This window comes from Pedobacter vanadiisoli, from assembly GCF_042684385.1.
Taxonomy (GTDB): Bacteria; Bacteroidota; Bacteroidia; order Sphingobacteriales; family Sphingobacteriaceae; genus Pedobacter; species Pedobacter vanadiisoli.
In genome coordinates this window covers 115344-173014 of sequence record NZ_JBHULL010000043.1, presented here as the reverse complement: position 1 = coordinate 173014, position 57671 = coordinate 115344, and the positions used below count along the sequence as shown (strand labels likewise).

The following is a 57671-nucleotide window of genomic DNA, read 5'->3' as shown; positions in this document are numbered from 1 at the left end:
AAGCGTAAAAATTGTATCTATTCTATATAACCGTACAATATGACCAGGTCAAAAGGTATGGCAGTAAGTTAGATGTGGGATTTCATTCTTTATGCAGGATTGGTCAGACACCTCATTAAGAACTAAAAATCCTCAATATTTTTTGATCGCATTGGTTTATTTGCAAAAAAAATAGCCTATTTGATAATTTTTGAATTTTATTCAGGCATTCATTGATTTTCTAATCTTATTTTAATGTAATTGTATTTTTTTTATTAATAAATATAGGGCAACGGGTCTTCTTTTTTGTTTGTTTGTTGCTTTCCTTGCATTGTAAAAGGTTTTTGTTGGAGTTTTGGTTAAATTATGTCGTATCTTATAGAAAATCATAGTTGGTTTTTTTATCTGTGGATTTGCATGAAGTTAATCTAAGTGCTATATTGTATTCGTTAACCGAAACTAGACTAACTTTTTATGAAAAAACTCTTACAGAGTTTGTTCGCATTGTTTGTTATCGCGACCGGAGCAGTAACTAAGATCGGACAACCAACACGATTAATGGCATGCAAAACGCCATGATACCCCAGGATTAAATATTTTTAACAAGGCTGCGGCTAAAAAGGACCACAATAGTTGCAGGCTAAAATTTAATCGGCTTAGGGGAACAAGTGTTTCTAATAATCAGTTATTTAGATCGATTTAAGTGAGGAGAAATAAAAAATAATTATTTTTTATTGTAAAATTTGTATTACAAAACACTAAATCCTATATTGTAAATTATTAACTAAACTAAACTATTTTTATGAAAAAACTTCTACAAAGTTTGTTCATATTGCTATTTATTGCCACCTCGGCAATAGCGCAAGATCGAACAATCACAGGAACAGTTACGGCCAGTGAAGATGGATTGCCACTTCCGGGTGTAAGTGTTAAAGTCAAAGGTGCAGCCGGGGGAACCACAACCGGGGTTGATGGTAAGTACTCTCTTAAAGTCGGTAACAAAGCAACCGCTTTGGAATTTTCCTATATTGGTTTCTTAAGCCAAACCAAAGCTATTGGTGGTAGTAGTGTGGTTAACATACAACTTAAAAGCGATTCTAAAACATTATCTGATGTGGTGGTAACAGGTTATACTACACAGTCCAAAAAGGATGTTACCGGATCAATAGCAAGTGTAAGCGGAGAAAAGCTTAAAAATGTACCTGTACAAAGTTTTGAGCAGGCACTTGCGGGTAAAGCGGCTGGTGTAAACATCATTCAGCCAAACGGGGTTTTAAATAACCCACCTGTTTTCAGGGTACGCGGTTTTAACTCCATCTCCTTGAGTTCATATCCACTTATTATTGTTGATGGTATTCCGGTATTTACAGGAGATCAATCTGCAAATAGTGCTGCGGGTAACGCATTAGGCGATATTAATCCATCTGACATCGAATCTATTGATATCTTGAAAGATGCGGCTTCTTCTGCCATTTATGGTTCTAGGGCGGCTAACGGCGTAGTGGTAATTACCACTAAAAAAGGTAAACAAGGGGTAACCAAAATCAATTATGAAGGTTGGGTAGGAACCACTAAAGCTCAAAACCTCACACCTCTACTAAATGCAGCGGAGTATGTTCAGATCAAAAATGAAGCTAGAACTAATATAGGTCAGGCACCAGCCTTCTTTTTGCAAACAAAATCAGATGGCTCGCAGGTAGAAACCAACTGGTATGATTATGCATATAGAACGGCTACTTCTCAAAACCATGCATTAAATTTCTCTGGTGCAAACGAAAAAACATCTTATTACGTATCAATAGGTTATAGTAATCAGGAAGGTTTTATTGTTGGAAACTCTTTTGAAAGAAAAAATGGACGTGTAAATATTGATCATAAATTATTTAAAAACGTAACCATTGGTACAAACTTTTCTTACAGTAATACCTTAAACCGTGCTCCAAATACAGGGTCTTTGCCGGGACAGGCTTTCTCTACTGTTGGCTTGGGTAGGTTGGCAATTGTATTGCCTCCCAACGTAGCGGCTTACAATGAAGATGGTTCATATAATATAAATGCTCCCGCAGGATCTGTTGGTTTAGGTGCCAATACCATTGCATCCAATTATCCCAATGCAGCTGTATTGGTAAATGAAGATAAAAATACATCAGAAAGTGATCGTATCATCGCAAATGCCTATGCCTCAATCCAGATTGTAAAAGGCTTGACATTCAAAACCACTTATGGTCTTGACAATCTTAAAATAGACAACAATTCATTTGTAAACCGCTTACAGGGTGATGGTTTTACTTATGGGGGTGGTGCTACAAGTAATTTCGTTAAAAATAGCAGATGGAACTGGTCCAATACACTAAGTTATAACGGCTTGTTTGGCGATCATACCTTAGGTGCACTTATCGGTGCCGAAGATCAATATACAAAATCTCTTGGCTATGGTGCTACCAGGCAGGGCGTAATTGATCCTTTTATCAAGGTTTTTCAAGGCGCATTTGGTGCCATTACTCCTGCGGGATTGATACAGGGAGATAATGCCTTCCGTTCTTATTTTGGTAGCATTAACTATGATTACAAAAAGAAATATTACTTAACAGGGTCATTCAGACGTGATGGCTATTCCGGATTATCAGCAAACAATAAGTATGGTAATTTCGGTGGTGCATCAGTTGGTTATGCAATCTCGGAAGAGAATTTTTATAAAAATTTGGGTATCAGTAAAGTGTTAACGCGTGTTAAATTGCACGGAAGTTATGGAGAGGTTGGAAACATTAACATTGGTAATTACCCTGCTTTGTTTTTATATAATCCTGGACTTTATGGTTTATCTCCTGCATTGTCATTTGCGCAAGCGGGTAATCCTAACCTAACTTGGGAAACCAGTAAAAAAGCGGATGTTGGTATTAATTTGGAGTTCTTAGGTGGACGCTTCTCTTTGGATGTAGACTATTATCATAACAATATTGATAATCTGGTTCAAAATGCTCCTCAGGCACCTTCTAAAGGGGTACCTGGAAATGCGATTACCACAAACGTAGGTAAAATGTACAATAAGGGATTTGAGTTTACCGTAAATTCGAGAAATATTGAACACGATGATTTTAGCTGGACAACCAGTTTAACCTTCAGTACCCTGAAAAACGAAGTTACGGCATTGGGTAATAATAATGCCGATCTTTTTGGGGCGACATCCTTAGAAACCGCAAATATTACACGCGTTGGTTACCCAATCGGATCAATTTATACTGTTCCAACAGCAGGTGTTGACCCAGCAACCGGTGAACGCATTTTCGTAAATAGATTTGGGCAAAAATTGAGATTCAGTTTTGCACGTGCTACTGCTGCACGCTATCAATATCTTGATGGACCGAACGCAGGACAGAATGCTCCTGCAATTGATGCTGCATTGGATGCCACAATAACAGGACAGTCAATACCGAAATGGTTTGGCGGATTGGATAATAATTTCCGCTACAAAGCTTTTGATTTAAGCTTAGGGCTAACATTCTCTGGTGGTAATAAAATTTATTATGGTTCATTGGCCGGGCTTCGTGATCAGCGTTTTTGGAATAACGAAAAAGATGTGCTGAACAGATGGACAACGCCGGGCCAGGTAACAGATATTCCGAGGCTGGTTTATGGCGATAACACCTCAAATGGATCTGCCTTTGCACAATCACAAAATGTTTTCAGCGGTAATTTCTTGAAAGTTAGAAACCTGGCTTTAGGTTATACCCTGCCTAAAACATTGTTTAGCAAATATGGTGTTTCGAATATCAGGGTTTATGCACAATCGAGTAACCTGTGGATTATATCTAATTATCCTGGTCCTGACCCTGAGGTTTCTGTAAATGGTAACTCTACAACAACAGGAAATAGCGGTAACCTTGCTCCGGGTGTAGATAGAAACTCTGTACCTTCTGGTAGAACATTTACTTTTGGTATCAATGTTGGATTTTAAAATTAGAGATCATGAAAATTAAAATAAACAATAGATTAAAATATCTTTTTATAGCCGCTCCTTTACTGTTTGCAACATCTTGTAAAAAGAACTTCTTAAATACGGCACCCGATACTTCCTTACCAATTGAAGATGCTTTTTCCAGTCCAGATAGGATCCTTTCACAGGTTAACGGGATATATGCCGGGGTAAAGACCGGTCAGTTTTACGGCGGTAGGTATTTAATTTACAATGATATCCGCGGAGAAGATTTTATAGTAAATAAGCCAAATGGGGTAACCGGTTTGGATACGTGGCGGTTCAACCTGGTTTCCAATACAAATGAGGTTGTAAATTTATGGGGAGCAATTTTCGCTGCTATTAACAGGGCTAACCTGGTTATTGAAGGCGTTAATGCCAATGCTAATTTACTTAGCCCGGCAACAGCAAAGCAATACATTGCGGAAGCCAAGTTTTTAAGGGCCCTATGTTATTATAGTGCATTACAATTATATGCAAAACCCTATATTACCGATAACGGCGCCAGCTTAGGAGTACCATTAAGGCTTAAGGGAGAGAAAGATTTAACCGGCAATGACTTAAAAAGAAGTACTGTAGCAGAAGTATATACACAGATTCTAAAAGATTTAAATGAAGCAGAACCAGACCTGGCATTGACCTTGCCTGCAACATCAATATCTATAAGGGCAACTAGAAATACGGCGATTGCTTTTAAAACCAGGGTATATCTGTCAATGGGAGATTTATCTTCAGTAGTTACCGAAGCCAATAAAATTGTTACTGCAACAGCGCCGTTTAAAGCAACAACAGGCACTCCCTTACAGTTAGAAGCTAATATTACTAATGTATTTAGTGGTGCTTATGTAGGTAATGCAACTGCTACTGAAGCGGTGTTATCTTTTCCAATGGCAGATTTAGATGCTCCTGGTACGCAGAATCAATTGGCTTATTATTATAATGTTTCGATAAATCAAGCGGGAGGTAATGAAGAGTATTTTTTAAATCCATCAGGAATTTTTGCAAACCCAGTTTTTGCTGCAGGTTCAACCGATGCCAGGAAAAGTCTAACAACAGTTTCAGGTGCCAATACCTATTTAACTAAATTTAAAAAACCATCACCATATACTGATTATATCCCTGTAATCAGATATGCTGAGGTTTTATTAAATCTGGCAGAGGCTACCGTAGTTTCCGATCCGGCACGATCTATAGCCTTGTTAACTGCGGTTAGACAAAGATCAAATCCGGGATATATTTTTCCGGCGACAGATTTACTGCCTGCTAACTTAAAAAATACCATCCTTACAGAAAGAAGGATTGAGTTACTTGGTGAAGGCTTCAGGTCTCCGGATGTAATGAGATTGGGTGCAGGTTTTGCTGCCAAAAGCGGCACTCAAGGCAGCGCTCCAGCCATTCCGTTTAATACAGCAGGCTATATCTGGCCTATTTCTGCAAACGAAGTACAAAATAACAAATTGATCGTTCAGAATTAATTTTTAATTTATAATGAAAGTCCCGGTGGAAATCGGGACTTTTTCATTGATTTTTTTCAGGGCGACTTCTTATCCGCGCCTATATTTCCCTGGGCTAATAAAAATTCAGTTCTAATATTGCTGCTAATTCGTGATCAATCCTATCGTAAGAAACAATTGCTCGCGAATAATAGGATTATATTTTTCCGGAATAAATGTTACCAGATGTTCCGATTTTAATTTCATTAAAGTGGAAAATGAAAAGTGTGTAAAATTTGCATTACAAAATACTAAATCTTATATTGCACTAACTATTAACTAAATTAAACTTTTTTATGAAAAACTTCTACAAAGTTTGTTCATATTGCTATTTATTGCCACCTCAGCAATAGCGCAAGATCGAACAATCACAGGAACAGTTACGGCTAGTGAAGATGGATTGCCACTTCCGGGTGTAAGTGTAAGAATTAAAGATGCATCAAATTCTGGTGTCTCTACAAACGCAGTAGGTAAATTTTCTATTAATGCAGGTGCAGGTGCAAAAGTGTTGGTTTTTTCTTCTGTTGGGTATTTAACACGGGAGATTACCATTAGGGGAAGCGTAATCAATGTTTCTATGGAAACTGATTCAAAGTCATTATCCGAAGTTGTGGTAACAGCTTTAGGTCAAAAAAGAGAAGCTAAATCTTTAGGTTATGCAGCGACGACCATTGATGCTTCAAAGCTAACGGCTGGCCGCTCAACCAACGTGGTAAATGCATTGGCAGGTAAAGTAGCGGGAGTGAAAATTCTGTCTACCGGTGGTGCAACAGGTGCTTCATCAAATATTAATATCAGGCAGGCCACAACCTTTACCGGATCGAACCAACCGCTATGGGTATTAGATGGTATTCCGATTGATAATACTGGCGGAGGGCAATCTGTAAATACAGGAAGTACAAATTCGAACAGGGGAATTGATTTAAACCAGGATGACATTGAGTCTGTAACGATTTTAAAGGGACCAGCTGCAGCTGTGCTTTATGGCTCAAGGGCTGTTGCCGGAGCTGTAATTGTAACCACTAAAAAGGGAAGCAAAGGGCAGGCCGGAAGAGTAGAATTAAGCAGCAACTACAATTATATAGAAGTTAACCGTTTACCGGATTATCAAAATGAATATTCTCAGGGTGCTAACGGATTATATGATTCTTATTCGCAAATGTCGTGGGGAACTAAAATAACAGGTCAAACGGTTACTAATTACCTTGGTAATCCGGAAACTCTTACTGCTTATCCGGATAATGTTAAGGATATATTTAAAGGGGGCTATAACCTGCAGAATAACGTTACTTTTACTGGCGGTACCGAAAAATCAGCTTACTACTTTAACTACGGAAATTTTAAAGAAAGTGGATATATCGATAACAATACTTTGGCTAAAAATAACTTTACAGTTAACGCAAGTACGCAATTGAGTAAAAACCTAACCATTAGTTCTTCCATTCAGTATATACATAATAACTCTGTAGGCACACCTACAGGTAATGCAAGGTCTAATCCGCTATTCGATGGAATGACATTGCCAAGAACCTATAACCTGGCAAATTATCCCTTCGAAACCCCTGCTGGCTTAAATAACATTCCTACAAGCCGTGTTAACAATGCAGGCTATACTTACTATAATATTTTAGGTACAGATAACCCATTATGGTCCATTAAATATGTTTTGTACAAACAAAAGATAGACCGGGCTATTGGTAACGTTGGGTTGGATTACAAAATAGCTGATTGGTTAAGTGCCAATTATAAAATCGGTATTGATCAATATACCAACGTATCTAAAACAATCAACGAAAAATCAGCAAACAACAACCAGTCTGCAAGCAGGGCCGGTTCTATTATCGATAATACGACAAACCGACGTGAGGTAAGTTCGTATTTCAATTTGGTGGCCAACAAAAGGTTCTGGAAAGATTTTGGTGCCAGACTTTTATTGGGTAACGAGATTAACTACAGAAGATTAGACCAGCTACAGGTTACCGGTAATGGTATACAGGCAGCCCATAATTATAATATATCGAATACCTTAACTTATATTCCGGTTCAAGCCATAACAGAACAAAGTTTGGTAGGGGTATATGCTGATATTAGCTTAGATTATAAATCTTTCGCATATCTGTCATTTACAGGCCGTAGAGATGTTTCGTCAACTTTTGCCCCTGATAAGAGAAGTTATTTTTACCCTAAAGTGGATGCCAGTTTTATTGCGACAGAAGCTTTCCCTGAGTTAAAACAAAATGATATCTTAACGTATTTGAAAATCAGGGCTAACTATGCGAAAGTAGGTAGGGAAGCACCGGTTTACAGCACCGGTACATATTTTGGCACTGCAGGCCCTTCTGATGGTTTCGGACCAAATCTGGTTTTTCCATTTAATGGGGTGAATGGGCAAACTTTTTCGAATGCAGCGGGTAACATTAATATCAAGCCCGAATTTACAGCATCAAGAGAAGTTGGTTTAGAGGCTAAGCTTTTAAAAGACAGGTTGAGTTTCGATATTGCATACTATAGCACCAAAAGCACCGACATTATATTTTCGGTACCTAGTGCACCTTCATCAGGATTTACCAGTACCCTGTTGAATGCGGGAACCCTAAAAGCTCACGGTATCGAACTATTGGTTAGTGGAACACCGATAAAATCGAGAGACTTTAACTGGGATTTATCTGTAAACTTTACTAAAGGAAGAAATGAAGTGGTAGAGCTTGCACCAGGCGTCCCTTTTATCGGTAATGGTGGTTTTACCAATCCACAGGGCCGTATTGTTACCGGATATCAGTACGGAACATTATTTGGCCAGGTATTTAAAAAACTTAACGGTAAGGATATTGTGGATGCAAATGGTAGGCTAAGTTCAGGGCAGATCAATACTGCAGAACTGCAGCCGATCGGTGATCCAAATCCAAAATGGACCGGTGGTGTAAATACAACATTCTCTTACAAAGGCCTGTCGTTAAGCCTGTTTGCTGACGTTCGGTATGGTGGTGATATTTATTCGAGAACAATTACTGATTTAAGACGATACGGTGTTGCTGCTGAAACAGGTAACAGGGATCGTTTGTATATGCACAATGCCGTATATGCAGATGGTACACCAAACAATACTTTAATTACGGCAGAACAATATTATAGTGATTTGTATTCTTCGGCAGCACAGCAATATGCGGTTTTTGATGGTTCTTGGATCAGGCTACGTGAAGCAACATTATCTTATCGTATACCGGGCAAACTATTAAACAAACTAAGCTTCATAAAGGGAATTAATGTTGGTTTAACGGGAAGAAACCTTTTGATGTATGCGCCTAATTTCCCTCACCTGGACCCGGAAAACAACCTTTTGGGTGTTAGTAATGGACAGGGCATTGAGTATAATGGCCAGCCTCAAACAAGAACCTATGGTGGATTTTTAAAATTATCATTTTAGTATTAGGAGAGTTTAAATATGAAAATTAATATAAAGAAAATAGTTTTTGGATTGGCATTAGCCATGACAGGACTGAGCTCGTGCAAGAAATTTGTAGACATTAATGATGATCCTACACGATTAAAAGATCCTGATGCTAGTTTAATCCTACCCGCAGCACAAGGTAACCTTGCTTTTACCATGGGCTCAGACATACACCGTTTTACTTCGTTATGGGTGCAGCAGTTTGCTGCGCAGGGTGGTGGCGCGGTTCAGCCAACGCAATATGATAAATATGCGGTAGGCGAAGGTGATATCAATAATACCTGGGCGGCAACCTTTGCAGGTACCTTAGCTGATTTACAGAAAGTGATCGAAAAAACCAAAGCAACAAGCCCAAAATATGCAGGTGTTGCAGAGCTCATAAAAGCTTATGTTTATCAAACCCATGTGGATGCGTATGGTGATCTGCCTTATACAGAAGCTATTGGTTACGAAGCGAATTTAAAACCTAAATTTGATGGATCTTCAGCCATATACGATAACCTGTTCGGTTTAATTGATGAAGGAGTTGCAGATATCAAAAAAGCATCTTTATTGGCTCCTACAACTGATGATCTATTTTATGGTGGTGATATGGATAAATGGGAACGTTTTGCAAATGCGTTAAAGTTGAGAATGTATATCCACTATTTTTCTACAAATGGAACAGCGGCAGACGCTACAAGAGCAAAAACAGGTATAACTGCAATTTTGGCCGCCAATAAATTATTGAGAGGAAATACCGATAATTTTCAGATGCGGTTTTTAACTTCAGCCAATCAAACCAATCCTATCCACCAATTTGAAGGATCAAGACCAAACCAGTTTTTTCCAAGTAAAACGTTGGTTGATATCATGAATGCCAAGAGTGATAGTAGAAGAAACTCATATTTTACCCTGCAATCAGGAACCTATATCGGTGCAACAAATGGAAATGGTGATGTTGTGGTAAGTACTGCCTTTTCGCGCATGAGCACTTATCTTAGAGGAAAGCTTTCAGCAGGTGCATACTCTGGTGAAGCGCCAATAAGGATGTTTACTTTTGCTGAGCAAAATCAGATTTTGGCAGAATATTTTGCGAGAACAAATGGCGGGAATGATTTACTAACTGCCGATACCTATTATAAAGCAGGGATAACCGCTTCGTTTGCAAATGCCGTTGAATTTTCAGATGCGACAGAAGCTTTGGCAGTAAGTTCGGGTTTAACGGCTTACCTGGCGTCAACAAATGGAACCTTAGTTACCGGAAATGCTCTTCAAAAAATTATTGAAGAAAAATTTGTGTCTAATTTTGGAGTAGCCATCGAGCCCTGGACGGACTGGAGGAGAACGGGATTTCCTGTGCTAACGCCGGTATCTCCTTCAACAGCAGTGCCGCGCATATTGCCGTATTCATTTAACGAGAGAAGCTACAATCCTAATACACCAGCCCGACCTTCAGTATTTGTAAAATCTGTATTTTGGGATAAATAATTATAACTATGAAAAGAATTTTAATCATATTATTTGCATCAATATTAGGCTTGGCCTCATGCAAAAAAGATCCAAAGCAACCTGAAACGCTCAATACAGACGTTACTATTATCTTTGATGGGAACATCAATACAGTATCAGGTACCTATTCAAGCTATGCGAGTGCTACTCCTACCACAAAAGGAACAGGAACTGTAAATATTGTAATTACTTATAGCGGAGATGTGAAAACACTTTCGTTTACCACACCAACAGGTACAGTTGTTAACAATCTTGGTACGGCTACTGTAAGTGGCGGTTCTTATACTTTTACCAAATTAGTAAAAGATTTACGTGGCTCGGCTGATGCTCCGCTCCCTACTTCGGGTTCAAGTGGCTCGGTTGTTTTAACGGTTACAGCAACCCTCGGTAATGGGCAGACCGTAAAACGCTTCTTCACCATTAACATAACCGGATAACCGGTAAAAAGAAAGGCCTGGAAATTTCCAGGCCTTTCTTTTTAAATCGAAGGAATGAGCTTATTTCTTATCTACACTATACTTCCCGGGTCCAATAAAGATCAATCCGAAAAATACAATGCCCAATTCAATTGCATGGCTGGCGCCTTGTAAGCCATCCCCTTTGCCAAAATGAACCAAAGCTGCTATAACCATTGTAAAAATCAATAAAATTAAGGCTGGTCTGAAAAATAAGCCAACAATTAAAAGAAAACCACCAAATGTTTCAGTAGCGGCGGCCATAAAGCCCCAAAATATCGGTAGAAAATCTATGCCGATTACTTTCATGCTTCCACCTAAATCAGTCCATCCGTTTGGTCCGCCTGCCAGTTTCGGGAAACCATGAATAATGAACATTACGCCTAAACCAATACGTAGCAGTAACAGGCCTGTATTGCGGTATTTTCCTAAATTGTCTAAAATTGCCATCTTATAAATATTTAAATTGAACGTTGTTTGTTTCTACTTTTAAGTTTACTTCAGCACCTAAAACCATATTGAGGTTATTGCTGATATGCCCTGTTGGAAAATTAAAGCAGACTGGAAAATCGTATTCTTTAACAATATCCCAGATCACCTCATCAGCCGTTTGTCCGAAAGAAATCTTTTCTTCAGCTATTTCATTAAACGCGCCTACAATGAATCCTCTTAAGTGTGCAAGTTTTCCTGCCCGTTTTAGCATCCTCAACATCCGGTCGATGCTATACTCGTGTTCACCAACATCTTCCAAAAAGAGAATTTTATCGGTAAAATCCATTTCCGAAACTGAGCCCTGTACCATGGCAAGCAAGGTTAAATTACCACCGATCAAAATCCCGGTTGCTTCTCCTGCCCTATTTTTAAAGCTACTTTGATAAGAATAGCTCTGTTTTTCGCCAAATAAAGCCTTCTTTAAAGAAATTAAAGCTTCTTCGGTGGATTCATCAAATGTATAGGGCATCTGTGCATGCATGCACTGGGTACTACATTGCGCAACCAGGTGCGAAAGCAGAACGGTGATGTCGCTAAAACCTACAAACCACTTAGGATTTTTTTTAAATTCTGTAAAGTCCAGGTGATCGATAATCCGGATGGTACCATAACCTCCACGACCCGAAATTATTGCTTTTATGGATGGGTCATCTAAAAAGCGCTGAATATCTTTAGTTCTTAGGGCGTCAGTTCCGGCAAATTGGTGATGACTGGCATTTACAGTATCACCTAAAATAACCTCTAAACCCCAGTCTTTCAATATTTCAATGGCATGGTCTATCGGTTTAGGTAATTTCTTTGCCGGACACACCAGGGCAATCTTATCTCCTTTTTTTAAATACGGGGGCTGCTTAATCATCTTTAAAACACTTATCTTTGCCAAATTAATAAAAATTGTTTTGGATAATAGTAAAATAAAAAGATATACCGTAACTGCAGCGCTACCCTATACAAATGGACCTGTTCATATTGGGCACCTGGCCGGTGTTTACATCCCTGCAGATATTTATGCCCGTTATTTAAGATCGAACAAACGTGATGTAAAATTCATCTGCGGATCTGATGAAAATGGCGTTCCGATTACTTTAAAGGCCAAAAAGGAAGGAATAACACCGCAGGAAGTAGTAGATAAGTACCATAAAATTATTGGCAATTCCTTTAAAGAGTTTGGTATATCTTTCGATATCTATCACCGTACCTCATCGCTTACCCATCACCAAACTGCTGCCGATTTCTTCGAAACACTTTATGAAAAAGGGGTTTTTACCGAAGAAATTACCGAGCAATATTATGATGCCACTGCGAAACAATTTTTGGCCGATCGTTACATCACAGGTACCTGTCCTAAATGTGGTAACGAAAATGCTTACGGCGATCAGTGCGAAAATTGCGGGTCTACGCTTAATGCAACCGATCTGATCAATCCAAAATCGACCTTATCAGGAGATAAACCAATTTTAAAGGAAACTAAAAACTGGTTTCTGCCACTCGATAAGTATGAAGATCGATTAAGAACTTATATCGAAAGCCATAAAGAGTGGCGCCCGAACGTTTACGGCCAATGCCAAAGCTGGTTAAATGCAGGCTTACAGCCAAGGGCAATGACCAGAGATTTAGATTGGGGAGTACGCGTTCCGCTTCGCGATGCCGAGGGCAAAGTACTTTATGTATGGTTCGATGCACCTATTGGATATATTTCTGCAACCAAAGAGCTGTGTAACTATGCGAAGCTTGATGTGTGGAATCCTAAAGCCGAAGAATATTACATTAATAGCAACGAAAGCGATAAATGTGGCTGGGAAGAATACTGGAAAAGCGACGAAACCAAGTTAGTTCACTTTATTGGCAAAGATAATATCGTTTTCCATTGCATTATTTTCCCGGCAATGCTAATGGCACATGGCGAGTATACCCTGGCTGATAATGTGCCTGCAAACGAATTCTTAAATCTGGAAGGCCAAAAAATATCGACTTCTAAAAACTGGGCAGTTTGGCTGAACGAATATTTAAGGGAGTTTGAAGGTAAACAGGATGTATTGCGTTATGTATTAACAGCGACGGCTCCTGAAACCAAGGACAACGATTTTACCTGGAAAGATTTTCAGGCGAGAAACAATAATGAGCTGGTTGCTATACTTGGCAATTTTGTAAACCGCGTAGTGGTACTTACGCATAAATATTTTGGTGGTTCAGTGCCTACCTGCATGGAAATTACCGATGTAGATCAAGCTGTTATTGATGAACTGGCTGGTTACCCTGCTAAAATTTCCGCATCAATAGAAAACTACCGTTTTAGAGAGGCTTTATCGGAAGTAATGAACGTTGCCCGTTTAGGAAATAAATACCTGGCCGAAACCGAGCCCTGGAAACTCATTAAAACCGACGAAGACCGCGTAAGAACAATCTTGCATATTGCGCTTCAAGTGGCGGCCAATATTCAGATCCTGATCGAACCTTTCTTGCCGTTTACTGCCGAAAAGTTAATGAAGATGCTCCAAAATGGAGGCCATGATTGGGCTGATGCTGGTACGGTTAGCCTGTTAAAACGTGGTCACGATATTGGAGAAGCTGTGCTCTTGTTTGATAAAATTGAAGATGAAGAGATCGACTTCCAGATCGGGAAACTGAATCAAAGCAAAGCCAGCAATGCTGCTAATAGTGCTGTTGCTATTCCGGCAAAAGAAAATATCCAGTTTGATGATTTCTCGGCAATAGACATCCGCGTTGCTACTATTGTAGCCGCAGAAAAGGTAGAGAAAACCAAAAAACTGTTAAAGTTAACAGTAAATACAGGCATTGATGAAAGAACAGTGGTTTCTGGTATTGCCGAATATTATAAACCTGAAGACATTGTTGGTAAACAGGTAAGTATGGTTGTTAACCTGGCGCCGAGGGAGATCAAAGGAATTTTATCTCAAGGCATGATTTTAATGGCCGAAAATGCAGAAGGCAAACTCACTTTTGTAGCACCAACGAGTAAGTTTGAAGATGGGAGTGTGGTGAGATAGGGCAGTTCAGTGTCACATTATTCTACATATTTTATTGGATCATGTCGCCAAGGGTGTTCTTATAAACATAAAATAAATCCGATAGGAGTCTGGGTATTTTCGTAAAAATCAGACTCCTATCAGCCTTACGTTTCTTTAAATTTTAATCCTGTCAAAACTGGCTCTTTCAATAAACTTATTGTTGTTTAAAACTTCAATCGCAGGTTCACCTCAAAATCGCCGTTGGTATAATTGGATAATGATGCGGTTTGCAAAGTATGCGAAAAACCAAGGAGATATTTTTGCTGATAATCCATTCCAATACCAAAACTTGCACTTCCACTAGTGTGGTAAAAGCCGTTTAATAATATCTGTTTCTTTGCAAAACTTAGTTGCGCACCCGTATCCCATATATGATCAAAACCTTTAATACCTCTAAAAACAATTTTTGGCTCTAATTCGGCCTCATTTACGGCAATTTTATAACTAAAAGCCGAATAAAAAATGGGTAAATCGGCCACCATACTATTATTATTCCAGAATAAGTTCTTTAGGTTGGGCAGTGATACTTCCAAGCTGATTTTACCAGTTGTTAAGGCCAATCCGAAATCACCATCGAAATAGTTTTGACGTTGGTTATAAAGGCTGACTAGATTATCATTCGGATTACCGTTAATTTCGTCGACAGCTAAACGTTGGTTTCTTATTCCTGCTGAAAGGCCAAAATGTAATGTGGATGCCTCGTTAATTTGCAGGTGATAAGCATAGCTGGCCAATACACGTACAAACCGTTGCAGACCAGCCTTATCTAATGTTACATTGAGGCCAATGCCAACCTTTTTGTAACCATATTCTGCCGTCAGGTTCTGTACTACTGGTGCACCAGGAATATCGCTGAACTGTGAACGATGAGATAGGCTTAATGCCCATCCTTTCTCAATCCCTGCCATGGCCGGGTTGCCTAAATAGCGGTTCGTATAATATTGTGCCTGCAAGGGGTTGAGCTGTGCCCTGAGTACCGTTGGAGCGCAACTAGCGATAGCAATAATAATGGAAAGCCTGATTTTCATATGAGTTAAATTAGAGGGAACTTGACCAAGTTTTACATGGTGTTATTGTTGCCTGATGATTGTAATGAAACCTTTTTGTTTTAATTTTTCAGGCCCAAAATCGATGATGTAATAATAAGTACCTTCTGCCAGCGCCTGTCCGTTTACTGTTCCGTCCCATGTATTGTTATACCCTTTTTGAGTGAATAAGATTCTTCCGGCGCGATCAAACACCTGTACCACATTATCTGGATACGCATCTATATTTGCCACAGTCCAAAAATCGTTCACGCCATCACTGTTAGGCGTAAGAATGTTATTGGCTTTTACAGCCAGGAAATCATCACGAACGTTTATGGTAATGCTACTGCTCTGGCTACATCCACTGGCATTTCTTGCTGTAACAATGTAGGTAGTGGTTTGGCTTGGCCTGATATTAAGCACAGCTGTATTTTGACCTGAAATAATTCCATTAGCATTGGCCCAACCATAGGTATGGCCTCCTGTTGCGGTTAAGCTTAACGTTTCGCCTTTACTTACACTATTTCCTTTACTGCTCAAAATCTCAACAGTGGGCAATGTATTGATGGTTAAGCTTCCATTTACATAGTTAAAGCTATAGTTACTGGCAGCTGCACCAGCTGGCGTTAATGTGTAGGCACCAGCCAAAGAATTACTATTGGCATTAGCAGTTACCGTGGGTTTGGTACTAAGGTTATTTTCATTGTCGCCATATTTAAAACCTGAATAACTTACATCAAGAGCCGGGAGGTTACTGCTTTGACACATCGCCTTATTATTGGCTGTTATGTTGAGCACAGCTTTGGAGATAGTTAGGTTGGCTGGATTATAAGTAATGGCATAATTTATACCAGCGTCCAAGTTTCCTTGTCTAATGCTATAACTACCTGTGTTTTCGCCAACTGTTCTTGCTAATGAGCCTGTAAGCGCATCAGCACCTAACAAACCACTGGCGGTATAGGTTAAAGCCGGATCAACGTCGCCATAAACCTTACTTTTTGCAGCCGCAGTAATGATTAATGTTTTTGCGGCAATTGATAAGTCGGCAGAAACATAGTTGATACTGTAATTGCTTCCCGCTGTTAAACTCCCTTGATTAATGACATAGTTACCAACATTCTCGCCAACTGTTCTTGCTAATGAGCCCGTAAGCACATCTGCTCCTACCAAACTAGTACTCGTATAAGTTAGTAGAGGATCAGTCTCGCCATATATTTTAGTTTTTGCCAGTACTGTTATCGTCAAGTTTTTTGATGTAATGGTAAAATTGGCAGGTGCATAAGCAATGCTGTAATTGGTACCCGCCGAAAGGCTTCCTTGGGTAATTGCATAAGTCCCTACACCCTCGCCAGTAGCCCTGGTTAAGGTACCTGTAAGTACATCCGTTCCTACCAAACCCGAACTGGTGTAGGTAAGCGAGGGATCGCCATCGCCATAAATCTTGCTTTTGGCTTGGGCGGTAATGGTTAGCGCTTTATTGGTAATCGTTAAGTTGGCTGGTATGTAAGTAATGTTGTAATTAGCTCCTGCGTCTAAAGTTCCTTGGGTGATTGTATACGTTCCCACATTTTCGCCAGTTGTCCTGGTTAAGGTACCCGTAACCACATCAGTACCGACCAAACCCGAGCTGGTGTAGGTAAGCGAGGGATCGCCATCGCCGTAAATTTTACTTTTAGCCTGCGCAGTAATGCCCAGTATTTTAGGTGTAATGGCAAATGTAGCTTGATTAAAAACAACGCTATAATTAGCTCCTGCGTCTAAAGTTCCTTGGGTGATTGCATACGCTCCCACATTTTCGCCCGTTGCCCTGGTTAAGGCACCCGTAAGTACATCAGTACCAACCAAACCCGAGCTGGTGTAGGTAAGCGAGGGATCGGCCTCACCGTAAATTTTACTTTTAGCCTGCGCAGTAATGCCCAGTATTTTAGGTGTAATGGCAAATGTAGCTTGATTAAAAACAACGCTATAATTAGCGCCTGCATCTAAAGTTCCTTGGGTGATTGCATACGTTCCCACATTTTCGCCAGTTGCCCTGGTTAAGGTACCCGTAACCACATCAGTACCAACCAAACCCGAGCTGGTGTAGGTGAGGGAAGGATCGCCACCACCATAAACCTTGCTTTTTGCCTCTGCCGTTATCATTAATCCTGCTTTGGTTATGGTTAAGCTTCCATTCTGATAAGTAATGGCATAGTTATTTGAGGTATAACCTGTTGGACTGATAAAATAACTTCCCACATCCTTGGCTCCAATTGCAGTGCCTGTATAGCTTAAGGTGCCTTGCAGAACTTGTTCATTTTCTCCATTAACAAATCCATTATAGCTTACTCCATTTCCTCCGGTGTAAGCTACTGCATTATAGGTTTTATTAAAATTATTGGCGGTAATAGTTAGTGTTTTTTGTTGCACATTGATATTGAAACTTACCGGAGTGGCCGCACTATGGTTCACATCTCCGGGCTGACTAGCCGTTATCGTCGCCGTTCCTGCAGCCAAAATATGCACCTGTCCGCTTGCATTAACCGAAGCCACCGCAGGATTGCTGCTGGCATAATTCACCGACAATCCTGATGATGCAATAGCCGAAGCATCAACAACAGTATTTCCGTATGTTAGCTGAAGTACAGCACCTGTTACCTGGTTATTAAAGGTAATTACGTTCGCCCCAGATGGCACAATGCTTAATGTTCCGTTTTTGTAGTCGAAATCGTAATTGGCAGAAAGCAATCCACTAGGCGCTATTACATAATTCCCTGTATTTACAGCACCTTGCGAGTTGCCTCCATATATTAATGTTCCATTTAATACAGCCTGGGTTTCGCCATTTACAAAGCCATTATAGCTTACACCATTTCCACCGGCATAGGCAAGTGCATCATAGGTTTTACTAAAGTCGGTTGCGGTAACGGTCAACATTTTCTTGGCAACCTGCAGTTGGAAACTTATCGGTGTAGCTGGCCCATAATTCGCATCGCCAGGCTGGCTTACCGTTATGGTGGTTGTACCTGTTCCCAACAAGCTTACCTGACCCGAAGTATTTATGGTAGCTACAGATAAATTGCTGCTTTGGTAAGCTGCCGTTAACCCCGAACTGGCATTGGCCGATGCATTGAGATCGGCATCACCATAGGTTTTGGTTAACAGGCTGCCGGCAGCTTGGGCATTAAAAGTTAAAGTATTTACATTATTAAGCGAAATAACCAATTGTCCGTTTATATAACTGATGGCATAATTAGTTGCACTCAATCCCTGAGGAACAATGGTATAATTGCCTGTATTTATTGCGCCCTGAGCGGTACCGCTAAAACTCAATGTTCCGGAAAGCACGCCCGGATCTTCGCCCAAGGCAAATGTGCCATAGGTTACCCCATTGCCGCCGCTATAACCCAAACCATTATATACCTTGTTAAAATTGTTTGCGGCAATGGTTAATGGCTTTGGTGTAATTGAAGCCGCAGCACTTGATAGATCGCTAATATTTGCTAATTTATAATTTCCAGCCTGTGTGCCCGTTAATAAAACATTGGCTAAAGGCAGGGTAATCGTCTTTCCGGTTCCTGCATCTTTCGTGTCGTACTGGGCAATAGCAGAATTTAAACTTAGCTGTATATCGTCATTATTAATGATATCGCCATTAGCTAAAACGAGATCTGTTACCTGAATGGTGCCGGCCGTACTGGCATCATAAACCTTGGTAAAAGTGGCATTTGGTTTTATGCTGGCCGTTACCGGTTTTTTATCGATGGTAAGGTTAAAAACAACATCATTTGCCGGAACATAACCCATACCTCCTGCCTGGCTGGCAGTAATGTTTACAGTCCCTGCCTTTTTGATCTTCAGTTTCCATTTGTTGGCATCTGCGGCATCCTGAAAGGCTTCGGCAATGCTGTTATCAGTAGAAACATAGGTAACCGTTAAGCCCGAACTTGCCGTTGCACCGGGTTCGAAAGCCAAATCGCCATAGGTTTTGCTTAAATTATGGGCAGTAATGGTTTGCGATTGCGCCAGCGCTTCGTAAGCACCCAAATCAATATTGGCACCTGTTAAACGTGGATTGCCATCAAGGTCTTTGGTGTTGGCTGTCAAATCCGAAAAGAGGCTTTGGTCGCCGGCATTTATAAGAGCACCTCCTGTTTTTGGCCTATAATCGCCAATAGTTGTTAAAGCTGGAGCAAGTGGCGACACAAATAAATCTGTTACCGTTCCATTAAAGGCGACTAATCCGGCACCACTTGCTCCCTGTACTAGACTATTTTTATAAACGGGCATATCTGTACCTGAACTGTTTATTATGCCTGTACTATTACCAAATACAATAGTGTTTTGCAGTTGTGGTGAAGCGTTATTGGTATTGAAGATTACGCCTCCTGTATTGGATAGGTTGCCAACAATAGTAGCATTAGTTAATACTGGTGATGAATTGTTATTATAAATGCCCGAGCCATTGTTGGCTGCATTGCCACTAATAAGCACGTTAGTAAGCTTTGGTGTTGCTCCAGAACTATTATAGATGGCTCCTCCATTAGCATCTGCACTGTTTCCGCTCAGCACAACATTAATTAGCTTAACGGCCCCCGTGCTAATATTAGCTATTCCACCACCTCCGCTACCGGTTCCGAGTGAAAAATTATTACTAATGGTTACATTGTTAAATTGAGCGGTTGATGCCATGTTAGCAATTGCTCCACCTAATCGGCCTCCTGTAATCAGGTTGCCAGTAAAACGACAATCGGAAATAACTGGCCCTGAACCAGTATTGTACATGGCCCCGCCACTTTCATCGCCCCAGCCCTGACCAGCAATATTGCTGCATTTATTGTTTACAAAACTACTTTTGGCAATCACTGGATTGGCAGCTGAACCATTAGGTGAAACACCTATAAAAATGGCTCCTCCCATGCCGGCTGAAACATTGTTGTTTTCAAAAATACAATTGGTAATTGTGGGGCTGGATGAAGTAATGTTCATTCCACCACCCTGGTTTTTAGATATGGCCAAACCGTTAACCGTGATATTGCTTCCACTTCCATTACCCCCTTTAATGGTGAAACCATCCAATTCGGCAAGGCCTACATCACCAGAAGAGATGAGTACATGGTAGGCATTTTCACCGTTATTGGCAAAATTGAGGGTGGCACCTACACCGCTTATAATATCGTCATTGTTAAAATCGCCACTGAGTGTACTTTTATTAACTGTTAATGTCAGATCTCGTTGGGCACGTGTTGTTTCAGTTCCGGCAAAACCTCCGTACAGCTTCACATCCTTAACCAGCAAAAAGGTATTATCCCGCCCTGCAGAAGTGCCAAAGTTATTATCGGCAGGACTGTACATCGGCTTATAAATTCCTCCTGCTACCCAGATTTCTTTTATCATTCCCGGAGTAGCCGTATTTAAGCTTTTGGTTATAAGCAATGCATCAGCCAATTCAGATAGTGCATTGGTCCAACTGCTGCCGTTACCTGTTCCGCCTTGCTTAACATACAGGATACCATCGGCGTTGGGAGCGTAAATAGAATTGACTACAACGGTTGCAGTTATAGGCGCAGCGACGCAATTATTGGTGTGAGATGTAATGGTGAAGGTTACTGTTTGTGGTACGGCTGTTATATTGATTAATGACCCACTGATATTGCCATTACCACTACTAGCCATGCCGGTAACAATTACCGAATTGTCTCTCGTCCAGCTATAAGTTATACCAGCTAAATTGCTGTTCAAGACAATAGGCACAATTGTCTGTCCGGAACTTACAGTTTGTGCATTTGGAGTAGCCGTTGTATTGGATATTGGATTGATTGTGTAGGTAAATGTTTTGGTGGCGGGACTGGCACAAGGCTGGTCGTAAGTAATAATTACCTCGCCTAACCCTTCTTGAAAACCTTGGGTATGCACTACCGATGTGGCTTGCGAAACCGTATAGCTACTTCCACCACCGCCACCACCATAAACTGCGCCACCGCCACCATAATAGCCGCCACCGCCACCACCAGCAGCCGTACCGTAAAAGGTACCTCCATTTCCGCCGAAACCCAATCTACCTGCGGTTGCTGGAACGCTGCTACTGTTTCCACTACCTGCAAGAGCAACTCCTGCTGCACCGCCTGCAGATTGGGTTCCTCCCTTCCCCGTATATGGGCTGGCCTGGTTACTACACTCATAACCATCATCACCGATCAAACCCCCTCCTGCACCACCAGATTCAGCAACATTTGAACAATTATTTCCACCGCCCCCTCCTCCGCCTGCAACAATAACTCTATTGTTTATTAATATTCCACCAATCCTGATATCTGAAGCATCGCCACCCTTTGGCTGCGCAATACTACCTCCACCATTTCCGCCGCCGTTAAAGCCGCTATTGCCTCCGACAACAATGTAAAGTGTCTGACCAGGAGTAACCGGGTATTCTGCAGTTACCCTTCCGCCTTTTCCTCCCACATCATCTGGTCTTACACCTGGCTGATTATAAATAGCACTACCTCCCTGCGCGCCCCGTACATCAACCCTAACACTGGTTACCCCTGCCGGAACCACAAATGTTTGCATAGTTCCTGTATAACTGAAAGTCTGGCTGATTTCAGTCCTTGGTGTAACTGATATTGTTGCCGTTGCAGGACTAGTCCCAGTATTTACCGCATTAAAGGCTGGGAGATTTCCCCTGCCGCTAGCAGCCAAACCAATAGCCGGATTAGAGTTTGTCCACGAGTAAACCACATTTGAAGTGCTGCTTGTAAAATTAACCGCAGCAATAGTAGCACCATTACAGGCTTGTTTATTCTGTGGCTGATCCATTGGCGGGCATTGTGCGTATAACCGGCCGGTTGTGGCAAGGAACAATAAAACCAAGAGCAAATTCTTCATGTTGAGCTATAAAATTTAAATCTAAATTTGTGCTAAACGGTAGGAAAAGTATAGCCAGATTAAAATCATCAGGCATATAGCTACTAAAATGATAATAACAGGCACAGTGAACTTCCCCCTGGGTTTAAGCATGTGCAAATGTTAGGATCAATAGCTAAATAACACCAATTTGGGCGCGGACAAAAAGCGGACAAATGGGAAAATAGATAAGGGGGTGGAGGGTAAAAGGCAGAAGATCAAAACTGCCAACTGAAAACTTAAGAACCTGGCAAATCATTAAGACCACAAATATAATCTTCCATGCTTTGCCCTTCGGGAATGGTAATGCGCTGTTTTAACCTGCGTTTGCTTCTGGCTACACTGGTTGCACTAATACCCAACATATTGGCAATTTGCTGGTTGTTCAAATCCAGGCATATTAAACTCGCCAAGCGTTCTTCTGCGGGATTTAAGTGAGTAACAATTTGTTTCAATCGGGGAAAAAACAAAGGATAAGCCTTGCTAAAAGCCTCTTTAAACCTGTGCCATTCCTCATCTGTTACGAGCACATAGTTGAGCAGGTTACTGCTGAGGTTGTCTGTTCCGTTTGCTTTGATTGTTCTTTCAAGGTTTCTGATCAGTTTTTCCTTTTCCCCAATGTTGAGCGCAAAGGAATTGATTCGCTCCCTGGCTTCTTTTATTTCGAGGTCTTTGGCCACCCGATCTCGATTTAAAATCTCGGTTTCGTGTTTAACTTTCAGTTTCTGCCTGTTGTAAAGCAAAAGGCTGATTACTGCTAAAAGGAAAATACCGCCTAAAATAAAATTCCTGATTATTTTTTCCTGGCGTAATTTGATGCTGATGTTTTCTAGATTAGTTTGTATATCATCAAACTCTATTTTGGTTTTAATGGCCGATAGTTGCTTAGCGCCAAGTTCTAAAAGTCGTTCGTTATTGAGTCTATTGTATAAATCGTCATATTTATAGGCACTATCAGGCACCTGCAGTTTCCGGTAACACATCACTATACCCTTTAATGAGAGTAGCTTTTGCTCTACTACATAATATTCGCTCTGTAAGGCCCAATGGTAAGCCTGTTTCCATTTAGACACAGCTTCCTGGTATCTTTTGTACTTAAAGTCCAGGTTGGCTAGGATGTTCTGGGCAATGGCCATGTTATTGTACGATTTAATTGCCGTACTGTTTTGCAATTGTAAATTGACCAAAGGCGTACCCTGCGCTTCCTTACCCTGCAAAATTAATGTATGTCCGATGTTTCCTTCGGCAATGCCCAGCCATAAAGATTGAACATTTGCATCTTCATCGGGCATCTTGGTTAAGGTGTCTATAATCTGCTGATAATAATACCTGGTACTGTCGTATTGACGAAGTTTGAGGTAGGATGCACCAATAATATCCAGCTGAAAAATATAGACCCGTGGATCCCAGGTGTTTTTTCTTACGTTTTTAAACGCTAAACATTGTAGGCCATAGTCGATACTTTTTCTGTAGTTATTGCTCTGGTACAAACCCAGGCTTACATTAAAGAAACGATTATGTACGTATTTAAAATGCGAAAATCCAACCTTACGTTCCAGCTCTATTGCTTTTAGGTTATAGAGCACATATCTGTTGGTTCCCCTGCCAACCTCTGCACAAAGGGTGTATACTTCGGCCTTAAGCTGGTCGTCTTTCAATTTGTGAGCAAGCTTTATGCAGTCATAAATATTTGTCGAATCCTGCGGAAGAATTTTCAGGCCCAATTCAAATTTCCCCAGGATTTCGTACATGGTTAGCCGTATTTTTAACCTGTCATCTGAATGTTGGCCAAGATAAGTATGTAATGCTTTTATAAGGCGTTGATGCTGGGGCAGGTTCATTTTCAGACTTTCTTTTTGCAGCTTTAATTCAGCATAACCAACTTCTGCCCGATGTGTTTGGCTGGTATCATCAACTTTCCAGGCATTAATAAGGGGTTCGATCAGCTTTTGCTGAGCAAAAACAGGAACAGAACAACAGCATAATAGTAGCGCAAGGAAAATTAACCTGTTCATCATTTAGGGGTATCGCTAAAATACAGTTAATAGTTGAAGGGTTAAAACTAAAAATGGGTAGGTTAAGCAGATTGCGATTCGGCATTAAAATTTGTTTGAATTCAATATGCTGAAGTTTTTCATGGCCGAAACGATGCGGATAAACTCAATTTATGGCGCCTATAGAAAAGTTCCGGGAAGGTTTGTAACTAAATAACCCTTATCCGCATAAAAATAAAAGAAGCATCTGTGATAATTGATTTTTTATGTTTTTAAAGACAATTTCCTTAGATAAATGCTTGTTAAATTGAATTTTCTTGCGAGAAAACTTTTGTTATATTTGCGCAACAAATGGCCCCGTAGTTCAACGGATAGAATAGAAGTTTCCTAAACTTTAGATAGCAGTTCGATTCTGCTCGGGGCTACAGAAGAAAAGCTCATCGAAAGATGGGCTTTTTATTTTTAAGTTATTGATTGATATTTGAAATACTCAGTCTCGCAGTTCAACGGATACCCCTCCGGAATCAGGCCGTCGAAAAATGAAAACAAGATTTTGCTTTGATAGGGATATGGTGATAAGGGAAGGCTTAAACTTATAGGCCTGGCGCTTTCATCACCCGAGATATTTTGAGTCGTAAGTAAACCTATAACCATTATCATACTGCTCCAGATATCCTGCAGGGTTATCCCTAAACAATATTTTCGATCTGGTCTACATGCCCATCCTCCAGCTTTGAATGCCAATTCCGCCTGTGAAAGTTTAACCAGCTTCCGTTGTGTTTTACAAATGTTGATAATGGATTACTCATATTTATGGCCCTATGGGTATAATAAATTGGAGCGTTCAAAAAATCACTTCGTTCACGAAAACTGAACAAACAATTTAAAATGAACATTGCCATACTTTTGAATACGGCGAAGAGGGTTACGATCACAAGCGCTGGAATGTAAGTTAGTGTGAAAAGTTAAGAAGAGTTCGTCTAGAAATTACAGGCGTTGGTCTAGCGGTTACCAATGCTGGTATAATACCTGGTTTTTGTCTGCAACGTTTGCGGTACAGCTGCGTCTTAATAACAAAACAATAGCAAAAACCTAAAATATAAACGATATGAAAACTTTAGCAAAAACAATATTCGCAGCAGCATTAACAGCAGTGGTATTAACCTCATCAGCAATGGCAACATTTGCCAACAGTCCAGTTAAATCAGAAACAAAAACTCCTTCTGTATCAAAGTTTGATAGGATATGGGTGAGTGGTAACGTGAAGCTTATCTTAACGCAAGGGGATAAACAAAATGTAGAAGGTGCCAGCAACTATGACGCTGCAAAAACCTCAGTAACAACTGATGGAAAAACCTTATTTATCAATTCACTTGAAACAAGCCAGGTAACGCTGAATATTACCGTGAAAGATTTAGAAAGAATTGAAGCTTACGGACAATCGGTTGTGGTTACCAGCAATAATTTTGATGTAAAATACCTTCAGTTATTTTTGGGCCAAAGCGCTACAGCGAAAATTAAAACTACCGCAGGCAGTTTATATACTGTTGTTAAGGATGATGCGGTATTAAAATTAAATGGTACTGCTGATCAAAGTACAATGATTGCAAACAACATGAAAAATGTAAAGTTAGCTGACTTTGCCAGTACCAAATCTGTATCATATACTTCAGAAGCGATTATGGAAGCAGAGCAAAATGCAATGGTTCTGGCAAAATAGAGCGTATATCAATCAGATAAGTTAAAGCTGCCCCCTGGGCGGCTTTTTTTGTACCCAGCGACCTTGGTTTTAGACCGTTAATTGTTGTTTTTGATTCAATGCAACCTTTCGAGGTTTTCGGGCGTCTTTGATTTAAACCTGAACCTTAAACTAATTTGAAAATGAAACGCACCATTCTATTCTTACTACTTTTTCCAGTAACAATCACATTCGCCCAAAAGAAGCTGAAAATTGTTAAGGCAACTTCTACCAGTGTTGACATCCAGGATGATAATTACCCAGTCAGAAAGAACGCCTGGACAGTCGTGCCCAAAGAAAAATTAGATGTATATACCACCTCGGCTAAAAAAGTAACTTTTTACACTGACAAGGAATCCATATCATTCAATGTCGATCCGAAGATTGGAGAATATGATTTTATTATCCTGGTCAATGGAACCGATACCGCAAGGACTCAGGTGAAATATGATGCAAAAGCACCTGTTAGGAAGCCTGTTGCCTATCTTGATACCCTTCAAAAGGCGGGAAAATATAACCTGGCTGACAGGCGTGAAATCCCGGTTTTTACCTATCAATCAATGGACAACCCCAATTTGGTGCGCATTAAAAAGGACCTCAAGCTGGATTCGGTTGCAGGCAATGGAAATGAGCTTTCTAAAGTTTTCAACCTGTTGCATTGGGTACATAATCTGATCAGGCACGATGGGAACAGCGATAACCCCACCTTAAAAAATGCCATTGATCTGATCAAGGTATGCCGGGAGCAGAACCGCGGGGTAAACTGTCGCATGCTGGCCACGGTACTTAACGAATGTTACCTCGCTATGGGTATTACTTCCAGATATATTACCTGCATGCCAAAAGAAACCAACTTTGATGATTGCCATGTAATTAATATGGTATACAGCAAGGACCTTAAGAAATGGATCTGGATTGACCCTACCTTTGATTCGTATGTGATGGATGAAAAAGGCAATCTCCTTGGCATCCAGGAAGTAAGGGAGCGCTTGATAAAAAATATGCCGCTGGTACTAAATGCGGATGCAAACTGGAACCGTACTGCCTTACAATCTAAAGAATATTACCTGCAGACTTATATGGCAAAGAATCTATACCGCCTGGAGACACCCGTAATAAGCCAGTTTGATACGGAAACCTGGACTAGCGGGAAAGAAGTTTCCTATGTGGAACTGCTGCCATTGGACGGTATTGTTCAAGGGCCTCAAAAAAGGGAATCAACAAATCAGAAAACCGGGGTTAAGTTTATTAATTATAAAACCAATAATCCTGAGCTGTTCTGGACTACCCCGAAATAATTTTACCAAATGCTTTTTGTAGCTATCTGGTCTGGTATCTCAATGTTATTAAGTTAAGCATCGCGGTCGTCAGTCTGAGCGTAGTCAGAGTTTGATAAATCACAAAAAATGTCACCCTGAGGGATAATTTATTTAGTAAAAATCAATATGGGTAACAGGAGCGTCCAGCGGTATTGATCTACTCGAAAAATCGTCATTGCGAGAAGGAACGACGAAGCAATCTTTCATACAAGTAATTCTTGCTTCGTCGGCTGAAAAAGCCTTCTTGTAATGACGACATTCCTAGATATCAATGGTAGTGTAGTCGAAGGGCGTCTTTTTACGATTTATGCCTTAACGTACGGACATTGGCCTGGCACCCCCTGTTTTACTCTGTCTGGTATCTGGAAATTTTTCTAATCTGGTAAAAGAATCTTTCTATTAATCTTAAATCCTGCGTTACGATTTCGGCATTACCTTTAAGCTCTTTATCAAAGGGAAGTATTTTATGATAGGATGTTTTCAGCCCTTTCGGAAGCGATACATCTACATAATAATTGCCCTTATCATCAGGAGTAAAGGATATGTTCTGAACTTTGCCCTCTACAATACCATATTCCTGATAACGGTAATTATCCAGTTTGATTAAAACTTTTTCGCCCCTGGCAATTTTGCCCGAATTGGTGGCTGCTACAAACATTCTTCCAATCAGTGCCTGGGTATGATTGGGTAGGATAGATAGTATAGGATCTCCTCGTTTTACAAACTGGTTTTCGCCCCAGAATTGCTGGAAACTGGCTATGCCATCGGTAGAGGAAATAACCAGATAGCTTTGTTCCCAGGCTCTTAACGAACGCCTCAACTGCTCCAATAGCTGCAGGGTTTGCGAAGCGAAGTTGATTTTGTCTTTCTCTGCATTTATGGATGTTCCGCTTTTGGTTTTATTGAGATTATAAATCATCTCCTCCGTTTGCGCTAGGGAGATATCTATATTTTCTAAATTTTGTTGTGCCTGCAGGAATTTAATTTTTTCATTTTCAAACTCAGCGGTTGAAATGGCTTTTTGACTAAGAAGCTGCTGGGCGCGCTGATAATTTTTCCTAACCAGCTCATACTTAGCCAGCTCGAATGCTTTTTGCCGTTTTAGGGTAACTATTCTACTTTTATTTACCGATATATTTTGAATAGTGGCTGTATTTTCTGGTGCGTAGGGTTTAAGCCTGGTAAACAGCTTTTCGTCCTGAAATGCCTTAGCAAAATTATTGTAATCGCCCTGTAGTTCTCCTAATTTAAATCCCGAAATTTTATCTACAGGAAATGAAACTAATTGATGAGGAGAAATGGAATCAATTATTTGCTTAAGCTGCAAAATGTCTTTGTAATTTGCTGTGGATTGCAAAACCATTAACAGCTGACCTTTTTTTACCTTTTGATGATCCGTAATCAATATTTTTTCAATTCTTGAATCCGTTCTGATTTCTAGTTTTTCTGGTGGATTTTGTGAAGTAACAATGATGCTTGCGGGTACAAATTCCGGGTATTTAATGAAATAACTCATCAATAAAATCATTAAAAGGGTAACCAAAATAATAACACTGCCCCAGCGGAACATCCAATGAGGTGGTTCTGCCAAAACATCCTGTACGGCCTCCGAGCGAAATGTTATTTCGTCCAATTTGTCTTTCTTAGTTTCCAAGTTCGAGCTGGTTTTTGATTAATCTGTAGTACTCTCCTTTTTTAGCAACCAATTCATTATGGTCGCCCTCTTCAACAACCATTCCTTTATCTAACACAATAATTTTATCAGCATGTTTAACTGTCGATAATCTATGGGCAATCACTATGGCGGTTTTACCTTTAAAAAACTGCTCCAGGTTTTCAATAATTATTTTTTCGTTATTGGCATCCAGCGCGCTTGTAGCCTCATCGAAAAAAATGTATTCGGGCGATTTGTATACAGCCCGGGCAATAAACAATCGTTGTTTTTGTCCACCGCTAACGCCCATACCTTCGTTACCAATTTTGGTGTTATAGCTTAAAGGAAGGCTTTCTATAAAATCCTGTATATTGGCAATTTCTATGGCTTTTCTCAGCTTTTGTTTATCAATCGTATCTTCGCCTATGGCGATATTATTGGCAATGGTATCGTTAAATACATAACTTTCCTGCATCACCACTCCGCAATGGTCTCGCCAATACCTTGGCGAAATATTTTTCATATCTGTATTCCCGATTTTTATTTCCCCTTTATCGGGTTCGTAAAATTTGGTCAACAGCTTTAAAAGCGTTGTTTTTCCGCTACCGCTTGCTCCAACTATAGCCGTGGTTTTTTGAAAGGGGATAACCAGGTTTAAATCCTGAAAAACAAATGAATCGGCTCCTGTATACCTGAACGATACAGACTTTAGTTCGATATCTTTTTGTGCAATTTCGGCGGCATATTGTTCTTCGCTGCCTTCTTCGTTGTCTTTATCATGAATTTCCTGTAACCTTTCAAGAGAAATTCTGGCATCTTGTGTTTGTTTGATAAAATCTATGAGCTGCATTAAGGGACTGTTCAGCTGCCCGATAATATATTGTACTGAAAGCATCATGCCGAGTGTAAGGTTGCCGCTCAATACGAGTTTTGCAGCCATAAAACTCACCAGGATATCTTTTATCTGATTAATAAAACCACCACCCACAGATTGCCACTGTTCTAAGGAGAGTGCCTTTATTTTTATCTTAAATAACTTTACCTGTAAAAATTCCCAGCCCCAGCGCTTCTGTTTTTCGGCATTATGCATTTTTATTTCCTGCATGCCATTAATCAGTTCTATCACCGTGCTCTGCTCCTGTGAAACCTGAGCAAACATTTTATAGTCGAGCTCTTTTCTTCTTTTAAGGAAAAAAGCAATCCAGCCTATGTATAAAAGTGCGCCCAGCAGGTATACGGCAAATAACCTGTAATCATAAATGAAGAGTATGCTGCTAAAAATAAGTAGGTTTACCATCGAGAAGAGGGTATTGAGCGAGGAGCTGGTGAGCAATTGTTCTATCCGGTGGTGATCGCTTATCCGCTGCATAATATCACCGGTCATCCGCGTATCAAAGAAACTGATTGGAAGTTTCATCAGTTTGATAAAAAAGTCGGAAATGATTGAAATGTTAATCCGGGTAGAAAGGTGTAGCAAGATCCAGCTCCTAATCATTTCGATGCCTATTTTACCCATAAAAAGCATCACCTGGGCCAGTAAAACCAGGTAAATAAAGTTAATATCCTGGTTTTGTATGCCTACATCAACAATACTTTGGGTAAGGAAGGGAAAAATAAGCGATAATAAACTTCCGGCCAGTAAGCCGATGGCCAGCTGTATAACGAGCGATTTATATTTTAGTAAATACCTGGAGAGGAAAGAGAAGCTTGTTTTCTTTTCTGTGTCTTCGAAATCACTGTTGTAAAATGAAGGGCTTGTTTCTAAAATAAGGGCAATGCCTTCTTCTGTATTTTCGTGGGCATTTTCGCCGATCCAGTATTTTATAAATTCAGTTTTGGTATAGGTAATTAAGCCATAACCGGGGTCCGAAACATAAACCTTACCGGTTTTGTCAATTTTATAAACCACTACATAGTGGTTTTTATTCCAGTGTACTATGCAGGGCAATGGTGCATCGGCCAGCAGGGTATTAAAATTTATTTTAACACCTAAAGTTCTAAAACCCAGGGTCTCTGCGGCATTACTAAGGCCAAGCAAAGCACTCCCTTCTCTTGTGGTTTCGGAGAGGGTTCTGATTTGGGGCAGCGGAATGCTTTTATTATAGTGTTTTGCTATAATGCGCAGACAGGTAGGACCACAATCTTTAGCATCGGGTTGTTTATAAAAGGGAAAAGATTTCATCCTAAACGGCCCAGGTTTTGTTAAAATGATACGATAATTTTTGCTGATCTATGGCGCAGCCTGTTGAAGATATGGTAACGCCACAATCCTTAAGGTTAATATAATTTTCCTCATCATCCCATTTTGATAAATAAGGGTTGTAAGCACATTCAGTTTGATGATACCATTTTTCATCACCTTTAACAGGCACCCGGCTGTCAACACACATGTACCGAAATTCGCAATCGCAACAAACAAGTGTATCGTTTTTATTGATGTTTCCTAATTCGCGAAATTTCTCTGAGTAGATGGTATTTAAAAACAGATCTTTGGTTAACATCTTCAGCTTACCAAAGCTGTATATATTATTTAGACCATTTTTAACATTACCTTCCTGATCGATGTATACCTTTCCGTGATAATAGGAATGAACGTTGTAGGCCTCTAAAAAATGTTCGTTATTTAACGATAGTTTATCTGTCGTTAATTTGGTTTTATAGATAGAAAATTCTTCTTCAAAAAAGTTAAAATAAATATTTTGATGTAGCTGTGTGGTCTGTGCCTGGCCAGCCGCATTGAAGAAGTTGACCGAAAAAATTAACCGGTGATTACTGATTAATTGACGTGTTGTTTCAAAGTTTTCCTGATCAAAATTTTCAATATATAAGTAAATGCTGTCTATTTCGAGGATATCTATTTTCGCTAAAAGGCTGAACAAGCGATCATCTATCTGAGGTGCTATAATCGAGACGTTTAAAAGGTATTCATCTTTAATGAAATCAAAAAATACAGGGTCTATATCCGAATGTACAATTACATTAGTGAGCAGATTGGGTCGATCAAGACTTCTGCTGAAACTTTTGAAACGTTTTTTTTGCTTACGGTCAGCAATTTCAAATATGATTTCTTCCTTAAGTAAAAAATCTATCAACTCTGCTTTTTCCTCCTGGTCAGTGATCTTATTAAAATTAATCACATCGTTGGTATCTAAAATGGCATAATGCGCATTAGGGATAAAAAAATAATCTTTCCGAATAATATCATAAATAATTGCCCTATTGTAACCCATAACAGGAATGCACAATTGATTTCTTAAAAATAATTTATTCATAACGGCGATTTATAAAGTAGGTCTAACTGTAAACTTTTGGTGCAGAATATTTTAGATTCTCTGGTTTTGACTAAATATTTCGGTTTTTCTTTTTTAACCAAAGATTTTAAATGAATGGGTGCATTTCCGCTTTGAATTTCCAGGCTGATTTTCTTCATGTGATTATAGATTTAAGGCAATTTCTTTTTCTAGGTTGTAATTGCAGGGACTGGAAACCATTCCGAATTGACCGATAGGATTGAGGTCTAAAAAATAATATTGCCGATCTTCTTTGGATAAAACGACATCAAAAGATGCGCAATTTAAACCAATAGTGTCCAACAAGCTTTTAATTTTGCGCTCGTAATATTTTGGAAATTGATAGGGTGTTATCCTATTGGGTTTCGATCTGTCGTAATTTCTAAAGTCAACCTTTGTTTTATTATTGCTTTGAGAAAAAATGGCCATCGCGTAAAAATTGCCATTGAGGTAGAAACACCTTATTTCATAGGTTTTCAAAATGTTTTTCTGGAAAAATGTAGGGACAAATTCATTTGGCAATGCTTCAATATCAGTTGCTGTTATCTCAGCTGTATATGTTAAATGAATAAAGTTATCCGTATCAAAAATAGTAAGAGGCGCGTTTAAGGGTTTCGATATGATGTTTTTTTCTTGATTATAAAATTCCTGTAAAGCTTCTTTATTTCCGGTAACAATAAAATTTGGCGCCAGTATTTTAAGTTTACTGCATAAATCCAACAAATGAAGTTTGTTGATGTCTCTTGTTTTAAAATTATTTATACCATCTTTTTTATCGAAAGTGAAATGGAGGTATTCCATTAAACTTTCATTTTCTGACAATAGGTAATTACTGATATGTTCACTTTTAAAGTTTTTTACAAGGTCTATATCTCCACGCCTATACCATATTTTGGTTATTTCATTGCTGTGAATTTTTGTTCCATTAATGTTGAGTATAAAATCCTTTTCTGTAATCGAAATCAGTTTTACATCTGTATCTTCATTAATACGAATAAAATTCTTTTTCAACTGTATTAACCAGTTAATAACCATAGCAGTAGAATAATCATCAGTAATGGAGAAAATCAAGATCATACTTAATTGGAGTTAACTTTGTTTAATTAGGTAAAAAATGGAGGCGGTTATTCCTCCATTTTTTAATTTGAAGAGCTTTAATCAATAGAATTGGAAAGTCCCTGTACTGTTCTTACACTTCTAATACTTCCGTCGTCATTGTAATAGGTATACTGGCCATCAGGTGAATTGGTTGTGCCGGTTCTTACCCAGCACTCACTCATGGTTGAGGCAAGCTTGCCTCCATTGATTTGACTATTCTTTAAATCAATTCGTTTTTCAAATAAACCTTTCATCGTATTTATTTTATTGGTTAATAAATCTTGTAATTTTTGTTTTTGGTGTTATTAGCAATTATATTCAGTACAAACCTGAATGGTTGTTTTATTGTCGTCCTTAACAGTGTACCGAACATCAGAACAGCCTCCTGAACAGGTTTCTGTGCGAACTGTCGTATTCGATTCGGCTAATTTTCCTCCGTTGATTTGACAGCTTTTTAAATCAATCCTTTTCTCGAACAAATTGTTGTTTGTTTTCATAATAAAATAATTTTAGTGTAATAGGTAAATTTCGCCACCTTACCCTGGCGTTTGGGTTTTGTTAATTTAAAAATCGACACAAACCGAAGGGATTACAAGCGGCGATTGATATGCGAGAGGTTTGAGTACCTTTTCGTTAATTCTGCATATATATTCGTAAAAGGGCTAAGTAGCAACAGAGATTTTTCTAAGGAAGAATGCCTAAAACACAGCAAATAAGCCGCATTCCGTATAAAGGCCTTTGCTGGTATTATTGCAGTAATTTTCAGATAAATATTAAATCGGCACAGATATAGAATGAAACCCGACAGATATTTGTCGGCTGTTTTTTTTAGTGTTTACTATTTATACTTTTAAGGAATAATTCAACCCGCACCTGACTAGAGGTGTTATATGTATGATAAGCCAATTCTTTCGTTAATGAACACCTGTGCAAGAACCCTGATTACCCTTTCTGCGATTTGTTTGCTTATTATTCCGGCTTGCAGGAATAGGGAAAATGCCCCTAAGGTTGAGCATCAGTCTGTTAAAAAAGCTGCTTTCAGGGATTATTTACCGCTTATCCTTTCTTTCGATACCTTATCAGCTGCGGCGATAAAAAATATAGTTTACAGGCAAGACAGCCTGTTGGGCAAAGACCCGGATAAAGAGTCAAACCCTTACTATCATTATTTCCATGCCAGAAAATATATTTTTCAAAAGGAAAGAGATAGTGCCTTAATGGCCTTCCAGAAAATGAGGGGGTCAAACCCGAATGATGATATTGAGTTATTGAAAACCTATCGTATTTTAAACCATAAAATGGTCGGCGGATCAATGGTCGAGTCTGCTTTAATGAGCCAGATTTTTGCGGCTTTGAAAATTGCTGAGCAGACCCATAGCCGGTTAACCTATTCTTTTTATGATTTGCTGGCACAGGCCTATTTTCAGAACAATAACGAAAAAAAATCAATTGAATATGCGGCCATTTACTTTAAGCACAATCCCTTTAATACGCATCCTGTAATTAAACAACGCTATTTTGATATTTCGTTCCTGTTGGCATCGCGGTTGGGCGATTTTAAAAAAATGACATACTATAATGCCCAGGCAAGGCGTTTGGCAAAGCAGGTTGGCGATAGCCTGGCCATAGCCCGCACTTACGATAACGAAGCACAGATTTACAGCCGGCAATTACAAACTGCCAAAGCCCTGGCCAGCAGTAAAATTTATTTCAATTACCTTAAAAAAACCAATAACCTGAATGGTATTGCCTATAACAACCTGGCTACTGCATTCTCTCAAAATCATGAGCCCGATTCTGCCATTAAGTATTACCAAGCAGGTATAGCTTTCGAAAAGCACGATACATCAGCCAGGCAAAAGGATGTTTATTACAACGGCCTGATCGAAGCCTATAAAATGAAGGGCGATTTTGTCCATGCGCTTCAGGCTGCAGATTCTGCCTACGCTATCGAACTGCGTAACTATAAAGCGATTGAAGGGGTTAAGGTTGCCGAAATTCATGAAAAATATGAAGCAGAGAAAAAAGACCGGAATATAGCAGAGTTAAATAACCGCAATAAGCTGAACGAAACAATTATTAAACAGCAACGTTTAACAATTTTTTTAACGCTGCTGGTTTTTCTGGCTGTAGTTTCTTTCTTTTATATCTTTTATCGTCAGCAGCGCTTAAGAGAAAAAAATAAACTGCTAAAATCAGAAAACCAGCGGTTAAATGTAGAGCAGAAAATGCTTCAGGCACAGTTAAATCCGCATTTTATTTTTAATGCCATTGCAAATTTACAAAGCCTGGTTGCCTCAGGGCATGTTGAAGAATCTGTATCTTACCTGCGGTCTTTTTCGGGATTACTGCGTGGGGTGCTAGAGCAAAACAGAAAAGATTTTATCGAAATTGAAGAAGAAATAGCTTCTTTAAACCATTATCTTCAATTACAGCAAATGCGGTATACTGATGTTTTTGATTATAAAATTCTTGTTGATGACCAGCTGGACCAAAACGAAACGCTTATCCCGCCAATGCTCATACAGCCTTTTGTAGAAAATGCCATTGAACATGGTTTCCGGAATATCGCTTACAAAGGTTTGCTAACCATATCTTTCAGGAAAAAAAATGATTTGCTGGAAATTAAAGTAGATGATAATGGCAGCGGGCTGACCAAAAAAGCAGCCGAAGATCAAAAGAAGCAATCGCTGGCCCAGGTGATTTTAAAAGAAAGAATTGATTTGCTCTTTACTGCTAAAGGACAGAAAGCGGAGTTTAAGGTAATTGATAAAGGCGGAGCCACTGCAACAGGTGTGCTTGCTGAAATCCTGATCCCAATAATTAATGATTAAATAACGGTTATGAAGCTTTATATTTTAGAAGATGAAATCCGGATTTTACAACACATTTTACAAATTGTTAAAAATATAGACTATTTGGAAGTAGTTGGCACTGCCGGAGAAATTAAAGTGGCCAAAAAAGAAATTCTGGTGTTAAAACCTGATATTATTCTGGCCGATATCCGTTTAAAGGATGGTGATAGTTTCCAGCTGTTTGATGAAATCGGTGTCACTGATTTTCAGGTTATTTTTTTAACAGCATACGATCAGTATGCGATACAAGCACTCAACCTGGGGGCTTTTGGTTATTTACTCAAACCCATCGATGAGGTTTCCTTAACTGCATATTTGAACAAATGTTACCATCATCGCGAGCAGGAAACTTTAGGGCAACAACAGCTTGCTATTGCTAAGGAGCATTATCTTGCCCAGGGGATGGCCGCAGCAAAGCGGATTGCCCTAAAAAGCCTGGAATATATAGAAGTTGTAGCCATTGATGATATTATATACTGTAAGAGTGATAAAGGTTATACCACATTTTACCTCAATACCGGTAGCGAGATTCTGGTTTCTAAAGGATTAAAAGAATATGAAAGTTTACTCACTCTGTTTGGCTTCCTAAGGTGCCATCAATCGTACTTGATTAATTTTAAATACGTTAAAAAATATTACCGCGAAGGTTATTTACAAATGGAAAACAAGGAAAATATACCCGTTTCCAGCAGGAAAAAGGAGGAAGTGCTTAGGTACCTGGAAAATATTGCATAGGGATTCTTGTTAGGAGATTGACTTAATTATCGTTTTTTTCTTTTTAACCATAGCCATGCGCCACTTATGGACAGAAAACCAGGTGTTAACCCAAAGATGACATAAATCCACTTTAAGAGAGCTCCTCCGAACGCTCCGGTATGAAGTTGGTAGGCGATGTATTCAAACCGTTCTTCCATGTCCTGCTCATCAATCACCTTTCGGTTCTTTATTTTTCCGGTGCAGGCATCAAAGGCAATGCTGCTGGCCTTACCCTGAAGCAGCACATTGGTGGTTTGCGGCATATGGCCCCTTAACAGGATATCGGCATCCTTTACCGTAGGAATGTTTACAGCAATGGGCTCAAATCCCGGAATGGTTTTGCAGGCCTGGGTAACCAACTTATCAATATTGGCATGAACTTCAAAAGTGGCCTGCTGTTTTGGAAGCGACCACATAGCAGGACTGAAATATTCCCTTAACATCCAAAAGCCGGTAAAAAACACTAGGATGTTAAACAGCAATGCCCACACACCGATAATCCGGTGCAGCGAGGAAATACCCGTTCGCCGGCTCTTAAAATTAAGCCCTGCTTTAAAACGGAGCGCTTCCCAAAAATGCTTGCGGTAAATGATGGTGCCGGTAATCAGCGATAGCAGCATTACCAGGCCAATAATAGCAGTAAGCAGCATTCCGGGAATGCCCAGTTGCAGGCTATAATGAAAGGTGTAGATCCAGCGAATGAAGGAAGGCGAAAATTCATTATAACCGCCTTCCTTAAGGATCTTTCCGGAATAAGGATTTACAAAAACATAGTAAAGATAGTTGTCTGTAAGTTTTTGCTGCCTTTTGTAAAGCATAAACTCATAACTGTCGTACTTGTTTCTTGGAAAATCGTGCAGAACCAGTTTTTTAAGGTTTGGATGGGTATGTAGCACGATCCGGTAAAGCTCATCGGCAGAAATCTTTTTCCCGTGGGGAACAATGCAGTGCAGTTCAGGATTGAAATAACGATCAAGCTCATGCCTGAAAACGAGCATCGAACCACTCAGCCCGTACAGGAGAAAGAATATTCCCGCTGCTAGGCCAAGCCAGCCATGGAGTTTAAAGGATAGCTTTGTTATGCGTTTTTTCCAATCCATCATTTACCCAGGTTAAAATTTATAGCCGACATTTAACCTGAACTCCCTTGGGGCGTATGGAACGTAGGCATAGGTGCCAATTGTGGCTGACGATGGCGTAATCCATGCGCTTCCGTAATTGAATCTGTTTAAGATATTGTTTATGATTCCATTTACACTGAAATGGCCATACGACCAGGTTACGCCTCCATCTAACCTGAATATAGGTGCAAGCTCGAGTTTTTGAAGTTCGTAGCGGCCGGCCCTTCCTATTTGAAGCTGGTATCCTGCTGATATTGCTAAACCTTTTATCTGCTCAATGGGCAAAAGATAATTTAGCCAGGTATTCTGGATATGCTTAACGCGAAAAGGAGTAACCAATCCTACCCTGGCCGGATTTTCATCTTTTGAAATATGACTGTCGATGTAGGCATAATTGATTACGGTATTTAGCCCTTTCACAATTTCTCCCTTCAGGTCAAACTCTATTCCTTTTGAAATGGTCTGGCCGAGCTGCGACTGGATGTTGGTTGAGGGATCGGTAACTTTAACATTATCGCGGATAATCCGGTAAAGGGAAACGGTTGTATTCCATTTTCCTTCCATCCAGTCTTTTTTAAGACCAGCTTCTAAATTTTTGCCCCTTAAGGGCTTAAATGCTTCGCCGCTGGTGGTATTCACACCACTTTGAGGGGTAAAAGTCTGATCGAAAAGGGTGTATACAGAAAAATCAGGTACCGGAGAATAGCTTAATCCCAATTTTGGCGTAAAGGCGGTATTTTTAGTTTCGCCCAGGCTGGTTTTTACAGGGCTCTTCTGAACACCTGTTTTACTAAAGGTAAGCCTGGCCGCCAGTGTCAAACGTAACTTGTTTTCAAACATCCCAAGTTCGTCCTGCACATAGGCCGCCTGATATGAGATGGCCTGCTGATCGGTTGCGATCTCTGATAGTGCGCCGGTTCTAACATTGGGATCGAAAGGAATTTCATAAACAGGGTTATTTGCATCTAGGGGATAAAGGGTCTGGTTGGCTGTAGGGTCACCAGCTCCTGAATAGGAAATAAACTTTTTACGGTTGATATCTATACCGCCCAGCAATTGGTGACTAACTGTACCTGTAGAAAATTCGCCGTTCACATAGGGCTGTATAGCCATTACATCAGTATTTAAGCGTTCATAAGTTGCCCTCCGCATAATGAGGTTGGGTTGGGCGGCATTGTACCTGGAAACAAAGAAATAGGTTCCTTCCAGGTGGTCTCTGGCATAAGCTGCATTTAAGGTTAAGTGCCAGTTTTTACTTAATGCGTTATGATAAGTTAAAAAACCATTGTGCTCTATGGACTTAAATGGCACCTTATTGGGATCATTTATGGTAAAATCAACAGGCAGGCTTGCAAATCCATCAGGTGCAAATACCGTAGCGAAATACTGCTGGAAACGCTGGCCCTGGAAAAGGTATTCTGCAGAAACATAAGCATGATCATTTATATTGTACCTGATTACCGGATCTACCACAAATTTATCATTGAAATTATACTTTTGGAAAGATTTAGACTTTTGCCCCGCAGCATTTAAACGGTACTGCCATCTTCCGGCCTTATCGATGTTACCATCCAGATCGGTACTGAGGCGATATAGGTTAAAACTACCCGTAGTAAAACCGATCTGATGATTCGGAGTACCTGTAGGTTGCTTAGTGAGCACGTTATAAGAACCTGCAGGGTCAAATAGCCCATTGATATAACTGGAGGGGCCTTTAATAAACTCCACACGGTCAATAATGGCAGCATCCTCGGCACTCGGACCGGCGTAGATCATAGAAAGATCCATTCCGTTACGCATCGGGGTAATCTGTGCCCCACGCATAAATACCGAAGAATTGTACAGGTCTGCATTGTTATTGCGCAGCGCCCCGCTCACATTACGGGTTACGCTTTCATTGATGGTTAGGGCCTGTTGATCGGCAATGAGGCTCTGGTCAATCTCCTGGATGTTCTGCGGCAGTTGCAGCAAGGGGGTGCTGAGTTTCAGCGCAGCCGACGACTTGTTGAGGTTATAACGGCGGTAATAGCGCGAACTGATCCTGACTTCCTGCAATACCTTTGCGGTGGTATCCAATGCAGGTTTCAGGGTGTCTTTTTTTACCCTTGTTTTTTGCTGGGCACTAACACCCAATGTTAAGGCAATAAAACATAAGCCTGTAAGTAAGATCCTTTTCATCTCATCTTTTTTACTTTTCTTTCAAAAGAATATCCATATCCTTCATTAACTGATCTACCTGATCGGTCTTCGTTCCGTCATAGGCCCCTCTAACCCTTCGGTGTTTATCAATAAGTACCAGGTAGCCCTGGTGAACATAACCTCCGGGAGAGGCCTTATCTTCGTTAACCGAAACCAGGTAATCCTTTTCTGCCATTCTGTAAACGATGTCTTTTGCTCCCCACACAAACTGCCATTGTTTGCCATCGGCACCAAGCTTTGAACGGTAGGCCTTAAGCCTCGAAGGAATATCATACCTGTAATCAATGGTATGCGATAGGAGCATTACATCCTGATTGCCCTTATATTTCTCATAAACCTTTAAAAGGTTACGGTGCATAATGGGACAGATGGTTGGGCAGGAAGTAAAAAAGAAATCGGCCACATAGATCTTGCCATCAAAGTCCTTGTTGGTTATGATCACGCTGTCCTGGTTTAAAAAGCTAAAATCAGATATGGTTTTGTAAACAGTATCAATTACGGGTTTCCCGTTAACCATGGTTTGCTTTACCCCATCGGGGATCAGGGGCAATCTTCGTTCGGTCTCCCTGCATGATAGGATCATGATTGCCAGGGCAAGTATCAGAACCGGCTTTAAGCTTTCTTTCATCGCTGTTCTTTTTAAATTAATGTTTGCTGTGGTCGTGTTCTGCAACGGGCGAAGCCGGTTTCAGGTTAAACTTTTCCAGGTAAGCATCTGATTCTTCAAGGGCCTGTTTGTATTCGCCATCAAGCTTTTTGATCTTGGTCATTTCGTTCTGGAAATACTTTATAGCCTCTGCATTGCTCTTCCCCTCAATATCTGGCTGGAAAGCATGCATCCAATCCATCATATTATCATCTGCCTTGGTTAGCTTGGCGATCAATAAATTGATTTTGTTTTTTTCTTCAGCAGTATCAAGGTCTGGTCTGCCCGTCTTTAATTCCTTTAATTTTACCTTGGAAAGGGTATCCAGGACCATCCTGTTCTTTACCGCCTTTTCTCCATCTTCCATAACCTTATCGTGAAGGTCCATAACTTCCTGTCGGAATACCTTATAGTCTGGTTCATTTTTGCATCCAATAGCCATTACTGCACATAGCGCCAACATGGCGGCCGCTCCGGTGCATTTTTCGATTAGTTTTCTCATATCATTAAATTTTGTTTCAATTATTTTATCATTTAAAATGGAATACTCATGTGTACCATCAGGCGGTTTCCGGCATATACCCTTCCGCCTGCAAGATCCTGCGACCTGACGTTCTGGTAGTTGGCCCCTACAGATAACCGCTTCATTGTAAGCTCTACGCCTGCAACTGCAGAGAACGAATAGCCACCAGATACATCCACTGCATATTTTTTGTTTTCAACATCTTTTTCTGCAGTCTCATATAGTATCCCGGCGTTTGGAGCCAATGTTAGGGTATTGGCTACCCGAAACTTATAATAGACGAGTGCATTTGCCGTAAACTTATTGCCATAACGGTAGGCATACCTGTTTTCCGTATTTAGTTTATAATTGGCGTTCAGGTTTAGTCCAAGGTCATTGTAGCGGATATCGTAGGCTGCATTAACCGTAAAATCAGTACTTGCTGTGCCCAGCTGAAAATTGTTTGGAGATTCCTGAACAACCAGGCGCTCAGTGGGCTCGTATTTTCCGGTAGGAACTTTGATTCCTGCCCCTACCCAAAGGGATTGTACAAGCAGTTTTTTGCCAAGAGTTCCGCTGTGATTGATCAGGTTATAGTAACCCATCACTGCAATATCGCCAAGTCCGTTCTTTTTGCCACTTGCTTCCTGGCTGTTACGCTCGTTGAAATTATAAGGTACAAAGGCCAAAACGCGGAACTTCTTTCCAAAATTCCATCCGCCCCAAAGCTCTGCACTTTGGTAGGTCTCATCGGCAGTCAAAGGTGTCCGCTCCCCCTGTGGGCCAAGGTGGGTCTGGAGTGATTTGTATTGATAACGCAGTCCGAGAAACCGTTTGTTATATTCTGGCAGGATCCCGATGTAGTAGCTGCCTACCCCACAACCGCAGATATCGCAGGCCAGTGATGGAAGTGTAAGCACCATCAGAAAAAAAACTGTTATTATTTTTTTTATACTCATGCTAACTGTTATTGTTCGGCCAAGGCCGGATTGTTTATAAAAGTCTCATCGTTCAGTGTCGATAAGAATGCCAGTAATTTGGTCTTGTCTGCATCGCTTAGGGAAATGCCCAGCCTGGCCCCGTTTTTTAGAGCTGGATCAAGGTTTGGCAAATCCTGTACTTGCGAATTATAATGTTCCAATACACCATCAAGGGTCAAAAACCTGCCATCGTGCATGTAAGGTGCGGTATATTTCAGGTTTCTTAAAGAAGGAACCTTGAACTTGTACCGATCGCTTGCGATCAGTGTGGCGGTGTACAGCCCCAGGTCGTTTACCGGACTCAAAGAAAGCCCGTTATTATGGAAAGACCCGTCGGTAAATAAAGGCTCACTGTGGCAGGAAGCACATTTCTCTTTAAATAGTGTATAGCCTTCCTGTTCCTGCGCGGTGAATGATGCACCTGCTTCCTTTCTGGTTACCTTGTCGTATTTGGAATTGCTGCTGATGCACATCACCATGAACTGCGATAATGCTTTCATCATCCTTGCAGTAGTGATTTCCTCCGTGCCGAAGGCATTCTTGAACATTGCCGTATATTTTGGCAAAAGCCTCAGTTTTGCCAGCACATTATCAACACGTTCGTCCATTTCTTCGTGTGTGGTAATGGGCACAATGGGTTGCAGGTCGAGATCAAAAACACCTCCGCTCCACATAAAGGCTTTATTCCAGGCCAGGTTCATAATTGGAGGAGAGTTCCGGGTACCCAAACGGTCATCTATGCCATGGCTCACGTCATGCCCGTGCTGTGTAAAAGCAGAAGACTGGATGTGGCAGGAGCCACAGCTTATCGTATTGTTTCTAGACAGTTGCGCTTCATAGAACAGGCTGCGGCCCAGTTCAAAACCGGCTTTGGTTACCGGGTTTGCTGCGAGGTTGTAAACTGGTTCCGGAAAATTTGCCGGTTTCTGAAAGCCGAGGAAAGTTTCGATCTGCGTTTGGACCACATCGCTCTTCTTGCAGGCGTAGACGAAAACACAAAGCGAAAAAATAATGATTAAATGCTTTTTGTTCATGTCGCTTAGTTTTCGGTGTGGTCGTGCTTGAACATAGCGGTCAGGTTTTTTGCAACGCTTACGCTGTAATCGCTGAACATGACATTTGGATGGGCTGCAATACTAAAGCTGTTAGGGCCGTTAAATACCTTCATGGCATCTACAAAAAGGTGAACATTGCTCTGTCTGTCCTTTCTCACTTTGGCAATACCGGCAGTAGTCAGATCAATGTTGATGATTTTGATGTTGTTGATCGTTGGAGCACTATACCCACCAAAGCCACCGATGTGGTACTTAAACTGTTTCTTGCCGGTCGGATCACCGTTTACATCATCTGAAATTACATTTGAATTGCCCTCGAAGCGGAAAAATATATACCCGGAATTCCATCCCCAGTACATGCCGCCTGTATCATGGTCGGCAGAAGGATCCAGCACGCCGGTGCGCTTGTCAATCCCCATGGTACTGCGCAGGCTGTCTACCCCTAAGGTAAATGTAAGCCTGGTATAATCGCCCTCGGGCACACGTACCTTTGCAAAACGGGTAGCTTTATCAGACGATTTGATTAAAAAATAGCTACTGTCCTGTTTTACAGTATATTCCTTTCCGTCTGCGGTAGCCACCTTGATGTTGCTGATAAAATATTGCAGCATTGATACGGTAAATTTTTCTCCCGCTGCGTTGGTGTAAGGTGTAGCAGTATTGTTAAAGGTGAGTGTGCGGTCGCCAATAATGTTATCAAACTCTACCGAAAAAGGTGCGAGGTTGCTTTCATTGAAGTCTGGTGTTACATCTTCACTTTTTTTGCATGAGCAGATCAGCAATACTGCTGAGCTTAAGAGAAGCGTAATGGTGTATTTGAATCTTATCATGGCAAATTGGGTTTGTTAAATTTTGTATTGCGGATGAATTGCTCATCCGTTAGTGTATTTAAAAAGGCTATGATATCGCTTTTGTCCTGTAGCGATAGTGGAATACCTGCCTCGCCGTTGTTTTGGAAAAGCAGTACATCTGTAGTGGGCGAAACCTGTATACCCTTGTTATAATGCTCGAGTACATCTTTTAGGGTTTTTATTCTTCCATCGTGCATATAAGGCGCTGTAAGGGAAACGTTTCTGAGTGTTGGTGTTTTAAACTTTCCAAGATCAAGGAGATTGTAGGTAATTCTTGATCTTCCCTGGAAAAGGCCATCGAGCGAAGCATTGCTAAAATCCGAATCGATCCCGTTATTATGATAACCGTTATCGGTAAAAAGTTCGCCCGAATGGCAACTACGGCATTTGGTATTAACCAGTGCCATCCCCCTGATTTCCGCATCAGTTAGCGCCGCACCGTTTTCTTTCCTGATGTATTTATCATACCTGGAATTTGCGGAGATGAGCGTGCGTTCAAACTGGGCGAGAGCCTTTACGATACTGGCCGATTTTACGCCGGTGCCAAATGCATCCTTAAAACGTTTCACATAATCGGGAACCGCCTTGAGCTCATCTTCCAGTTCAGAAAGGTTTTGGTGCATCTCATCTGCACTGGTGAGCGGTCCGAAGGCTTGCGATTCCAGGTTGGTAGATCCACCATCCCAAAAAAGACCACTTTTTGCCCAGGCCAGATTAATCAGTGCAGGTGCATGGCGGGGCAACGGCTGTCCGGATTCGCCAATATTGCTCCGTGCAACCCCATCGCTGAAAGCAAGTTCCTGACGATGGCAGGATGCGCACGACAGCTTGTTGCTTCCTGAAAGCCTCGTATCGTAAAAAAGCAGTCTTCCGAGTGCAACGCCCTGTTCGGTAAGCGGGTTATCGGGATCATCTGTCGCTTTGGGGAAATTCGAAGGGATATCGAGTCTTATTTTTTGGGGCAAGGTTTCCCCATCCATATCCTTTACCACATCCTTTTTACAGGATGAAGTAAAGAATATGGCGGAAAATGCCGCCATTGCGGCAAAGTCATGAAAAGACTTAAGACCTGCCATAGGTATTATTGAGCAGATTTAACGGTAAATACCTTGCCTGAATAATTTGCAGCCACTGCAGCCATAACCGTAGCCTGAGCCGCACCCACAACAGGTGTGCTCATGATATCAATGCCATCGGTAATCCTGGTCACATCTGCATTTAACAAAATCGCGGTCGATTTGGCCGAACCGATATGCAAAGCAGATGGCAGATTAAGGGTAACTGTTTTAAAGTTGGTATTCAGGCCGGTTTCTACAACAATGGTTTTGGTGGTTGCCGCTTCTGTTACTTTTCCTTTAAGCGAAGAGAAGATGTAGCTGGTTGCCCACATCCATGAAACATTGGTCATTCCGTTAAGCTGCGAAAGCTCCCCCGCCTGGAGGCTAAGGTTATTGTTATATTTCTCCGGCACGCCTACAGAAAAACGGATCGCTTTATAATCTCCTGCCGGGATACCTGCAAGTTCAATGCTTTCCCTTTTGTTAGCAGGATAGATATAGGCACTGTTTGTTTCAGTAGCTTTATTTTCTTCAATCAGGTAATAACTGTTGGGCACAGCATACTCTTCGCCGCTTGCCTTAATCAGCACCACATTACTTACCCAATATCTTAGCTGGGTAAAGTTCCAGGTTTTGGTTCCTACCGTAAAATCTTTATCAAGTGCAAAATCTGATGTCCCAACAAGGGCATCAAAAGTGAGGGTCGCCTTGCCTTCGGTTTCGTTAACAATGGCCAATTGGGCGTCTTTTGAACATGAAGCAAATAACAGCGTAGATAACAATATGATCGTTAAAAATTTTTTCATTTTTTAATATAATTCACTGGGGCACACTGATTGCATGCCATGATGTTTAATGGTTGTAATTTGGATTTTGAGGAGGGCCTCCCCAGGGGAAATAAAATACAGGCCTAAACGCCAGCACCTGCCAAACCAATGGCAATGATGGATTAGTATGATACAGAAATGCCAGCACACAGAAAATCCCTGGCGCAGATGGCAAAAAATGAAGCAATTGAATTTAAGCCTGTAGGTTTAAGGCTTTTGGTGGTTGAAAAATAGAGAAGGCACGGTGTGTGGTATTAAGCACCGGACGTTCTGGATAGATCGTCTTAACGGTTGGCCGCTTAAAGGTGAAGGATGAGGCAACTGTTGGCAAGGCTTCCATGTAATGGCTGCGCTGGTTTTCCCTTTCCTGTTTTTTCTCCTTTTCTTCGGCCTGCTTTAGTTTTTTCATCAGAAAACACTTGCCATTACAATGCATCCACGGGCGGTTCTTGTTTTCGCATAGTTTTTCTGAAATGTATTTTTGGTTTACCTCGAAACCGGCATAGATGAAAAAACGCGAAAAATTAGATCCGATCAGTGCAAACAATAAAGATATGGCAACAAACCTGTTCAACATTTCGCTGCAAAGATAAGGATTAACTACTCCAAAAATCAAAGAAAACGAATAAATTACCGTAAAAGTCCTTTCCGAAAAGTAGTTTTATCAGGTTATTTTGTAAAATGATGCTTTGTTTCTCTCCATTCCCATGGTGCTACCGCACCAGCTTCTTGCCATAACCCTATTTTGTTTTTCCTTGCTGTGATTTCCAGCTGCGCATATAGCGGATCGCTGGAATATTTTTTAAAATGCCAGGCCATGCCCCGTTTTATCATTTCCTGGTTAACCACCTGTTTGTTATGGTTAACCACTACAGCTATTAACCTTCTATAGCGGTCGTATTTTTGGCCTCGTATATTAACCATTTGCCCAAAACATAAATCGGACAAGGCTTTTTTAGCATTATTGCCATACGGTTGCGATCTGCGTTTCTCTGGGCAATCGATATGTGCCAAACGGATTTTAATGGGCTGGTGCCGGTACAGGACCTCCATGGTATCTCCATCTAAAATGCGTATGACCTTGGCGGTAAAAACAAGATTACTGTCGTTGATGTCTTTATGGTCTGCAGGCCGGATGAAGCAGGACTGAAGCGTGAGCAATAACAGGAGCAGGCTTACTTTTCCCAGCCGCATAGTGTTTTGCCGTCCTTTTTAGCTTTTTCTATATCAATTGAAATAATCCTGTAAGTACAATTGCTTAAACCGCGGCATTTTGGACTGTTATGGTATTTTTTTGCACCAGGACTATTGCAGATGTATACGGTTGTGCTGTCTTTGCAGGTAATATTCGCCAGGAAAAAGAGGATTAATGAGAGTGTTTTCATTGCTTTAATAAATATTATGATTAATTAAGGTGATTTTTTCTATCAGCATTTATTTTAGGTTCTGTGTATATTGAAATGATTAATCCTAAAGCTACAATAACATCAACCACATTCCATAAGAAGCGTCCTAATGCGATTTTAAATATGGGTTGAAATAGAATAGCCAATGATATGTAGGTGATCATGATGATTGGATTATCTTTTTGATTTGCGCGATAAGCCAAGAGCCCAAAACCCACCATTGCTAAAGACCTAATCAATTGATAGTAACCATAAGGCATGTTAGCGAGGCAGATAAGGAATAAGGTTGCTAATAAAATTTTTATTAATGCTTCCATTAATTAAATGATTAGAATTTTAGTGTTTATGAATTACATTCAGTTATCTTTTATTTATAATGTTTTAAAACTAGTTTGAGCGCCGTAAGAAACTCCTGCAGAATTTATGGCATAAGCTCTAACATAATAGGTCGTCGCAGTTTGTAATCCTGAGATTGAATAAGAAACAGTACCCGTTCCAGTACCATTATTATTGTACATACTACTAATTATCGTAGGATTTACGTTAGTGCTATAACATATTCCTTTGGAGCTAATTGCTCCTCCACCATCAGCCGTTACGCTTCCAGTTGCAAAAGCCCCGTTCTTTGTTATAGATGTTATGTTTATTGAACCTACTGTTGCTAGTTTTATACTTACAGTGGTAAAACTGATTTGGTTACCGTATGCTGTACCGGCTTGATTTGTAGCGAAAGTACGGAGGTAATAAGTTATTCCGGGGTTTAAGTTGGGTATATCAGCAGTGAAAGCTCCTAAACCGCCTGCGACATTAATCCGGCTGTCCGAAATTGTTGGTGTTGGACTTGTATTCCAGCAAAATCCTTTTGTTGTTACGGTACCACCTCCTGTTGCATTAACTGTACCAATGGCCGATGCACTGGTTAAAGTAATATTAGTTACACTGCTTGTTGTTACGCTAGCCAGTTGATAATCAATTGTTTTAAGCTGTACTTGTTCGCTGTAGATAACCTCATTTTTGCTTTGAGAATAAGCACGTACAAAGTAATTTGTTCCAGGTATCAAATTTGATAAATTGACAGAAAATGATCCTTCACCTGAGCCTCCGCTTTTTTGTTGTGCACTGTTTAAAATAGGATTTGTAGCTGTAGACCAACATATTCCCTTATCAACAATATCTCCGTTTATTCCCCCTTCAGCTTTCGCTGTTGCCGTAGCGCCGATCTGGGTAATCGCAGATAAGTTAGGTTTACTTATTTCTATTTTAGTATTGGTATTTAATGGCAAGGCAGGATCTTTTGTGCAACTTATAGTTAATCCGATAACCATAAATAATATTGAGGTTATTTTTTTGTGTAAATTCATCTTTTAAAATTTCTAAAAATTAAATCCGATTCCGATATTAAAATCGGTGTATTTAAACTGTATGGAGCTAACTCCCCCTATTAGGTTTAGAAACGCGAATCTTAACATTATTCCGCCTTCAATTTCAGCTCCTTTAAAACTATTGTTAATATTTTCTGCATAACTGCTAGACAAAGGGAATGAGCTGTGATATTGATACTGATTAATTCCCCACAAAAATCTTCTTTTACCATAGCCACCACCCAAGTAGCCAGAAATGATATTCTTGCCTAAGAATAAACCAATAGTATAGGCAGTTCTTTCGCTAACTATATTTCCGTTATAACTATAATAACCCGGAACATTATAAGCAGTTAAAGAAGTATTATTTGTTTTGAATGGAGCATTGGTAGATTTACTGCTGAATTTTGCTTTCGCAAACCAGCCGAATTTTTTACCTCTTCCTATTGTAACATTAAAGTTGTTGCTTTTACCAACTGTTGAAACATTATTAAAAACAATACCTCCATTAATAAAAAAACGCGCTTGATTAGTTTTTGTATCATTTGGGTGGGTTTGAGTAGAAGTGCCCTTAACGATAACATTTTTACTCAAAAACTCAGTGTTGTTACAATTACCCTCTGCCCTTACCGAAAAAACATCACCTGAATATATTCGACCTGTATTAATGCTCTGCCCAGTTCCAATCATCCTCCTGTTGATGCCGCTGCCTTTATACCATACCCATTTAGCCTCTGTTGCCAAATAGCCACCATGGACTATTAAAGTAGTTTCACTACCATATTCTATGTTTGCGATCCCGTCTATTGCAATAGGTATAATTGATTTATTGGTTACATTAATCTGAAAAGATTGGCATGAAGTTTTATCAACACCATCTTCTGCCCGCACAAAATAAGTAGTTGTTTTTATAGGAGATACATTAATAGCTTCTCCCTCTCCGATTTTTTCTCCGTCGCAATTGTTTGCATACCAGATCCATTTGGCTGCCCCAACTAATTTACCTCCGTTAATATTTAGTGTAACGTTTTGTTCTCCTTCACAAATTTGAGACCTACCATAAATGGCCTTGGGAGCAATACTTTTCTGGTTAACATTAATTTTTGTCGAAATACAATTAGTAACATTCTTGCCTTCAGCACGTACAAAAAGATTAAAGCTATGGTCTGGGGTGATGGTTAACTTTGTTCCGGTACCAATTAATTTGCTCCCACAATTGCCATAATACCACCTCCAGCTGTCACCCTGTGCGAGATTTCCTCCTTCTAATGTGAGAGTAGTAGATTCTCCCGAGTTAAGTTCTGTGTTACCACTTATTGCAATTGGCTCCATCGATAATTGTGAACTTGGCTTATATGATCCTATCTCGGGTAGACTTTTAGATATCCTTACATCGTTAGAATAGTTAGCCATCTTTTTTGCAGAAAAAGCATTGTTTGGCGGTGTAAAGATACCCGGCTTTGTACTGTTGTTAATCAATAAACTGTTTAACTGTGTTTTTAATTCATTGTTACAGTTAAAGAAATCGAACCGCCAGTTAATATAATAGTTTCTTTTCTTGCCAATCCTAGTGACTTTATACCTATAATAAGATTGATTGTCTCCATTGTTATATGAGTTTGGAGAGATTAAATATTCGATTTCAACCGTAATGTTTTTATCGGAATGGAGAATGCCCTTTGGTTGCCACTTTGATTGTGACATTAATGGTTTGCTAAATATGAGACAAACCAGAGCCATAAAAATATATTTTAACATAAGTTAAGACGGAAAAATTTAGGAGGTAAAAATTATAGTGTTTGTTATATTGATTTGATATAAAATGATCTATTAGTAGGTATCAATATGAAGTGGCCCCAAGCAAAGAGATTTGGTAAATGGATTACTAGGCGATCTTGTTGATTCTTGCTTTACTTCATAATAGTATTGAATGCTGTTAGCGATTATTTTTCCTCTTTTACCAGATAATGCATATTGACCAGGTTGCGGAATGAAGATGGATTCCCAATCACTCCATTCGCCATCTTTAATTTTAGCTATTCTAAAAAAAAGTTTAACACTATCCGATCTTACCGTGACACTTACCTGCGTATTTTGATCGATACAGGTGCTAACCTGTAATTCTTTTTTAGTTTTCTTAAGCGGCTTTAGTTTTTTTTTAGGTACAATGACAGTGGTGCTTGTAATTGCCAAAGAGTCTATTGTTGAAGTATCTGTTTCTGCCTGAAATTCTGTTTTTGGATGAATGGCATATAATGGCCCAGTGTTAGCAGAAAACAGAGTCAATGTTATAGCTGCCGGAACTACTGCCAGTAAGCTTATTCTTGGATTTAACTTGAATTTACGGCAGGCAATAACACTACCAATCCCAATGCCAATAAAACATCCAATAAATAACCACATCAATATGGGCGAATTAGCTCCTGAGGCACTTAAAATATTGTCTATAATAACAAACGTATTGTAAGTAATCGCACCAAAAAAATTATGAAGAACACTAATAAAAAAAAGCAAAGCAACTATATATTTCCAAAAGTTACTTTTCTGTTGCTGAATAGGTTTAAATGTACTTTTCATATCTTTTCGATTTTTTTAACTTTTGGCCAAAGCAAAATGGGAATAGCAGCAGAAAGGATAAAAATGGCGATGTAAGCTACATGATTAGTTGGAACCTGGGCAGTGATATGGCTCCAGGCAATTTCGGGTGCGAGCCAGTTATTATCGCCATTGGCTGCGACAATGAGTATCCGGATAAAACCAAAAAAAATGCTAGTGAATAGGGAATACTTTAGCAAGTAGAATGAAAATGTTTTTAATGGAAAAACAGTTTTAACCGAAATGGGAATGCTCAGCGATTGATAATTGGTTTTGATATTAAGGTTTAAATTATACAACCTATTTTTTATCAATTTTAATGGATCTATATTTAAATGAAGAGTGATATCTTTTGCATGTTCTAAATCAAAAAAGCTAACATATCCTTGCTCGATTACAATTCCATCAATTTGTTGATCAAGTAACACAGTTGCTTTTACAAAGCCAGCATTACTTAATGAAACGGTAATGGGCTGCAAAAGTGGTTTTGATTCGATACCTAAAAAATTAAGTTGATCTACAGATACAGACAGGCTTGGTAATTCAACTTCAGGCTGGATAATTTCTATCAATTTTTGAATTAAGCTGCGAGATAGGTCATTTTGGTTTTTTTCGTGATCGATCAAAAATTTAGTTTGCTCAATGTATGCAGTGATTATAGCACCCCTACCTGTTCTTTCCAGCCATGTTAATATTTGTTCATCCTGTATCGATTTAATTAAAACCAGCCAAAGCCTACTTTCTTTTTTTGCTGCTTCTGCTATATCTTCGGGTGTATGGAATAACTCTTGCCCGATATAAAATGGGTATTCAGGATTAAATGAATAAATAAAATACAGAAAATCTTTAAAAGATTTTTCTTTGGGTAAAATACCGACTAGCTCAGGAAAGCATTGTTTAATCCACAATTGCAAATACCCTGTTGCAAACCGCTTATATATGGACTCAAAGAAATCGTAATCCTGCCAGCCCTTTTCAAGAAGATCGCTAAGTTTTGTAAAGAGCTCACCTTCAACTTTAAACGGCAAGCCTTTATTAAGTTGATAAATAATTTTCAGAAACCTTTTTTCTGCATCGGGTTCTGCATTATAGGTCTCTAGAAAAGACATGGTGAGGTCTACATTCTGATTACTGAGATAATTGATGTTTTCTTTAAGAAAAATATGATCCTCCAAATATCTGAGTGCCTTGGTATGGTTATTAAATAAAACTTCTCCCAACTTGCTCAAACTCTTTACCTCTTGGCCGAACAAATTAATAGGACGACCAACTACACGGTCTTTTCCCTCCCGTTCATCACGAAGCTTAGTCCAGTTAATGCTGTTATGGACTTCCTGCATTAAAAGGCCAAATTGCTGATTATCCAAACCTGCTGCTAAAGCTCGCTTTCTAGTTAAGAAAAGATCAGCATCATTAACCTCCCCCATACGATCTATTAATAGATCATGGATAATCTTTTTTATTTCGTACAGATCTTCCATTTAGATTGATTATTTAAAAGAGATTTTAGCCGGTTCAATAATTTCCCATTTTCCACCAGAAAGCGATAGTTGCCCTTCTTTTTCAGTTGTAATTTTTCCAAATGGCACTACATCATATACACAGGTTTTTTGGAGAAAATAATCTGCATTGGTTAATGCGTATTTTTGTGCGGCTGGGTTTTCGTTAACTTTAAAAGTTGCCTTGTTGGGCGATTGTAGCCTGATCTCGAAAATAGTTTCATTATTTTCGTCTTCTACTAATTCTGCTACAGAAAAGCCATCAATTAGATCGGCATATTTGGTATAAAAGCGTTCAGGTTGCCTAACTACTTTAGGCTTATCGATTTGCCACTCTATAGTATTTACATTATTTTGTTCTTCAGGAACAAATTCTTTTAACAGTGTTTCTTCTTTCAGCCTATGTATGCTCATTTCCTCTTCCAACTTAGCGTTCTTAATCTTTAAATCCTCTAATTCGGTATTCAATTGAGTCTTCTTCCACGTTGTATTTGCAACTTCACTTTTCATAAATGCCAGTTCCTTTTCCTTGCTTTTTTTATTTTTTAAAACAATGATCAGATAAACCAATAGGCATAGAATGATGATAGATTGCAAGTATCCTATATTTGATGGAGTAATAAGCTTTGTATCGCTAAATTGTGTAACCAATAATTGCGCCTTTAGCTGAAAAACAGATAACATTAAGATCAAAAAAAGGTAGATGGTTCTTTTATACATATTATTATGAGGGGTTAGATTCAGTTAATATTTTAGACAGCCTGTAAAGCGAATCTTTAAATGCAAAGAAGAAAAGCGATTCTGAAAGTTGGTTTTCACCATCCTGTTTTTGAAGGTCTTTCAGTACTTTTTTATAACTATCGTAAATAAGTCCTTCGCCATTAAAAATATCGCCGTTCCATTTTAGCGCATCAAGCACGAGCTTGGTATCCTTAATTTTAAAAGCATAGAGAAAATCTATAATTTGCTTATTACCTAAGGTGAGCTCTAAAAATCTGTTTACATTTTTTAAAACAGCCACATTAATTTCGCTATCCAAATCCTTTGTATCCTTAACAACAAATTCCTTAGTACTTGTTACATTGTCATTGGATGAGCCAGCGTAAACAAAGTCCTGATACTTTTTCCTTTGATCTTGATCAAAACTCTCGAAGGTTTGTCCACGGGGAACTTCAACAAACTGATCCTGAATATCGGCCTGAAAATATTCTATTGTACCGTTAGCCGTAATTACTTTTGGGTCATCATTAACGTGAACCCTAAAAGAAGTTTGTGATGCCTGATCAGAATATGCTTTGAATAGCAATTTTGTGAAATTATTCAATTCTGTTTCACTACCATTACATAACAGCTTTAGGTATTGGCTGCCTTTGCCCGTAAAAGAAAGATATCTTGGCAGAGGATACTTTTTTGATTCTATTACCTGACAGATATGATAAACTATTGCACTATAATGTATGTATAAAACAATTGAAAGGTTAGTATTCCCGCTTGTTATCGAGTCGCTAAACTTCATGCTCTTATCATATCTAAATAGCAAACTTACTAAGTCATCAGAACTGAGGTTATTATCAAGCTGTACCTTTTCAAGGTATAATTTTGCTTTGCCTTCAATATTATTTGCCTGTTTATACTGGAGATAATTTTTAATAAATCCATTATCTTTTAAGCTTCCTTTATGGCCACTTCCCCAGATATCACTTCCTGCAAATCTAAATGATGTGGTGAGGTATTTGTCTTTCCTATTACCTGTTGATTCCATAAACATCATGATATCGGTAGTACCACCACCAATGTCTACATTGATTACATTAGCACCTTCTTGTATACCACTATCATTTTTAGTAAGGAAGAAATACGGAGCTACAGATTCTTTAATGGGGTCTGCGAGCTGTTGCACTTTTGATGGAGGAGATACGGGAAAAATACTGATGTAGGATTCTTTAATAATCTTTTCCAGTTCTGCCTTTGTCATTTTATCCATTGACGATGGAATTGACCAGAGCACATCCAATTGATCTGGATGACAGAAATTAAGAATTGCTTTTGTCTTGATATGTAAAAGTAATTGCTTAATAAAAAACGAAACCCTTGCTTTATTTGATTGATTTTTGGTTGGATCGGAATTACTTTCCAATAACCATTTGAGGTTGGTAGTGTAGATAGAATTACTGGCAAGTTGTTCTTCACTTTCTATATTAAATCCGATATTGATGTGTCCAAACAATTCAGCTTTTTCTTTATCGAGATTATTGAATGAGGACACCTCGCATGTTGCAGTTTTAAAAGGGAATGATACTGTTGAGTTTTTATTTGTTTTAAGAATAATACTTGGGATAAACTCTCTGTTTCGCGTCAATGCTGCCTCTGGAATAGAACCAAAACTGTTATTATAACGCTCACCCAAATCACTCGATTCAATAGGTTCGTTCAACATTATCATCTGTTGGTCTGCCTCGTTAATTTCAAATGGCAGGGGCAAAGAAGAGTTATTCTGCTTAAAAGCAATATGAGTATTCGATGTGCCAAAATCGATTGCAAAGGTCATAGCCTTATTAAGATTCAATTTGTTATAAGTCCGGCCTTCAAAATTAGGAATGATGATTCCCCCTATTTCTGCCTGATTGTTCAGATATCTTATCTCTAAATAATCAAAAGATTCTTTGAGGTTATAGTACCTGGATGTAGCCAAAGCTGTACCTTCTGTATCAGCAGAAGTTGAACGCTGTGTAGAGGAGGCTTTGATCTTATCAGCGTGGTTGTTGTCTGTATACACTACTCCATCATAAGTATAGAAATTAAGTGCTTCTAATTTAAGCACATCATTACGCTCGGCCAGCAGTACCGTAAAATCGTTAAGGAATTGATATTTTGGATCGATTTCGTTGATCTTATAAAAAGGGAATATGCCAATATCTGCCTTACACTTAAGAATCTGTTTAGGAGAATAAGTTTTTACGAAAGCGATTTCACTAACACCCTTTTTATTGTTAACCGGTACTTTTAAAGTTACGGTTACATCGTTGTTTACTATTTTGATATCGAGGTTTCTTTTCAGATCATCAAAATTGAAAAAATTGAAATATTCCTTTTTGATGGGAAGCAGGCATTTAAAATCGCCATTTACACTAGTAAAGAATTTACTTTTATTGATTTTAAAAGGCATTTCCATTAGGGTGTCTTCCAAAAAATCTTCAGTGGTGATAAATGGATACGTTACTGTTAAGGAATCTCCCTGAGGTAGTTTTCTTTCGAATAATGGTGTATGCTGATGAAGATAATACCGGATTTTAGTTGTAGAATCCCAGGCAGCATTTTCTTCCATGTAATCGCCGGGTAGGTTCATCCCATCTACCAATACAAGAGGGGGTTCTACCTTTACATTATTCCTTTCTTTATCTTTCTGATTCGCGTACTTATCATTCGATGCCCTGATTACAAAATCGCTTACCAGCCTGATCTTTTTGCGTTTTACCTCTTCACTCTGGTGATAAAAGTATATTCCATTTACAGTTAATAGCTTGCCACCAATATTGGTTTTAAGCGCCAGGTACTCATTATTTAGGTTGTTGGTCTCATTTTTAGCCCAATCCATAAACTTATGCTGGAGGTCGGGAAAATGGTTCTCGATGGTTTTGTTGATGTATTGTTTCAAACCCATACACTTTTCAAATCCTTTTGGATTTTTCAGCAGGATTTTATATAAATACTCTACAAATGACCGATCGCGTTCAAACAAAGCCTTGTAGTCATCGCTGAAAAAAGTACCGCCATCGTTTCCTTTCGGAAGATGTGCAATCTGTTTATCGGTTACATAACGGTCCCAGTTTGGAGAAGTAAAAAACAACGTAAGTGGCGAAGTGCCACCCATAAGCTTATTCTCGTAATAAATCAGGTAGATGCTTTCGGTTCCAGCAAATTCAGATTGTGCCGAATGTCCATCAAAAACAAGTGAAAAAGCTTTAGCAAGAAGTTGATGAGGGTGGTTTTTTGCTGTTGCACTAAGCTTGTTCAGATTTTCTTGCACACGCCACTCTTTGAACCATATTTTCTTGCCTGGTCCGATATCTGATTCGTTGGTATTAAATAAAAGCTGCATCATGTCCAAACAATCCGATACCAATTGATGATAAGTAGATGATCCTTTTAAGGTTGCTTGATTATCTGAAGAAACCATTTGAAAAGCGGTTTCAAAAAGCTCCATTCTAGCCATTGGAGATGGGATTGATGTTCCTATCTTGGATTTACCGCGTCTGGCAAAAGTTTCGCGGATTTCAAAGTGATCTACTTTTATCTGATTGGTAAGTGACCAGCACTTTACCTCATTAGGATTGAAACCTCCGTATTTTCTAAATGTATATGCCATATCTTTATACTGTCATTGTTGGTAATGAATCTAAAATCTTATAACATTCTTGTGCAATTTGGTTAAGGAGCTGTAGCAATCTTTTCTCCTTTTCAGGATCTGGTATCGACTTTTTAAGTTCATCTTCTATCTTGCCTAACTTTTCTTTAATAAAAAGCTCGCTCAGGCCTGCGTTTACAGTTACACCAAGTACTTTTTTAATGGGAATAATTTTGCCCGTTATAAATGAAT

General features: G+C 39.6%; 41 protein-coding genes and 1 tRNA gene (1 of these 42 only partly in view). 11 read left to right on the top strand and 31 right to left on the bottom strand.

Going from position 1 to position 57671, the window contains the following annotated elements; genetic code table 11:
* Positions 1 to 781 precede the first annotated feature (781 nt).
* The 5 genes from ACFSR6_RS20895 to ACFSR6_RS20875 all read left to right on the top strand — a co-directional run bounded on the left by ACFSR6_RS20895 (position 782) and on the right by ACFSR6_RS20875 (position 10821).
* Positions 782 to 3934, top strand: coding sequence for a SusC/RagA family TonB-linked outer membrane protein (locus ACFSR6_RS20895; RefSeq protein ID WP_379082594.1), 3153 nt, complete (start codon positions 782 to 784; stop codon positions 3932 to 3934).
* 11 nt (positions 3935 to 3945) lie between these two features.
* Positions 3946 to 5427: a RagB/SusD family nutrient uptake outer membrane protein gene (locus ACFSR6_RS20890; protein WP_379082592.1), complete on the top strand. Its 1482-nt coding sequence runs from the start codon at positions 3946 to 3948 to the stop codon at positions 5425 to 5427.
* A 334-nt stretch (positions 5428 to 5761) separates the two neighbouring features.
* Positions 5762 to 8869, top strand: a complete 3108-nt coding sequence (locus ACFSR6_RS20885) for a SusC/RagA family TonB-linked outer membrane protein (protein ID WP_379082590.1) — start codon at positions 5762 to 5764, stop codon at positions 8867 to 8869.
* Between the two features lie 18 nt (positions 8870 to 8887).
* Positions 8888 to 10363 (top strand): SusD/RagB family nutrient-binding outer membrane lipoprotein, encoded by a 1476-nt coding sequence (locus ACFSR6_RS20880; protein WP_379082588.1) that lies wholly within the window; start codon positions 8888 to 8890, stop codon positions 10361 to 10363.
* Positions 10364 to 10371: 8 nt separating this feature from the next.
* Positions 10372 to 10821, top strand: a complete 450-nt coding sequence (locus ACFSR6_RS20875) for a hypothetical protein (RefSeq protein ID WP_379082586.1) — start codon at positions 10372 to 10374, stop codon at positions 10819 to 10821.
* Positions 10822 to 10881: 60 nt separating this feature from the next.
* Here the strand turns inward: ACFSR6_RS20875 and ACFSR6_RS20870 are convergent, their stop codons facing one another.
* Positions 10882 to 11289: a DoxX family protein gene (locus tag ACFSR6_RS20870; protein WP_379082584.1), complete on the bottom strand. Its 408-nt coding sequence runs from the start codon at positions 11287 to 11289 to the stop codon at positions 10882 to 10884.
* A gap of 1 nt (position 11290) precedes the next feature.
* Positions 11291 to 12190: a S66 peptidase family protein gene (locus ACFSR6_RS20865; protein WP_379082582.1), complete on the bottom strand. Its 900-nt coding sequence runs from the start codon at positions 12188 to 12190 to the stop codon at positions 11291 to 11293.
* A gap of 40 nt (positions 12191 to 12230) precedes the next feature.
* Here ACFSR6_RS20865 and metG point away from each other — a divergent pair, with 40 nt between their 5' ends.
* Positions 12231 to 14339 (top strand): methionine--tRNA ligase, encoded by a 2109-nt coding sequence (gene metG, locus ACFSR6_RS20860; protein ID WP_379082579.1) that lies wholly within the window; start codon positions 12231 to 12233, stop codon positions 14337 to 14339.
* Between the two features lie 185 nt (positions 14340 to 14524).
* On the opposite strand, the gene ACFSR6_RS20855 is transcribed toward metG, so the two are convergent.
* The 3 genes from ACFSR6_RS20855 to ACFSR6_RS20845 all read right to left on the bottom strand — a co-directional run bounded on the left by ACFSR6_RS20855 (position 14525) and on the right by ACFSR6_RS20845 (position 24288).
* Entirely contained in the window at positions 14525 to 15388 is an 864-nt protein-coding gene (locus tag ACFSR6_RS20855) for a PorP/SprF family type IX secretion system membrane protein (protein WP_379082576.1), read from the bottom strand.
* A 42-nt stretch (positions 15389 to 15430) separates the two neighbouring features.
* Positions 15431 to 22252: an MBG domain-containing protein gene (locus ACFSR6_RS20850; RefSeq protein WP_379082574.1), complete on the bottom strand. Its 6822-nt coding sequence runs from the start codon at positions 22250 to 22252 to the stop codon at positions 15431 to 15433.
* Positions 22253 to 22509: 257 nt separating this feature from the next.
* Positions 22510 to 24288 (bottom strand): helix-turn-helix transcriptional regulator, encoded by a 1779-nt coding sequence (locus tag ACFSR6_RS20845; protein WP_379082572.1) that lies wholly within the window; start codon positions 24286 to 24288, stop codon positions 22510 to 22512.
* Between the two features lie 329 nt (positions 24289 to 24617).
* Between ACFSR6_RS20845 and ACFSR6_RS20840 the strand changes: the two genes are divergently transcribed.
* Positions 24618 to 24689, top strand: a tRNA-Arg gene (locus tag ACFSR6_RS20840).
* A gap of 37 nt (positions 24690 to 24726) precedes the next feature.
* Here ACFSR6_RS20840 and ACFSR6_RS20835 read toward each other — a convergent pair.
* Positions 24727 to 24918: a HipA N-terminal domain-containing protein gene (locus tag ACFSR6_RS20835; RefSeq protein WP_379082760.1), complete on the bottom strand. Its 192-nt coding sequence runs from the start codon at positions 24916 to 24918 to the stop codon at positions 24727 to 24729.
* A 454-nt stretch (positions 24919 to 25372) separates the two neighbouring features.
* Here ACFSR6_RS20835 and ACFSR6_RS20830 point away from each other — a divergent pair, with 454 nt between their 5' ends.
* The gene (locus ACFSR6_RS20830) at positions 25373 to 25984 is read left to right on the top strand and encodes a GIN domain-containing protein (RefSeq protein WP_379082570.1); all 612 of its coding nucleotides are present in this window, start codon (positions 25373 to 25375) and stop codon (positions 25982 to 25984) included.
* Positions 25985 to 26145: 161 nt separating this feature from the next.
* The gene (locus tag ACFSR6_RS20825) at positions 26146 to 27300 is read left to right on the top strand and encodes a transglutaminase domain-containing protein (protein ID WP_379082568.1); all 1155 of its coding nucleotides are present in this window, start codon (positions 26146 to 26148) and stop codon (positions 27298 to 27300) included.
* 367 nt (positions 27301 to 27667) lie between these two features.
* On the opposite strand, the gene ACFSR6_RS20820 is transcribed toward ACFSR6_RS20825, so the two are convergent.
* From ACFSR6_RS20820 to ACFSR6_RS20800, 5 genes are all read right to left on the bottom strand, one after another.
* On the bottom strand, positions 27668 to 28975 hold the full coding sequence (locus tag ACFSR6_RS20820) for an HlyD family secretion protein (RefSeq protein ID WP_379082566.1): 1308 nt from the start codon (positions 28973 to 28975) through the stop codon (positions 27668 to 27670).
* Positions 28965 to 31157, bottom strand: coding sequence for a peptidase domain-containing ABC transporter (locus tag ACFSR6_RS20815; protein ID WP_379082563.1), 2193 nt, complete (start codon positions 31155 to 31157; stop codon positions 28965 to 28967). Before ACFSR6_RS20815 ends, ACFSR6_RS20820 begins: the two co-directional genes overlap by 11 nt.
* Before the next feature lies 1 nt (position 31158).
* A complete protein-coding gene (locus ACFSR6_RS20810; RefSeq protein WP_379082561.1) occupies positions 31159 to 32247 on the bottom strand; it encodes a hypothetical protein in 1089 nt (362 codons plus the stop codon).
* Between the two features lie 162 nt (positions 32248 to 32409).
* The gene (gene gwsG, locus ACFSR6_RS20805; RefSeq protein WP_379082558.1) at positions 32410 to 33342 is read right to left on the bottom strand and encodes a grasp-with-spasm system ATP-grasp peptide maturase; all 933 of its coding nucleotides are present in this window, start codon (positions 33340 to 33342) and stop codon (positions 32410 to 32412) included.
* 77 nt (positions 33343 to 33419) lie between these two features.
* On the bottom strand, positions 33420 to 33617 hold the full coding sequence (locus ACFSR6_RS20800; RefSeq protein WP_183766791.1) for a hypothetical protein: 198 nt from the start codon (positions 33615 to 33617) through the stop codon (positions 33420 to 33422).
* 663 nt (positions 33618 to 34280) lie between these two features.
* Between ACFSR6_RS20800 and ACFSR6_RS20795 the strand changes: the two genes are divergently transcribed.
* The gene (locus tag ACFSR6_RS20795) at positions 34281 to 36197 is read left to right on the top strand and encodes a tetratricopeptide repeat-containing sensor histidine kinase (RefSeq protein ID WP_379082556.1); all 1917 of its coding nucleotides are present in this window, start codon (positions 34281 to 34283) and stop codon (positions 36195 to 36197) included.
* Positions 36198 to 36206: 9 nt separating this feature from the next.
* Positions 36207 to 36953, top strand: coding sequence for a LytR/AlgR family response regulator transcription factor (locus tag ACFSR6_RS20790; RefSeq protein WP_379082553.1), 747 nt, complete (start codon positions 36207 to 36209; stop codon positions 36951 to 36953).
* A gap of 26 nt (positions 36954 to 36979) precedes the next feature.
* On the opposite strand, the gene ACFSR6_RS20785 is transcribed toward ACFSR6_RS20790, so the two are convergent.
* From ACFSR6_RS20785 to ACFSR6_RS20690, 20 genes are all read right to left on the bottom strand, one after another.
* Positions 36980 to 38077, bottom strand: coding sequence for a PepSY-associated TM helix domain-containing protein (locus ACFSR6_RS20785; protein ID WP_379082551.1), 1098 nt, complete (start codon positions 38075 to 38077; stop codon positions 36980 to 36982).
* 9 nt (positions 38078 to 38086) lie between these two features.
* Positions 38087 to 40273, bottom strand: a complete 2187-nt coding sequence (locus tag ACFSR6_RS20780; protein ID WP_379082549.1) for a TonB-dependent siderophore receptor — start codon at positions 40271 to 40273, stop codon at positions 38087 to 38089.
* A 10-nt stretch (positions 40274 to 40283) separates the two neighbouring features.
* Positions 40284 to 40922 (bottom strand): SCO family protein, encoded by a 639-nt coding sequence (locus ACFSR6_RS20775; RefSeq protein WP_379082547.1) that lies wholly within the window; start codon positions 40920 to 40922, stop codon positions 40284 to 40286.
* A gap of 16 nt (positions 40923 to 40938) precedes the next feature.
* Positions 40939 to 41442, bottom strand: coding sequence for a hypothetical protein (locus ACFSR6_RS20770; protein WP_379082544.1), 504 nt, complete (start codon positions 41440 to 41442; stop codon positions 40939 to 40941).
* A gap of 32 nt (positions 41443 to 41474) precedes the next feature.
* Positions 41475 to 42401 (bottom strand): transporter, encoded by a 927-nt coding sequence (locus ACFSR6_RS20765; protein ID WP_379082542.1) that lies wholly within the window; start codon positions 42399 to 42401, stop codon positions 41475 to 41477.
* A gap of 8 nt (positions 42402 to 42409) precedes the next feature.
* Positions 42410 to 43456: a cytochrome-c peroxidase gene (locus ACFSR6_RS20760; RefSeq protein WP_379082540.1), complete on the bottom strand. Its 1047-nt coding sequence runs from the start codon at positions 43454 to 43456 to the stop codon at positions 42410 to 42412.
* A 5-nt stretch (positions 43457 to 43461) separates the two neighbouring features.
* Positions 43462 to 44307: an MbnP family protein gene (locus ACFSR6_RS20755; protein ID WP_379082537.1), complete on the bottom strand. Its 846-nt coding sequence runs from the start codon at positions 44305 to 44307 to the stop codon at positions 43462 to 43464.
* Positions 44304 to 45404, bottom strand: coding sequence for a cytochrome-c peroxidase (locus tag ACFSR6_RS20750; protein ID WP_379082535.1), 1101 nt, complete (start codon positions 45402 to 45404; stop codon positions 44304 to 44306). Before ACFSR6_RS20750 ends, ACFSR6_RS20755 begins: the two co-directional genes overlap by 4 nt.
* A gap of 5 nt (positions 45405 to 45409) precedes the next feature.
* Positions 45410 to 46192, bottom strand: a complete 783-nt coding sequence (locus tag ACFSR6_RS20745) for an MbnP family protein (protein WP_379082533.1) — start codon at positions 46190 to 46192, stop codon at positions 45410 to 45412.
* A gap of 214 nt (positions 46193 to 46406) precedes the next feature.
* Positions 46407 to 46790 carry a hypothetical protein gene (locus ACFSR6_RS20740; RefSeq protein ID WP_379082531.1) on the bottom strand — a complete coding sequence of 128 codons (384 nt, stop codon included), beginning with the start codon at positions 46788 to 46790 and terminating at the stop codon, positions 46407 to 46409.
* 92 nt (positions 46791 to 46882) lie between these two features.
* The gene (locus ACFSR6_RS20735; protein ID WP_379082528.1) at positions 46883 to 47407 is read right to left on the bottom strand and encodes a thermonuclease family protein; all 525 of its coding nucleotides are present in this window, start codon (positions 47405 to 47407) and stop codon (positions 46883 to 46885) included.
* Entirely contained in the window at positions 47389 to 47598 is a 210-nt protein-coding gene (locus ACFSR6_RS20730; RefSeq protein ID WP_379082525.1) for a hypothetical protein, read from the bottom strand. Before ACFSR6_RS20730 ends, ACFSR6_RS20735 begins: the two co-directional genes overlap by 19 nt.
* 20 nt (positions 47599 to 47618) lie before the next feature.
* A complete protein-coding gene (locus ACFSR6_RS20725; RefSeq protein ID WP_379082522.1) occupies positions 47619 to 47936 on the bottom strand; it encodes a DUF6804 family protein in 318 nt (105 codons plus the stop codon).
* Positions 47937 to 47990: 54 nt separating this feature from the next.
* The gene (locus tag ACFSR6_RS20720) at positions 47991 to 48980 is read right to left on the bottom strand and encodes a hypothetical protein (RefSeq protein WP_379082519.1); all 990 of its coding nucleotides are present in this window, start codon (positions 48978 to 48980) and stop codon (positions 47991 to 47993) included.
* Between the two features lie 12 nt (positions 48981 to 48992).
* Complete coding sequence (locus ACFSR6_RS20715; protein ID WP_379082516.1) at positions 48993 to 50738, bottom strand: Ig-like domain-containing protein; 1746 nt, start codon at positions 50736 to 50738, stop codon at positions 48993 to 48995.
* A gap of 72 nt (positions 50739 to 50810) precedes the next feature.
* Positions 50811 to 51557, bottom strand: coding sequence for a hypothetical protein (locus ACFSR6_RS20710; protein WP_379082513.1), 747 nt, complete (start codon positions 51555 to 51557; stop codon positions 50811 to 50813).
* Positions 51554 to 53056 (bottom strand): hypothetical protein, encoded by a 1503-nt coding sequence (locus tag ACFSR6_RS20705; protein WP_379082510.1) that lies wholly within the window; start codon positions 53054 to 53056, stop codon positions 51554 to 51556. Before ACFSR6_RS20705 ends, ACFSR6_RS20710 begins: the two co-directional genes overlap by 4 nt.
* A 9-nt stretch (positions 53057 to 53065) precedes the next feature.
* Positions 53066 to 53725: a hypothetical protein gene (locus ACFSR6_RS20700; RefSeq protein ID WP_379082508.1), complete on the bottom strand. Its 660-nt coding sequence runs from the start codon at positions 53723 to 53725 to the stop codon at positions 53066 to 53068.
* Positions 53726 to 53798: 73 nt separating this feature from the next.
* Positions 53799 to 57440, bottom strand: a complete 3642-nt coding sequence (locus tag ACFSR6_RS20695) for a hypothetical protein (protein ID WP_379082506.1) — start codon at positions 57438 to 57440, stop codon at positions 53799 to 53801.
* 4 nt (positions 57441 to 57444) lie between these two features.
* Positions 57445 to 57671, bottom strand: the 3' portion of a protein-coding gene (locus ACFSR6_RS20690; RefSeq protein ID WP_379082503.1) for a hypothetical protein. Its footprint extends 1303 nt past the window's final position; the window shows 227 of its 1530 coding nt (coding positions 1304-1530); the start codon falls outside the window, past its right edge; it ends in the stop codon at positions 57445 to 57447.

What these genes read in the sequence shown, in the direction of transcription:
- ACFSR6_RS20830 (WP_379082570.1), top strand. Translation starts at nt 25,373, where the DNA reads ATGAAAACTTTAGCAAAAACAATATTCGCAGCAGCATTAACAGCAGTG.
- ACFSR6_RS20835 (WP_379082760.1), bottom strand. Translation starts at nt 24,918, where the DNA reads ATGGTTATAGGTTTACTTACGACTCAAAATATCTCGGGTGATGAAAGC.
- ACFSR6_RS20740 (WP_379082531.1), bottom strand. Translation starts at nt 46,790, where the DNA reads ATGTTGAACAGGTTTGTTGCCATATCTTTATTGTTTGCACTGATCGGA.
- ACFSR6_RS20800 (WP_183766791.1), bottom strand. Translation starts at nt 33,617, where the DNA reads ATGAAAGGTTTATTTGAAAAACGAATTGATTTAAAGAATAGTCAAATC.
- ACFSR6_RS20790 (WP_379082553.1), top strand. Translation starts at nt 36,207, where the DNA reads ATGAAGCTTTATATTTTAGAAGATGAAATCCGGATTTTACAACACATT.
- ACFSR6_RS20720 (WP_379082519.1), bottom strand. Translation starts at nt 48,980, where the DNA reads ATGAATTTACACAAAAAAATAACCTCAATATTATTTATGGTTATCGGA.
- ACFSR6_RS20880 (WP_379082588.1), top strand. Translation starts at nt 8,888, where the DNA reads ATGAAAATTAATATAAAGAAAATAGTTTTTGGATTGGCATTAGCCATG.
- ACFSR6_RS20870 (WP_379082584.1), bottom strand. Translation starts at nt 11,289, where the DNA reads ATGGCAATTTTAGACAATTTAGGAAAATACCGCAATACAGGCCTGTTA.
- ACFSR6_RS20705 (WP_379082510.1), bottom strand. Translation starts at nt 53,056, where the DNA reads ATGGAAGATCTGTACGAAATAAAAAAGATTATCCATGATCTATTAATA.
- ACFSR6_RS20810 (WP_379082561.1), bottom strand. Translation starts at nt 32,247, where the DNA reads ATGAATAAATTATTTTTAAGAAATCAATTGTGCATTCCTGTTATGGGT.
- ACFSR6_RS20855 (WP_379082576.1), bottom strand. Translation starts at nt 15,388, where the DNA reads ATGAAAATCAGGCTTTCCATTATTATTGCTATCGCTAGTTGCGCTCCA.
- ACFSR6_RS20730 (WP_379082525.1), bottom strand. Translation starts at nt 47,598, where the DNA reads ATGAAAACACTCTCATTAATCCTCTTTTTCCTGGCGAATATTACCTGC.
- ACFSR6_RS20825 (WP_379082568.1), top strand. Translation starts at nt 26,146, where the DNA reads ATGAAACGCACCATTCTATTCTTACTACTTTTTCCAGTAACAATCACA.
- ACFSR6_RS20750 (WP_379082535.1), bottom strand. Translation starts at nt 45,404, where the DNA reads ATGGCAGGTCTTAAGTCTTTTCATGACTTTGCCGCAATGGCGGCATTT.
- ACFSR6_RS20745 (WP_379082533.1), bottom strand. Translation starts at nt 46,192, where the DNA reads ATGAAAAAATTTTTAACGATCATATTGTTATCTACGCTGTTATTTGCT.
- ACFSR6_RS20815 (WP_379082563.1), bottom strand. Translation starts at nt 31,157, where the DNA reads ATGAAATCTTTTCCCTTTTATAAACAACCCGATGCTAAAGATTGTGGT.
- ACFSR6_RS20795 (WP_379082556.1), top strand. Translation starts at nt 34,281, where the DNA reads ATGAACACCTGTGCAAGAACCCTGATTACCCTTTCTGCGATTTGTTTG.
- ACFSR6_RS20850 (WP_379082574.1), bottom strand. Translation starts at nt 22,252, where the DNA reads ATGAAGAATTTGCTCTTGGTTTTATTGTTCCTTGCCACAACCGGCCGG.
- ACFSR6_RS20725 (WP_379082522.1), bottom strand. Translation starts at nt 47,936, where the DNA reads ATGGAAGCATTAATAAAAATTTTATTAGCAACCTTATTCCTTATCTGC.
- ACFSR6_RS20780 (WP_379082549.1), bottom strand. Translation starts at nt 40,273, where the DNA reads ATGAAAAGGATCTTACTTACAGGCTTATGTTTTATTGCCTTAACATTG.
- gwsG (WP_379082558.1), bottom strand. Translation starts at nt 33,342, where the DNA reads ATGATCTTGATTTTCTCCATTACTGATGATTATTCTACTGCTATGGTT.
- ACFSR6_RS20715 (WP_379082516.1), bottom strand. Translation starts at nt 50,738, where the DNA reads ATGTTAAAATATATTTTTATGGCTCTGGTTTGTCTCATATTTAGCAAA.
- ACFSR6_RS20785 (WP_379082551.1), bottom strand. Translation starts at nt 38,077, where the DNA reads ATGATGGATTGGAAAAAACGCATAACAAAGCTATCCTTTAAACTCCAT.
- ACFSR6_RS20875 (WP_379082586.1), top strand. Translation starts at nt 10,372, where the DNA reads ATGAAAAGAATTTTAATCATATTATTTGCATCAATATTAGGCTTGGCC.
- ACFSR6_RS20710 (WP_379082513.1), bottom strand. Translation starts at nt 51,557, where the DNA reads ATGAAAAGTACATTTAAACCTATTCAGCAACAGAAAAGTAACTTTTGG.
- ACFSR6_RS20895 (WP_379082594.1), top strand. Translation starts at nt 782, where the DNA reads ATGAAAAAACTTCTACAAAGTTTGTTCATATTGCTATTTATTGCCACC.
- ACFSR6_RS20890 (WP_379082592.1), top strand. Translation starts at nt 3,946, where the DNA reads ATGAAAATTAAAATAAACAATAGATTAAAATATCTTTTTATAGCCGCT.
- ACFSR6_RS20765 (WP_379082542.1), bottom strand. Translation starts at nt 42,401, where the DNA reads ATGAGTATAAAAAAAATAATAACAGTTTTTTTTCTGATGGTGCTTACA.
- ACFSR6_RS20865 (WP_379082582.1), bottom strand. Translation starts at nt 12,190, where the DNA reads ATGATTAAGCAGCCCCCGTATTTAAAAAAAGGAGATAAGATTGCCCTG.
- ACFSR6_RS20695 (WP_379082506.1), bottom strand. Translation starts at nt 57,440, where the DNA reads ATGGCATATACATTTAGAAAATACGGAGGTTTCAATCCTAATGAGGTA.
- ACFSR6_RS20735 (WP_379082528.1), bottom strand. Translation starts at nt 47,407, where the DNA reads ATGCGGCTGGGAAAAGTAAGCCTGCTCCTGTTATTGCTCACGCTTCAG.
- ACFSR6_RS20760 (WP_379082540.1), bottom strand. Translation starts at nt 43,456, where the DNA reads ATGAACAAAAAGCATTTAATCATTATTTTTTCGCTTTGTGTTTTCGTC.
- ACFSR6_RS20775 (WP_379082547.1), bottom strand. Translation starts at nt 40,922, where the DNA reads ATGAAAGAAAGCTTAAAGCCGGTTCTGATACTTGCCCTGGCAATCATG.
- ACFSR6_RS20770 (WP_379082544.1), bottom strand. Translation starts at nt 41,442, where the DNA reads ATGAGAAAACTAATCGAAAAATGCACCGGAGCGGCCGCCATGTTGGCG.
- ACFSR6_RS20755 (WP_379082537.1), bottom strand. Translation starts at nt 44,307, where the DNA reads ATGATAAGATTCAAATACACCATTACGCTTCTCTTAAGCTCAGCAGTA.
- ACFSR6_RS20845 (WP_379082572.1), bottom strand. Translation starts at nt 24,288, where the DNA reads ATGATGAACAGGTTAATTTTCCTTGCGCTACTATTATGCTGTTGTTCT.